The following is a 55,566-nucleotide window of genomic DNA, read 5'->3' as shown; positions in this document are numbered from 1 at the left end:
ATGACCCGGACCTTCCCGGTCTATCTCACCTACTTCACCTTCGCCCGTTCGATCGACGGGACGCTGCAGGCGTTCAACGACATCTACGAGCGTGACGCGCCGGTGCTCGCCAGCTTCAAGGCCGCGCGCCAGCTCAAGACCACCCAGCGTGCCAGCGACGAGGCGATCATCCAGCTGGATAACCCGCTGTAAAAGGCATGCCTGGCGAGCGGGAATGGGCCGCCGAGCGGCGCTGCATCCGTGAGCATGCTGGATCAATTCAGCATGGCACGGCCGCTGATGCGGCCCGCTATAAGCGTTAATGCCAGAACTGGTGCGGTGACACTGCGCGGGCGGAGCTTTTCCAGTTTTTGCTTCGCCATATGTGAAGCCTGCACGTCAGCGCTGCAGGGCGCAACTGCCCAGGGTGCGACCCCGGCCGATCAATCCGCGCTTCGAGCGGCGTATGAGATCAACGCCGCAGCGATGGGGCCGTCCCTTTGCTTGTCGGGCGCGCCGCCGGGCTCCTAAGGCTGAGACGCAAGGAGAGCTGCGATGACTGATCCGAACGACGCCGACCGTATCGATGCTGCTACCAGCCGTATCGTCGACCTCGAGGCTGAACTGGAAGCTTCCGGCACGACAACCCGCGAAGCTGAGGCGTTGGCCCGGGTTCGCGAGGTTCTTCATCAGTGGGTTGATACCGTATCGGCGGTGGTCGCCACACCTGGGGTCGGACGGGTCGTGCTGATTCATGAGAACGGAAGCGAATCGCGCATTGCCTCCCCCGAGCTGCCGTTCCTGCTGGCCGTCCCGGTGACGTTTGGCGCTTTCAGCCAACGGGACTAGCGGTGCCTTGCTCGCCTCGCTGGCACCGCAACAGCGCGCAATGTCTGCGCCGGATTTTGTGGTCCAGAAAGCGACGAGCGTCCCGTCAAACATGATCGATCGGTGTAAATGTTTTGGTGCTATCAATAGGGCGGCCATCGCCTGCGACGCGATAAGCGGCGTTGCGTATCCGGCCCATAGTTCCTAGAATGCCGCGGTGCAGCAATTACTATCATCAATGCGCTTTTTCGTTACGGCGATTGCATTCGCCCTTTGCGGGGCAGCCGCGCGCGCGACGTTCCAGTATGTTGAAACGCGCTGGCAGGTCGTGATTTTCGTGACAATGGCCGCGGTGATGGAGATCAGCGCCGATGATCGCGGTCGCCGTGCCAGCAAACTCCGGTTTGCCGTCAACGCAAGCAGCGCAGCGGCGGCGATCATTGCCGTCAAATGGTACATCGAGGGCGTATCACCGCTGGTTCTGACCTTGCTGCCGTGAACGGGCGCCCGCGTTGCCATTGCCGCGATACCGCTTCGGCAGCGACAATACCGGCTGCACCGAACGACACCTCTCATCGCGATCCGAGCCCCGGCAGGAATGAAACCAGGCGATCCAGGTTCATGTTCCCGTGCCCGTTTGCTGCCCCGGTGCAAATGTGAAGTGGGGCGGAATTACAGCGGTACTGACCCGTTTTTCCTCCTTAAGCGGTCTGGGCCGAATTTTCGTGGTTCTGGCCGCACGCGGCCGCTCGCTTCTGATGATACGCGATGCTTGATGGCAGAGTGCTTTGCGAAGCAAGATGCGAGGTGTGCCCACGTCGCCCAATGGAAAAGGTCGTTTGAAAGCCGCTGGCACGAGCCATTGCAGGGGTGGCCCGTATCTGCTTTGCCAATTGCGGTTTCTCGCAATGCGGCAAGGGCGCTATCATTTCTGGCGGTAAGCTTATTGCGGTAAAAATGAGATTTATGAACACCGGCATTCGAAGTTCCATGGTGCATCGCACCGCTGTCGCTGCACCGAGGCGGTTGCAACATCAGGTTTGCCGATGGGCCCTCGTCCTGCTGCCTCTTGCAGCAGGGGCGCTATCGAGCCCATCGGTTTTCGCGGCGCCGCCGAGCGAACCCTGGCCCGTCGCCTTGCGGGTCCAAATGGCGAAACTGACCACGGTTGGCTACAGACTGAATCTGGCCGCTGTGGATTTGTGCTCCAGCAAGGTCGCCGGTACCGGAATGAGCCTCGACTACATCGGCGCTTATTCCGAAAGTGACCGGCCGGCCGTCTCGCAGCTGCTGAGCATGAATGATAAGCCCCAGATCGCTGCCGTGGTCAAAGGTGGCCCTGCGGACCTTGCGGGTGTCCGCGTGGGTGACGAATTGCTGGCCGTCAATGGTGAAACAGCTGGCGCGATAATCGCCGCTTCACCTGACGCTGCGCTGATCGCCGATGAGATAGAACAGCGCTTGGCACAGCAGCCTGTAGCGAAGGTGATCCAGCTCGGATTGCGCCGTGACGGTAACGCCTTCGAGGTTCACATCCAGCCGCAACTGACTTGCGCAGCGCGCTTCGTGATCAAGACCGGTGAGGGGATCACCGCGTTTTCTGACGGCAGTAACGTCGCGATATCCAGCAAGCTGATCGCATTTGCCGTTAACGACGATGAACTGGCTTTGGTCGCCGGGCATGAATTGGGCCATGTCATCTACCACGACGGGACGGCGGGAAGTCTTGCGGAACGCAGGCGGATGGAGGATCGCGCGGATAGTGTGGGGCTGCGATTGGCCACGTGCGCGGGATTTGACCCCTCGACCGGATTGGAGTTCTGGCTTCGACGTGACGAGCAGGACATGCTCCGACTGTTTCGTGACCCATCGCATCGCTCCCGCAAGGCGCGCGTTCAGCTGATGCGTGATGAAATTCCGAACATTCAGTGCCCATATCGGCCTTGAGTGTAGCTCTCTTGCAGTAATCCCCTGTCCTCTCAGCCGCGCTTGCCGCACTGAGGCGCGAGATCGCAGGATCGGCCGCTCTGGCCGGCTCATTATCGATGGCCGGGCCTTCCGTTCGCGAAGAGCGGTTTGCGACCAGCACCCTTGGCCCAGCCGGATAGGAACGGCGCGCCATCGTGATCTCAGCAAACCAACGATTTCCTGGCCGGCATTCCGTTGCGTCGCCATGATGCGCTGAGCGCCACCGGCATGGAGCGGCGCCCGCATCACCCAGCCATTCTTGAAATGAATGTCGCTGGCCATCGCAAGCGATCCTTCTTGCCCGCAGCGACAATCCGCTTGATCCAGCGGCATTATGCCGCACCAGCGAAATGATCCAGTCTGCGTGTGAGGGCGGCACCGTGATGATACCAGGCGTGGCCACACCCAATGGCCATGCTGGCTGGCTGTTCCCGTTCGGCGGAGATGATACGCGTTAGCTCACCCAGTTAGGATACGGTCCAGTGCCAGCCGAAACTTCGCCATGTCCTCGGCCGAACCCACGGTGATCCGCGACATCCGCGGATAGGCGCTCCATGAGCGGCCGATCTGTACGCCCTGCGCCAGAAACGCCTCGCTCATCTGTTTGGGCGAACGGTCGTTCCATTCGAGAAGGAACATATTGGCGCGGCTGCCCGGCAGAACCTTCAGGCCCCGTTTCGCGACGTTCGCCAGCGTTTCCTCGCGCGCGGCCTCCATCTGGCTCCGCCGTGCGGCGATCTCGCCCGTCTGCGTCAGTGAGGCGGTCCCGCAGGCGACGGCCGTGATCGGCAGCATCATCGTCACCAGATCGCCGTCGTAGCGCATCATCCGCTTGTGCAGCGCAGGATCGGCCACCGTCAGGCCAAGGCGCATGCCCGCCATCCCGAACAGCTTGGAGAACGACCGCATCACGATCACGTCGCTGCGCGTCGCGGCAAGCGGCATCGCGCTGGGGGCGCCGGCGAAGTGGAGATAGGCTTCGTCCACCAGCACCACCGCGTCCTTGGGCTTGGCGGCGAGCAGCCACTCGATGTCGGCAAGCGGGGTCAGCGTGCCGGTGGGGTTGTTGGGCGTGCAGATATAGTAGAGCCCCGCGTTCGGATCGGCGGAGAGCATCGCGCGCACGTCATGACCGTTGGTCGGTGTGAGCGGGACTTTCGACACCTTGGCCCCCAGCCATTCGCCCACCTGCCAGATCGGCTCGAAGGTCGGGTCGGCGGTGACGATCCCGCGTGTAGGGGACGCAAACGTGACGGCGATGCGGGCGAGCGGATCGCTCGAGCCCGGCCAGGCGACGACGCGATCTGCAGGCACCCGTTCGACCATCGCGACGGTGTCGCGCAGCTTCTGGATCTCGCCGTCGGGTTCGTAGCGGTTGCCTTGCGTGACCGCCTTCATCGCGGCCTGCACCCCGGCGGGGAAGGGGCCGGTCCAGCACTCGTTGGCGCCGATCCGGACGGTCCCTGTCGCGGCCTTGGGCACTTGCGCGAAGGCAGGCCCAAAGCCTGGCATGACCTGCGCCGCCGCGACCCCGCCGCCGAGCAGCACGGCGATCCGTCCGAAGCTGCGCCGGTCGTAGCCGCGGGTGACGAGGTCGTGCTTCAGGTCGTCGTCAAGCGAAAGGGGAAGCGTGTCGGGCATGGGCGGCTCCAGCTGTGCAGTTGCAGCATGATGCCTCAGCAAGCGCGCAAGACAAGAGCGCCCACGCAAAAGGGCGGGAGTGCATCCAGTGCGCTCCCGCCCTTTCTGATTATCAACGCCGTGCGTGGATCAAACGTCGAGGTTGGCGACGTTGAGTGCGTTTTCCTGGATGAAGTCACGGCGCGGTTCGACGATATCGCCCATTAGGCGGGTGAAGATCTCGTCCGTCACGTCGGCGTCCTCGACCTTGACCTGCAGCAGCACGCGGTTTTCAGGGTCCAGCGTGGTTTCCCAGAGCTGGTCCGCGTTCATCTCGCCCAGACCCTTGTAGCGGGCGATCGACAGGCCCTTGCGACCGGCGGCAAGCACCAGCGCGAGGAGCTGGCTGGGACGGGTGATGACGTCCGCGCCCTGGGTCGGGCGGGCAGCGACGACGGGTTCGTCCTCGCCGTCTGCATCCACGGTCGCCTCGGGCTCTGCCTCGGCTGCGCTGGCGCGCACCAGGCGCGCGGTACCGGCGTAGACTTCGGCGTTCTCGGCGGCGAGGCGGGCGAGCTTGCGGGCCTCGGCGCTGGAGAGGAAGCTGCCTTCGATCTTGTGGTGATCGGTGACGCCGCGCCACAGGCGTTCGACCTCGACGGTGCCGTCTTCGGACAGGCGGGCCGACCAGCGGGCCTCGGTGTCGCCGCGATCGAGCCATGCCGCGGTGCGGGTGAGGGCGGCGCTGCGGGCCTCGATCGACAGGTCGGGCTCGAACACGCCGGCGAGGCCCAGTGCCTCGATGATGACGGGGTCGTAGCGGCGTGGCACGAAGGCCATCAGGTTGCGCATGCGGATCGCGTGCTCGACCAGCGCTTCGAGGTCAGGCCCGAGACGCGCGCCGCCCGAGGTTTCGAGCACGCGGCCGTTGAGGCCGGCCTCGACCAGATAGCGGTCGAGGTGGGCACCGTCCTTGAGGTAGACCTCCGAGCGACCCTTCGACACCTTGTAGAGCGGCGGCTGGGCGATGAAGAGGTGCCCGGCGCGGATGATGTCGGGCATCTGGCGGTGGAAGAACGTCAGCAGCAGGGTGCGGATGTGCGCACCGTCGACGTCTGCGTCGGTCATGATGACGATCTTGTGGTAGCGCAGCTTGTCGAGCGTGAAATCGTCGCGGATGCCGGTGCCCATCGCCTGGATCAGCGTGCCGACTTCCTTGGACGAGATGATGCGGTCGAACCGCGCACGCTCGACGTTGAGGATCTTGCCCTTGAGCGGCAGGATCGCCTGGGTCTTGCGGTCACGCCCCTGCTTGGCGGAGCCACCTGCCGAATCGCCCTCGACCAGGAACAGTTCGCACAGCGAGGGATCGCGCTCCTGGCAGTCGGCCAGCTTGCCGGGCAGGCTGGCGATGTCCATCGCGCCCTTGCGGCGGGTCAGTTCGCGGGCACGCTTGGCGGCTTCGCGGGCGGCGGCGGCGTCGATGATCTTCTGGACGATCGACTTGGCATGGGCGGGGTTCTCCTCCAGCCAGTCGTTCATGCGGTCCGCCATCAGGCTTTCCAGGGGCTGGCGCACTTCGGAGGAGACCAGCTTGTCCTTGGTCTGCGAGGAGAATTTAGGATCGGGCAGCTTGACCGAGACGATCGCGGTCAGACCCTCGCGCATGTCGTCGCCCGTCAGCGAGACCTTCTCCTTCTTGAGCAGGCCCGACTTCTCGGAATAGTTGTTGAGCGTGCGGGTCAGCGCTGCGCGGAAGGCGGCAAGGTGGGTGCCGCCGTCACGCTGCGGGATGTTGTTGGTGAAGCACAGGACGTTCTCGTAGTACGAATCGTTCCACTCCAGCGCGACGTCGATGCCGATGCCGTCGCGCTCGGACGAGATCGCGATCGGCTCGGCCAAGAGCGCGGTCTTGTTGCGGTCGAGATACTTCACGAAGGCCGCGATGCCGCCTTCGTAGAACAGATCGTGCTCCTTGACCTCTTCGTGGCGCTTGTCGCGCAGCTTGATGCGCACGCCTGAATTGAGGAACGCCAGTTCGCGGTAGCGGTGCTCCAGCTTGTCGAAGTCGAACTCGGTGACGTTCTTGAACGTGTCGGTCGAGGCGAGGAAGGTCACGCGCGTGCCCTTCTTGAAGCCGTTATCGTCCGGGTTCTGTTCGGCCTTGGGGGCGGGGCCCTTGACCACCAGCGGTGCCACGGCATCGCCGTGCGCGAACTTCATCCAGTGCTCCTGGCCCTCGCGCCAGATCGTCAGCTCCAGCCATTCCGACAGCGCGTTCACCACCGAAACGCCGACGCCGTGAAGGCCGCCCGAGACCTTGTAGGCATTGTCGTCCGAGGTGTTCTCGAACTTTCCGCCCGCGTGCAGCTGGGTCATGATGACCTCGGCAGCGGAAACCCCTTCCTCGGCGTGAATGCCGGTGGGAATGCCGCGGCCGTTATCCTCGACTGAAACCGAGCCGTCGGGATTGAGTTCGATCAGCACCAGGTCGCAGTGACCGGCGAGCGCCTCGTCGATGGCATTGTCCGAAACCTCGAACACCATGTGGTGCAGGCCCGAGCCGTCATCGGTATCGCCGATGTACATGCCGGGGCGCTTGCGGACCGCGTCGAGGCCCTTGAGGACCTTGATCGAATCGGCACCGTAGGAGTTCTGGTTCTTGTTTTCGGGATTGCTGGCCATGGCGAGCATATAGGGTCTGAGGGGGGTAAACCCAAGCGAAACCGGCTCTGAGGCCGGGGTTTTCCACAAGGGTGCGACAGTGGTTCGGCGAGGCTGCGGCGAAGCGATGCAGGCAGGCGGCGGGAACGACATGCGTGGGGGGTGACGCCCGTCTACCAGAATTAAATATCTGTAATTCTGATGTCTTCGCCAGTGCAATTGATTGTTACTTGTCTGCGGCTTCTAATGATTAACGTCGGAATAAATATATCTCCTTAGCTTCCTGCTCTGAACAGGGGGTTAGAGCGCATGATTACGGACGTTTCCCAGAGGGACCTTGTCTGGCCCAATTTTGCCAAGGCGGGATGTATTTTGCTGGTGGTGATGATGCATCTGGGTGAGCAGGTTGCGTTGATGCCATGGGCGAACAATGTGGAACTGGCGGCGGCTTGGCATGTCTTGAACGGTTTCATCCGGCCGGTGCGTATGCCCCTGTTCTTTCTTGTCTCCGGGATTCTCGCTTCTGAGTCGGTCATGCGGCCGCGCCTCGATACGCAGCGCAGCCGGTTGGTGAGGCCGCTCTACCTCTACTTCGCCTGGGGCGTGATTTACCAGGTCCTGGTGCCGATGGACCCGGCCGCGTCCTGGTTTGAATGGACGGCGGATAACCGCCTCCTGCCCGTGCTGCTTCTGACCCGCATGTCATGGTACCTGTTGGCGCTGGGCATGTATTACCTGCTGACCAGGATCACTTTGCCGCTGCCGGTCTGGGCGGCGCTGCTGCTCTGTGCAGTGCTGTCAGTGCTGGGGACTATGTTCGAAGGGCACCTGTCCGCACATCAGCCCAAGATGCTGCGCTGTGCGATTTTCTTTGTCGCTGGTGTGCGCATGAAGGACCAGGTCCTGGCGTTCGTCGAGCGCGCAACGGCTTCGCGCGTATTGGTACTGGGCGGGGCGTACCTTGTCGGGGCGGCCGTGGCTTTGAAGTCCGACACGTTTCTGCTGCCGGTGGATATTCTGGCGGTAGCGGCCGGTGCGATGCTTTGCATGCTCTTGGTGCGTCGGAGTTCGGCGCTGATCGCGCCTGCCTCCTGGCTCGCCAAGCGAACCCTGCCGATCTACCTCATGCACTTCCTGATGATGCCCGGGCTGGCCTTCCTCCTCGAGCGCTGCGCTACGCCTATCCTCACCAGTGTCTGGGCAGGAGCAGTCTATCCGCTCCTGGCTGTGCCGCTGATCGTGACAGCGTGCCTGGTGGCACATGGTGCGTTGTTGCGGACGGGAGCGGCGGACTGGCTGCTGGATCTGCCCGCATGGCGCTTGCCGGATACTGGCCGCAAGGCAATGCTTTCTTCGCGTGGCGGCGTGACCATGCCTGTGAAGATGGCAGCATGACGTTGGTACGAAAAAAGGCGGCCCTGGGGCCGCCCTTCTCATGGGTAATTCAGGGTAACGCCACCGGCGCCTGGAAAATCAGGCGAGGGTAAGCGCGAACGCCAGCGCGCTGGTGCCCAGCGCGGCAGCGAACCCGAACGTGCGGTGCACGAGGGTCATAATAAAGCTCCTGCAAACATTCTTATCGTTTCATCGCATATGCGGAGCGTTCCGGCGCTCCGCCTTGCGTGCGGCAGGAAGCGTTCCGGCGCCTCTTGCTGCGATGCGGCAAATAGCGATGCACAAATTTTGCGCAAATTCAAAAGGGGCAAGTTATGTTGCATGTCTTGCAACAGAGGCTCGATTCGGCGTGCATTGCGCTCAAGTCATCGCCGAAAATGACCGGTTTTCTCCTGTTGCTGTTATCGCTGTGTCGATCTGACTGACGTGGGCCTCCGGCAAGCCTTCAGCAGTCTTTAGTGGATTGCCTAAAAAATAGGCAATTATCGGTGCGACGCTAAATGCTGCAATGCGAACTCAAAATCGCGGAGCCTACGCAAAGAAATGGAAAACTGCCCTGACGGGTTGCCTGGCGCAGTAATGATGCGTCATCTGCCGCGTTTCGGGGGCTGGACAGCCAACCCGCGCGCGACTAGTGGCTCGCCATGAATATCCAGCCCACCGAATCCGTTCTGATCGTCGACTTCGGCAGCCAGGTGACGCAGCTGATTGCCCGGCGCGTGCGCGAGGCCGGCGTCTATTCCGAGATCGCCCCGTTCAACGCCGCTGAGGAGGCGTTCCGCCGCATGAACCCGGTGGGCGTAATCCTCTCCGGCTCGCCCGCCTCGGTGCTGGATGAGAACGGTCCTCGCATCCCCGACGTGATCCTCGAGAGCGGCCGCCCGATCCTGGGTATCTGCTACGGCCAGCAGTCGCTGATGCATCAGATGGGCGGTGAAGTGACCGGCGGCGATGGGGGCGAGTTCGGCCGCGCCTTCATCGAGATCGGCGATGAGTGCGCTCTGTTCAACGGCCTGTGGAAGGTCGGCGAGAAGCATCAGGTCTGGATGAGCCACGGCGACAAGGTGACCAGCCTCGCTCCCGGCTTCCGCCCGGTCGCATCGAGCGCAGGCGCGCCTTTCGCGGTGATCGCCAACGACGAGAAGCGCATCTACGCGATGCAGTTCCACCCCGAGGTCGTGCACACGCCCGACGGCGGCAAGCTGCTCAAGAACTTCGTGCGCCATGTCTGCGGTCTGACCGGTGACTGGACGATGGCCGAATTTCGCAAGACCAAGATCGAGGAAATCCGCGCGCAGGTGGGCGAGGGCCGGGTGATCTGCGGCCTTTCGGGCGGCGTCGATTCCGCCGTTGCGGCAGTGCTGATCCACGAGGCGATCGGCGACCAGCTCACGTGCGTGTTCGTCGATCACGGCCTGATGCGCATGGGCGAGGCGGACCAGGTCGTCAGCCTGTTCCGCGGCCACTACAACATCCCGCTGGTCCACGTCGATGCCTCGACGCTGTTCCTCAACGGACTTGAGGGCGTCACCGACCCCGAAGCCAAGCGCAAGTTCATCGGCAAGACCTTCATCGACGTGTTCGAGGACGAGGCCAAGAAGATCGGCGGCGCCGAGTTCCTGGCGCAGGGCACCTTGTATCCGGACGTGATCGAAAGCGTTTCGTTTACCGGCGGTCCTTCGGTGACGATCAAGAGCCACCATAACGTCGGCGGCCTGCCCGAGCGCATGAACATGAAGCTCGTCGAGCCGCTGCGCGAACTGTTCAAGGACGAAGTGCGCGAACTGGGCCGCGAACTGGGCCTGCCCGACGTCTTCGTCGGTCGTCACCCGTTCCCCGGCCCGGGTCTTGCCATCCGCATCCCCGGCGAAGTCAGCCGCGAGCGCTGCGACATCCTGCGCAAGGCGGACGCGGTCTACCTCGAGGAGATTCGCAACGCCGGTCTCTACGACGCGATCTGGCAGGCCTTTGCGGTGCTGCTGCCGGTCAAGACGGTGGGCGTGATGGGCGACGGTCGTACTTACGACAGCGTCTGCGGCCTGCGCGCGGTCACTTCGACCGACGGCATGACGGCGGATATCTACCCCTTCGACGCGGCCTTCCTCAGCCGCGTCGCGACCCGCATCATCAACGAGGTCAAGGGCATCAACCGCGTGGTCTACGATTACACCTCGAAGCCGCCCGGCACGATCGAGTGGGAATGATTTTTACCCCTCTGGCGGTATCCGATTGCACGCCATGTTGCGATCTAACCGTATGAGAAAAAACGATAAAAATATCATCATCTATCGTCGTCTATCGAGGGGCAATGCTCCGATTTGACGGTATAGCGGACGGTATGGGGGAACTTGTTCGGTTAGGGGTTTACCTATACCGTCAGGGCTAAGAGAGCTGCTGACGGTATAGTTTTTGACCATAAATATTTGAAATTACGAGATAAAATCGCTTCCAGCGACGCCTGTTTTGGCCTGACGGTATAATTGGCGCCTCTCTGCTGTTGTTTGGACAGAATTGGAGGCTCTCATGCTTACCAACACTTCTATTAAGGCACTGAAATAACAGAAAAAATTGTACAAGGTGAGCGATCGTGACGGTATGTAAGTCGTGGTCCAGCCGTCAGGGACCATCGTATTCCGCTGCGACTACCGGCTCAACGGACGGCGCGAGACGCTGACGCTCGGTCGATATGGTCCCGACGCCCTTTCGCTAGCCAGGGCTCGCGAGAAGCTAATCGACGCGAAGCGGGCCATTTCTGAGGGGCGGTCGCCTGCTCAAGAGAAGCAACAAGACAAGCGTCGACTGAAGGAGGCGAAGCGGTTCGGCGAGTTCGGCGAAAAGTGGTTCCAGGAATCGCGCATGGCGGACAGCACGCGGGCTATGCGGCGCTCCATCTACGAGCGCGACATTCTGCCGACATTCCGAAACAGGCTGCTGACGGAGATCACGCCGGACGATCTCCGTATGATGTGTGGGAAAAGTGAAGGATCGCGGCGCTCCAGCCACAGCCGTCAATGTGCGCGATATCGTGAAGCTGATCTTTGCATTCGCCATCCTGCATGGCGAGATGGTCGCCAACCCAGCGGATGAGGTTGGACCACGCGCCATAGGCGGCGCCCGGCGTCTGAAGCACCTCGCGAATGCCGGCGTCCTCGATATCCGCCACGTCCAGGTCGACTGTAGCGGCGTTGACGGGGCTGGCCGACGGTGGATCGAAGCTGTGAAGGAAGGTTCTCGTCATAGGGCCAGCGCCCGCTTGAGGTCGTCATGCTCGAAGGCGCTGGCCATGCGGTTTATCTCAGCCGGTCTCGCGCCGACCGCCTTTGCAGTTTCGCGCCAAGTTGAGGTCACGGTCGCCACGTCCTTGATGACCGTGCGAGCCTGCGCCAACGTGAGGGCGAAGAACTCCGAGGCCTCTTCCAGAAGGTCGAGCGAGCAGGTGCCCTCATCGAGATCGATGTTGGTCGTCAGCACTCGCGCTTTGATATCGGTCGGCACGGGATTGAGGTCATACGCTGGGGACAGTGACCATCCGGCCTTACCCAGCCAGAGGAAGCCGTGATTGCGCAGATGATCGTCGACATTTGAGATCAGCACATTGAAGACGACACGGCGATAAAGGGCGTGGGCATCGGTCTTCCCCTGCGCGCCATGCTCGGCCAGGGCGTCGACGATCTCCGGATAACTGCCGCGCTCGCCATCCTTGGCTCCCATCATCGCCATCGCCGACAGGAAGGGAATGCGGACCGCACCATCTCGATCGAAGCGCCGCGACAGCATGACCTTCTTGCCGGCGACATCGATCAGTTCGTGGAGCGGCGTGGCGATGCCGGCTTGGCCCGCCAGTCGTAGGGCGATCTCCTCCCATGTCTCCATGCTGTAGTCGTCGGTCTCTTTGGGAAACTTGGCGATGGAGAGATGACCGTGCTGGTCCACGACCGAGGCCTTGGGCCGCGCTCCGCCAAGTGACGAGCCGGGCGCGAAGATGAGCTGGAGGTCTTCGTCGGTTTCCTCATCGCGCAGAATGCGTTCGGTGATCTGAAGCAGTCGGCCGAGTTCGATCAGGGCGGGCACGCCGGCGCGGATCGGCGCTTGGAATTGTTCTTCGCCGACCCAACGGAAGCGAAGCGCGCCAAGTCGGGTCTCGTCGGCGACGCCGAGCAGATAATCGCTTTCGGCCAGACTGCGTACGGGGCGGCCATCGCGCTCGGCGCTGCGCCGCTCCGAGCGTTGCATGAGGCGGCGTCCCCAGGTGTCGGGCGCGGAATCGCCGATAGAGCCGAAGGTCGCCAGACCAGCGGGTGGCGCGAATGCCCCGCGCGTCAGGGCCAGAGCCGGCTCAAGCGAGAAGCGATCCGGGTCCTCAAGCCAGCCGCGATCATATTCGAACATGATGGTCTCGGCGCCACGGACGCGATTGCCCCGCGCCAACCCGATTGGGCGCGTGTGGCCATGAAGGTCGAGATGAACCTCGAAATCAGCCATCGCGCGACGCTCCGGTCGGCCGCTTCGGGTGGGCGTGCTTCGGCAAATCGGCGCTGGCCAATGCCTGGCCGACGCTGTCGTTGCCGATATCGGCGATCTGGCTCAATCCTTCCAGGAGACCGAGCGCCTGAAGGACGCCGGCATAGATACCGATGCTGACATTGGTATCGCCCGCCTCGATCTTTTGGAGCGTCGAACGCGACGTGAAGGCTCGCTCGGCCACAACTGCCATCGGCAGCCGACGACGGCGACGGGCATCATGGATGTCCGCGCCAAGCTTGCGCAGCGCGCGCCTCACCGCGGCTGGCGGATTATGGGGTGTCGGCATTTGCTACCTTCGCACTACAGACCGGAGAAATGTGTAGCACGAAGATTACAATTTTTCTATAGGGAACTGAGCCGATTGGTCCGTCGCCCGATTGGCAAAAAATGCCTATGACGGTATAGGCCAGAGAGGCGCGAATGCCGGCCAGAGTAACCTGGCGTAGAAACGGCGAATGACGCTGGGGACGAGCAGTTTGGACCCTGCAATTCCGTCGTCGGCGATAGATGGCGAAACCATTGAATTTGGCATATGGCCAAAAAGTCCAATGATTTCAAAAGCGCTGTTCTTTGTCGGTGTCGCTGACGGTATAGCTTTGGGTGAGAAATATTTTTTCCCTAAAAATCAATTGGTTAGAATTCTAGGAAATAATCGAGTGGGAGTAAGCGGCAAGCCCGGTCCGATGGGCTGGGGGTCGGCTTCCTGACCGGTCCTAGTGCGTGCAGACCTTGGGCCGGTTGGGGTCGACCTGCTTGAAGATGAGCAGCTTGCGTTCGAGCCAGGTCGCGGATTCCAGCGTCAGGCTGGCGGCCGTCGCCTGCTCGATCAACTGGCCGTCGTGAATATAGGTTACCCACTGGTCGGGATGACGGCGCAGGAATTCCTCGATCGAGAACAGCACGTTCATCCGGCCCTCGTTCGCCGTGCGGGTGAGCGAGGGGCTTGACGAGGCGACGACCTGCACCACGTCCCGCTGGTAGTCGAACAGATAGGGCGGGCGCGAGAACAGCAGGTGGTTGGTGGTGCCGCCTTCTGTGTGCAGGTTGCTGAACATGTTGATCGAACTTTCGGTCTTGAGCCCGAGGTAGGGTGACAGGCAACTGACGAAGTAGAGTACCGGGACGATCCAGTTCCATGCAGCATAAGGACTGCGACCGGCGGTTCCTCCGCGATAGGGCAGGTACAGCATCGCTGCGTAGATCATCGCGGTCATGGCCACGCCGCCGACCACTGCCCAGGTCAGGATGAAGATTGAGTGCAGCAGCATGAGCGCGGGGCGGCCCGGGTTCGCGAGCGCCAGCAGCAGCACGACCAGCGTGGCGATCGCCAGAAGCGCGGCTATCGGCGCCAGAATGCCGATGCGGCCGAACAGGCTGCGCAGCGGCTCCACGACATGACGGCAGGTGATCTCGTAGATCTTCGCGCTGGCCTCGCGCGGCATCGTCAGCATGTAGAGCGCGAAGACGAGGCTGGAGAAGTCCATGTACCAGCTGTAGGCCGAGATCGGAATGATATAGTGGAACACCAGAGCGCTGGTCAGGCCGATCGCGAACCACCGCTTCCAGAACAGCGCGACGATGGCGATACCCTCGATCACGAACGTCGACCAGATCGCAAGGTAACGGCCGACGAGGTTGTCCTCCAGCCCGAACGGCTCGGCCAGCGGCTTGTAGAGGCCGACCGCGCAACTGACGGTGGGATCGAGGAAGTCGGTATTTATCTTATGGAAGATCCCGTAGAAGTACATCGTCGCGAGGATCAGTCGCGCCGGGGTGCGCAGGGACTCGTAAAGGCGCTCGCGGGTCAGTTTCCCCTGCGCGGCCAGCACCGTACCGCTGAGCAGGATGCACAAGTCGAACATCGTGGTGATCGTCTTGTTGTTGGATGCGACGGGCAGACGCAGTGCGTAGAGCAGCACTGTGCAGGCGGCGAGGGCGACGAAGGCGTAAGTCTTGCGCGGGAACAGGATCGTCATCACGCTGGTGGCCACGACCGACCATGCCAGCAGCATGTAGAGCGCGCCTTCGCGCCCGGTCAGGCCCCAGGGATCGCCGACGATGCTGAACAGTGCCGCGACGCCCCAGCAAGGGGCTACGGCGGTCAGGCCGTCGAATGTGGGCATTGCTGCGCCCTGCGATAGGCTGCGCCACGCGATCGGGCGGAAAAGCGGAGTGCCTGGTGCCGACGACATAAGTTTCCCCTCGGTGTCGTTAGTGCCGGTCAGTCCCCGGCGGCAGGGGACTGTGCGATGCGCTTGCGCCCGCGCAGCCACAGGGTCGCCCTTCGCCCCGCCTTCAGCCAGGGATAGCTGAGCCGGGCAATGGCGGGGCGGGAAAAAAGCAGGGCGTTCATGCGGTTGAACAGGCTGGAGGGCGATGCCAGCAGCGCCAGCGCATGCACAGCGTCGGAGCCGTGATAAATCCGCTCGCGGTAGGAGAAGACCATGCCGTGGTCGAGGTCGAAGCCTTGCGCCGCGATCGCGGCCACGCGCGGGTCGTCGCTGCGCGCATCGACGAGTTCGACGGGGCCGACGCTGTCGCGCAGCCTGAGCATGCGCACGTAGTTCTGGCAGAAGATGCACTCGCCATCGTAGACGACCAGCGCCGGCGCCTCGCCGCTCACGGGACATCCTTGCCGAGTTTACCGGGAGGATCGCGGAAGGATTCCCTCTCGCAGTCGCCGTAGAAGGCGCAGCCGGATACCACCGGGATATTGTGCAAGGCATCGACTATGCCCACGAGGGTCAGGATGACGCTTGCGTAGACGGCCGCGCGCCTGAGAGGCGTCAGGGCCTGCGGGTGGGTGGGGTCCTGCACGGCCCGAATCCTCCACGGTGACGAGATCGATTTGATCTCGGTACATGAGGAGGTTTTCAGACTTGGCGGGGCAGGACAACCGTATCGGAGTGGCTAACCCGTTCGGATAGTCGCTGCGATGCAGCAAAAACGAAGAAAACGGTCGGGGAAATCCCCGACCGCCTTCTTCGTGCGACCGCTCAGGCTCAGTTGGCCGATGCGACCTTCTTGTAAGGGACGAAATCCTGCAGGCCGACGAAGCCATTCCACATGAAATTGGCATTGCGGTCATGCAGTTGCACGGTGTCGAGGCGGCACAGCTGCGAGGTGTACAGCCTGGTCACCATGACATCGTCATCGTCCAGCCGATCCACGTTGGTCGGCCGGTTGACATAAAGTGTACTGCCGACCCGGTAGACGATCGCGGTCTTGTCGATCACGGTCGTGTTCTGGGTCTGTGAATAGGGGATGCAACTCACCGGCTTGCCGGCTTCGCGCCCGTCCAGCATCTTGGCGAGCTGTTGCTCACCGGTCAGCTTGGTGCGGGCCTCGGCGGCAGGCATGGCGAGCAGCGAAGCGACAGCGAGTGTCGCGCAGATCGCAAGCGTCTTCATGGCCTTCTTCCTCAGTTAACGCACCCCGCGTTGATCTTGTGTGTAGCACGATTCGTCTGAACTTGGGCTGACTGTTTGCGCCCTTCGACAGGCTCAGGGTGAGCGGGAGTAATGTAATCCTCTCAAACCCGCTCAGGCTGAGCTTGTCGAAGCCCCGCCGACCATACTTCGGCTCAGGCGGTGCCGCCCACCGTCAGTCCCTCGATCAGCAGGGTGGGCTGTCCGACACCGGCGGGCACGCTCTGGCCGCCCTTGCCGCACACGCCGACGCCGCGGTCGAGTTCGAGGTCGTTGCCGATGCCCTTGACCTTGGTGAGCACCGAGGGGCCGTCGCCGATCAGCGTCGCGCCCTTGATCGGAGCGCCCAGCTTGCCGTTCTCGACCATGTAGGCCTCGGTGCAGGAGAACACGAACTTGCCCGAGACGATGTCGACCTGGCCGCCGCCGAAGTTCTTGGCGAAGATGCCCTTCTTCATGCCAGCGAGCAGTTCTTCCGGATTGTCGTTGCCGGCCTTCATGAAAGTGTTGGTCATGCGCACCTGCGGGGCATGGGCGTAGTTCTCGCGGCGGCCGTTACCGGTGGGTTCGACGCCCATCAGGCGGGCGTTGAGGCGGTCCTGCATGTAGCCCTTGAGGATGCCGTCCTCGATCAGCACGGTCTCGCGCGTGGGGGTGCCCTCGTCGTCGATGGTGAGCGAGCCGCGGCGGTTCGGAATCGAGCCGTCATCGACGATGGTGACGCCGGGCGCCGCCACCCGCTCGCCGATGCGGCCGGAGAAGGCCGAGGTGCCCTTACGGTTGAAGTCGCCTTCGAGCCCGTGACCGATCGCCTCGTGCAGGATCACGCCGGGCCAGCCGGGGCCGAGCAGCACGGGGAACTCACCGGCGGGGGCGTCGATGCTTTCGAGGTTCACCAGCGCGGTGGCGAGGGCGGTGTCGATGCCCTCATTCCAGTTCTCGGGCTTGAACAGGTCGTCGTAGAGGAAGCGGCCGCCCATGCCGAACGAGCCGGTTTCGCGCCGCCCGTTGCTTTCCGCCACGATCGAGACGTTGAGGCGCACCAGCGGGCGCACGTCGGTGGCGATGTAGCCGTCCGGGCGGACGATCTCGACCACCGACCATGAGCCCGACAGGCTGGCGCTGACTTGCGCCACGCGCGGGTCGCGGGCGCGGGCGGCGGCGTCGATCATCTCCAGCAGGCGTACCTTCTCGGCGAAGGGCACGAGGTCGAGCGGGGAGACGTCGGTGTAAAGCTTGGCGTTGGTGCGCTGCGGGGCGGCCGGGCGTATGCCGGTCGCGGGATCGAGCAGGCGCAGCGTTTCACCGGCGCGGCGGATGGCGGCGGCGGAAATCTCGTTGGCATGGGCGAAGCCGGTCATCTCGCCCGAGACGCCGCGCAGGCCGAAGCCCGCGTCGCGCGAATAGTCGGCGGTCTTGAGGCGGCCGTCATCGAATCCGAACGCCTCGCTGGCGACGAACTGCATGAACAGTTCGCCATCCTCGCAGGACTTGAGCGTCTCGGCGGCGAGCGCCTGTGCCTCTTCGGGCGAGAGCTGGGTGTAGAGCAGCGAGCGCGGGTCGGTCATGGTCATGCCGCCGATATAGGCAGCATTATCCCCGCGCGAAAGACAAGAACCGCGAAGGGATCAGGCGGCCTGCTGGTCTGCCCCGTTGTCGGCAACCCCGCCCTTGAGCACGAAGCGGCGGTCGCAGTAGCCGCATTCGACATAGCCCTTCTCGTCGATTTCGAGCCAGACGCGGGGATGGCCGAGCGCGGCTCCGCCGGGAATGTCGGTGGCCCCGTCGCAGGAGACGCGGTGGGAATCGGTGAATACGGTTTCGGGCGCGTTGGTCATGGTGTCGCCGGATTACCAAGGGTTTGCGGCGATTTCCAGATGGAATGCGCGTGGGATGGGAAGGAAGGCCCACCCCCGGCCCCTCCTGCAAGCGGGAGGGGCGAGGAAAAGCGCTGGGCTACCCCTCCCGCTTGCGGGAGGGGAGCGAGACTTGGACCGCAGGTCCTAGTCGCAGCGGGGTGGGCTCTGTCAGGCCGCGACGGCCAGCGAACCCGCTTCCTCGATCGCGGCAGCGACCGACTTCGCGCGGGTGTCGGCGTCGATGGCGATGCCTTCGGCCAGCACGAAAGTCGGCTCGGTCACGCCGATGAAGCCGAGCACCGCGCGCAGGTAGCTCTCTGCGTGCTCGAAGGCGGCGGCAGGCTGGCCCTCGCCGTAGTAGCCGCCGCGGGCGAGCGCGACGTAGACCTTCTTGTCGCCGGCGAGGCCCACGGGGCCTTCGGCGGTATAGCGGAAGGTCTTGCCGGCGATGGCGATGCGGTCGATCCAGGCCTTGAGCTGGCTGGGGATCGAGAAGTTGTAGAAGCCCGCGCCGATCACCACCACGTCGGCGTCGAGGAACTGCGCCAGTTCGGGCGTTCCCTCGGGGTTGCCGAGGACGTCGAGGGTCAGGTGCGCCAGCGGCTCGGCGGCGAGGTCGCGGTAGGTGACTTCGAGCGAGGGATCGGCCTTGGTCAGCGAGGATACGATGGCGGCGGAAATGGCGCGGCTGGCCGAATTGTCGCCGAGAATGCTGGAATCGAGGTGGAGAAGCTTCATGGGAGGGTGCCTCAGTCTGGAAATGTGACCAGGTCTAGCTATGTTGCTGGAATGATCGCGCCAAGAGCGCATATTTTCGGGACCTGGTACCATGAAGCTGACTACGTTCGACGAAGCTGACCGGCCTGCCGCCGCCCCGCAGGAAGCGATCGTCCACGACCCCAACGGCAAGGACTGCCGCCTCGTCGGCGACATTCTTGCACGGGTCGGGGACAAGTGGTCGATGCTGGTGGTGATGACGCTGCTCGAGGCGCCGCTGCACTTCAACGAGTTGAAGCGCGCGATCCGGGGCGTGTCGCAGCAGATGCTCTCGCGCAATCTGCGCGCGCTGGAGCGGGACGGACTGGTCGAGCGTACCGTCCATGTCGGTGTGCCGGTACGGGTGGAATATGCGCTGAGCGACCTTGGTCGGTCGCTCGCAGGCCCGGTGCAGGCGCTGGGCGCCTGGGCCGCCCGGGCACGTCCGGCGATCGAGGCGAGCCGCACCGCGTTCGACCGGGAGCACGATGCCCAATGAGGGTAAATCTTCAAGCCACCGGGATTTTCCGCTCCTCTACAAGCGCTTGACTGCTGTAACCGTTATGTCATCCTGCGATTGCTGCACCGCAAGGTAGCGGTGCCGGAAGGAGGTCTATGGCTGGTCGACCGGTTGGAGCTTCGTCGGATTTTCGTGGTCTTGTGGATTCTCAGGCTTCCGGGTATTTTCTCAGGCAGCTAGCGGGCTATGGCCTCACGACTGTCGAGATTCACTATTTCCTGCCCGACCATCCCCGCTTCCTGCAGCTTTTCGCTTTTCAGCAATACGACGTGGCACCGCGCTTTCCCGTGCTCAAGGGCTTCCTCGATTACTGGACGCGCGAGATTGAAGGTCCGCTTCATTCGGTGCGTATCGCCCACAATCACCTGATCGGGCCGCAGGAATGGCGTGCGGTGGACGGGATCATCTCGATCCACTGATAGACTGGCCACTGACGGGGTCTTGCTCCTGACATGCTGCGGGTGGATACCCGGCGCATTCGCAAGAGGAGACAGCCATGTCCAAGATCGCCGTCGTCGTCGGCAGCCTGCGCGCCGAATCGTTCAACCGCAAGCTGGCGGAGGCGCTGATCCGCCTGCCTGCCGCCGAGGGGCATGATTTCACCTTCGCCGACATCGGCGCGCTGCCGCTCTACGATCAGGACGACGACGATGACCAGGCCGAAAGCGTCAAGGCGCTGAAGGCGCTGGTTTCAGGTTCGGACGGCGTGATGTTCGTGACGCCGGAATACAACCGCTCGATGCCGGGCGTACTCAAGAACGCGATCGACAACGCCTCGCGGCCTTATGGGCAGAGCGCCTGGGCGGGCAAGCCTGCGGGTGTGATCGGCGTGTCGGTTGGCGCGATCGGGACCGCGCTGGCGCAGCAGCACTTGCGCAACGTGCTGGCCTATCTCGACATGCCGACGCTGGGCGCACCCGAGGCGTTCCTGCAGTGGAAGGAGGGCCTGCTGAACGAGGACGGCACCGTGGGCGCGCAGTCGGCGGACTTCCTTGGCGGCTGGATGACGGCTTTCCTGGACTACGTGGCCATTCACAGCGCCTGACAAGCGGACCCGGTCACAGGCAGCACTGTGGCCGGGCCCGCCGGGCGTCACGACGCGGGCGGCGTGGTAACGTCGATTTTGACGGTGCCGGTCGGTACGACCCGGAACAGTTCACCATCACCGTCGAGGATGTAGAGCGTGCCGTCCGCGTCGATGGCCATGCCTACCGGCCGGTCGATCGTGCCCGCGTCCGGCATGAAGTCCTCGCTGCGCAGTTCCAGTGCGGAGGCCTGCAGCGTGCCGGTGCCCGAAAGGCGGGCCAGCGGGATGGACCAGATCCGGCCGCCTTTGTCCGAAAAGACGTAGTGATTGGCGATGCCGGGGATCGACCCGGTATAGGCCACCCCGCCGACGATCCCGCGGCTCTGTCGCGGCTCCGTGCCGAGGGGGACGACCAGCGACGGGGTGACGAGCCCGGCCAGCCCGGCGCCTCCGGCCCGCTTCTCCTTCGTGCCTTCGAAATAGGGCCAGCCGAAATTCGGGGCGCCGAGGTCGGCCGTCAGGGAAAGTTCGTCGAAGTCGGTGCCGCCCCGGTCGGACACGATCATGCGGCCATCGGGCAGCGCCGCGACACCGGCAGGCGCGCGCAGGCCGCTGCCCGCCACCGTGCGGGTGTAGTAATCCATCGGGACCGATGCACCCGAATAAGGGTCGTAGCTCGAAGGGAAGGGAACGAAGCGCACCAGTTTGCCCAGCGGTGATGACGCATCCTGCGCGGAGGTGCCGTCCGGATCGCCGATCGCGACGTAAGCGTTGCCATCCGCGCCCTTGCCGATGGCGAGGTTGGCAGCCTGGCTGTCGGGAACGAGGTCTGCGAGAGAAAAATACGTGCAACTCAGGCAGGCGACCCAGGCGCGTCCGAACTGGGTTCCCAGGACGAAGATCGATTCGCGTGATCCCTCGGAACGGGCGCGGGCGATGCCCAGCAGAGAGACTGCCGAAATCGGCGACGTGATGTGGGGAAAGAAGGAATAATAGGTGGACTGCGCCCCGGTGCGACCGTCGATCCGCATGATCGCGTTGGCCCTGAGCGCCACCGCGACATTGCCGTCGACGCCGAGGCTGGCGATGCCGACCGGATCGGCGAGCCCGGTGGCGATCCGCTCGACACGAATGCCTTCCCGGTCGTTGGTGACGGTGATGGCGACGCCGAGCGTGCTGCTCGCCTTGCCGTCGCTGGCCTGCAGCGTGACGTGATAGACATTGTCGCCGTCGGCGTCGGCCGGCAGGTCGTAATTGGGCGCGGCGACGAAGCTGAGCGCCCCGCCCGATGCGATCGCGAAGGCCGCCGCGTCGGCCCCGCCGGAGATTGTGTAAGTGACCGCATCGCCCTGCGCATCGCTGGCGCTTGCCTGATAGGCGACGCCGGTCGTGTTTTCGGCGACAGTGCCTGTTGCAGCAGACGAGAAGGCGGGGGCGGTGTTGGCCGAACCCGTGCCGCCGCTACCGCCGCTGCCGCCACAAGCCGCGAGGGCGAGCGCCAGCATCGAAGTCGCGACGATCGTCATGCCGCGACGCGATGCGCCGCGGGTCATACCTGTTAACATTCTGTAATAGCCCCGTTTTTCGTAGTACCCGGTTAGAATATACTTTGGACAGGCAGGCAAGCACGGTCTGCTTGAGACAAATAAAGGACAAAAAAAGGCGCGCCGTTGTTCTGGCGCGCCTTTGGATGTCCGGGCCTGTCGCGGCCGGCGAGGTCAGCCGATGATGCCCACCGCCGTCCCGGCCCGCGTGAACATGCCGATGATCTGCTGGACCTGTTCGGCCGAATGCTCGGCGCAGAGCGAGCAGCGCAGCAGCGTCATGTTCGCAGGCGTCGCCGGCGGACGCGCGAGGTTCACGTAGAGGCCCTCGTGCAGCAGCGCTTCCCACATCATCGCGCCGCGCTCCAGATCGGGCATGATGACCGAGATGATCGCGCTCTGCGGTTCGGTGGTGCCGAGCTGGAAGCCCGCGTCGGTCAGGCCCTTGTGCAGCGTGCGCGAGCTGTCCCACAGGTGGGCGCGCTTGTCGGCGGCGGTCATCAGCTTGCGAATCGAGGTGGTCGCGGTGGCGACGACGCTCGGCGGCAGGCTGGCGGTGAACACGTAGGGGCGGCAGACCAGGCGCATGATCTCGAACTTGGGATGGTTCGAGACGCAGAAGCCGCCGACGGTGCCGACCGACTTGGAGAAGGTGCCGATCACGAAATCGACGTCATCGAGGCAGCCCTGCTCCTCGGCCACGCCGCGTCCGTTGGGGCCGATGAAGCCCATCGAGTGCGCCTCGTCGACCAGCACCATCGCGCCGTACTTCTTGGCGACCGCGATCATTGCCTTGAGCGGCGCGATGTCGCCCAGCATCGAGTAGACGCCCTCCAGGATCACCAGCTTGCCGGCGCCCTCGGGAATGCGCTTGAGGCGCTTTTCCATCGCCTCGATGTCGTTGTGCTTGAAGGGCACGACTTCGGCGTCGCCCATCTTGCAGCCGTCCCAGATCGAGGCGTGGCTGTCGATGTCGAGGACGATGTAATCGCCCTTGCCGGCGATGGTCGAGATGATCCCGAGGTTGGCCTGGTAGCCGGTCGAGAACACCATCGCGTGGTCCATGGCGTAGAAGTCGCAAAGCGCCTCTTCTACCGCCTTATGGCCTGCGTAGGTGCCGTTGAGTACCCGGCTGCCGGTTGTGCCGGAACCGAAGTTGTCGAGCGCCTGCTTGCCCGCCGCGATCACGTCGGGGTCGAAGGTCATGCCCATGTAGTTGTACGTGCCCAGCAGAATCGTCTCGCGCCCGTTGCACAGGGCGACGGTGGGGGAGATGACACGCTCCATGACCAGCCCGAACGGATCGGTCACGCCGGTGGCCAGAAGGTCGCTCCGCATCTTGATGAGCGGATCGAACTTGCTGAAAAGATCGGTGCTTTCAACGGTCTCGGTCATCGCGTTCAGCCCTTGAGCTTGACCACGGCATCGACGAGCTGGCCGTAGTTCTCGATCTCGGCCTGGGCATTCATCGAGATGATGATGTCGAACTCGTCCTCGATGGCGGCGACGAAGTCCATCACCGTCAGGCTGTCGAATTCCAGGTCGTCGGTGAAACGGGTGGCATCGGTCACTTCGACGCCCTTCTTGTTGAAGGGCTCGATCAGCGCGGCGATGCGGGCCGAAGTCTCTGCGCGGTCCATGGGTATCTAACTCCGAAAGCGTCGGGCGGCTCTCTGGCCGGGAATTGCGGCGCAAAAGCGGCGCGGGTGTAACATGTCAAGGGCGCGCTTACAGCAGCGCCCGTACCGCCTGCATGAACGGGCCGATCGAAACCGGCTTCGCCAGATAGCCTTCGGCGCCTGCCTCGCGGATGCGTTCCTCGTCGCCCTTGCCGGCGTAAGCGGTCACCGCGAGTACGGGAATCGTGCGCAGGACGGGGTCCTTCTTCGCCGCCTCGATCAGGTCCAGCCCTGAGACATTGGGCAGCTGGATGTCCATGATGACGAGATTCGGCACGAATTGCCGCGCCTTGTCGAGCGCGTCCAGGCCATCGGCACACGGCTCCACCGCGTAGCCCTGACTGCGAAGCACGTCGCAAAACAGCTTCCGGTTGAGATCGTTGTCCTCGACAACGAGGATTCGCTTTGCCATTCGACGCCCTGATGACCATCTGGGGTAATACACCCCGTCTATTCCGTCCGAGTGAGACTGACAATTCTTCGAGAGCCCTCATCCCCATCCGATCCGCAGGCGCTGGCCCTGAATGCCCTCGGCTGGGTGCTGAGCGATCAGGACCGTGCCGAGCGTTTCCTTTCGCTCACCGGCCTGACGCCGGAGGAACTGCGCGCCTCGCTGGGTGAGCCCTCCACCCTGGGTGCGGTAATGGATTTCCTCTGCGCGCACGAGCCGGACCTGCTGGGCGCGGCCGACGCGCTGGACGTTCAGCCCGAGATGCTGGTCGCCGCACAAAGGAAGCTGGGCGCATGACGAAACCGCTGCTCATCACCGACTGCGACGAAGTGCTGCTCCACATGATCAAGCACTTCCGCGACTGGCTGGCCGAGGAAGAAGGCGTCCATTTCGATATCGAGAACGGCGAGTTCTACAAGTCGATGCGCCGGATCGGCAGCGACACGCCGCTGGAACAGGCGGAGATGTGGACGCTGCTCAACGGCTTCTTCGATTCGCAGATGCACCGCCAGACGCCGATCGAAGGCGCCGTCGATGCGATCGCCGCGATCCGCGAGCACGCCGACGTGGTGGTCCTCACCAACCTCATGGATTTCCGCCGCGAGGCGCGCGAAGCGCAGCTGATCGAACACGGCATGCCGCTGCGCGTCTTCACCAACCAGGGACCGAAAGGCCCGGCGCTCCAGGCGATCCTCGACGAGTACCAGCCCAGCCGTGCGGTCTTCATCGACGACCTGTCGCAGCATCATGGCTCGGTCTTCGAGGTTTCCCCCCAAGTTCGCCGACTGCACTTGTGCGGTGAACCGAAGATCGCCCCCAACATCAAGTGCGCTCTCCAGCTCGGCCACGCCCACGCGCGGATCGATGACTGGAAGACCGCGCTCCCCTGGCTGCTGACCAATCTTACGGCCCCCAGCCTGACCCGCGAAGAAGAGGAATTCCATGAGCAAGATTGATGACCGTCTCGCCGAACTCGGCCTGACCCTGCCTGCGGCGGCGGCCCCGGTTGCCGCGTACGTTGCCGTGGTCGAGGCGGGTGGCCTGGCCCACGTTTCCGGCCAGTTGCCTTTCGTCGATGGCAAGCTCGTCACCGGCCGTCTGGGCGAGGATGTCTCCATCGAGGCGGGCACCGAAGCAGCACAGGCCTGCGGCGTGATGATCCTGGCGCAGCTCAAGGCGGCGCTCGGCTCGCTCGACCGGGTGGAGCGGATCGTCAAGCTGGGCGGTTTCGTCAATTCCACCGGCGATTTCACCGACCAGCCCAAGGTCATCAACGGCGCCTCCGAGCTGATGGTCGCGGTGTTCGGCGATGCCGGCAAGCATGCGCGCAGCGCGGTCGGCGTGCCGGTGCTGCCGCTGGGCGCCGCCGTCGAAGTGGACGCCATCGTTGCCGTTCGCCCTGCTTGATCGCTGGCGTGCGCCTGCACCCGATCCGCGCAAGGTCGCGTGGATCGGGGCGCAGGACTATGCCCATCGGGGGCTACACGGCAGCGGCGTGCCGGAAAACTCGCGCGCGGCCTTTGCCAGGGCCATCGCGGCGGGCAACGGCATCGAACTGGACGTGCAGCGTTCCGGCGATGGGCAACCGGTCATCTTCCATGACGATACGCTCGACCGCTTGACCAGCGAGAGCGGCCCCACCGAGCGCCGCAGCGCGGCGCAGCTCGGCACCATAACTTTGTCGGGCACGGCAGAGACCATCCCGACGCTGCGGCAGGTTCTGGCGCAAGTCGGCGGCAAGGTCCCGGTACTCATCGAGATCAAGTCCGACCGCAAGGTCCGCATCGCCGCGCTGTGCCTGGCGGTGCGCCGGGTGCTGGAGGGTTATACCGGCAACCACGCGGTCATGAGCTTCGACCCGCGCGTTTCGCGCTGGTACTGGCGCCATTCGCCGCACACCGTGCGCGGCCTCATCGTTTCCGAGGGCGAGGACCGGGCGCTGCCCGGCAAGATCCGCCGCCGCCTGTCGCTGTGGCATGCCCGGCCCGATTTCCTCGCCTACGACGTGCGCGATCTGCCGAGCCGCTTCGCTGCCGCGCAGCGCGGCCGGGGCCTCCCCGTCGCGACCTGGACGGTGCGCGAGCCCGAGCACGACGAGCGCGCCGCCGCTTACGCCGATGCGGCCATTTTCGAGATTCGCGAAGGGGACGCGTGAGCGAGGGCGCCTTCACCGCCCGCCTGCTCGGCGCCGTGGGCGATCTGCCCGCCGATCAGTGGGATGCGCTGACCGATGGGGCGAATCCCTTCGTCGCTCACGCCTTCCTCACTGCGATGGAGGAATCGGGCAGCGTCGGCGGCCGCAGCGGCTGGACGCCATTACCGCTGGTGATCGACGGTCCTGACGGCAGCCTTGCCGCCGCGCTTCCGGCATACCTGAAGGAGCACTCGCAGGGCGAGTACGTCTTCGACCATGCCTGGGCCGATGCCTGGCACCGGGCGGGCGGATCGTACTATCCCAAGCTGCAGATTGCGGTGCCTTTCACCCCGGCCACCGGCCCGCGCCTGCTAACACCGCATCCCGAACTCATGCTGCCGCTACTGCGCGCGGCGGAGACGCTGTGCCGTGACAATGGCCTCTCCTCCGCCCACGCGACCTTCATCGAACCGGCGCAGGTCCCCGTGTTCCAGAACGCCGGATGGCTGCTGCGCGAGGACATTCAGTTTCATTGGGAGAATCGCGGCTACGCGACTTTCGACGATTTCCTTGGGCAACTGTCGTCGCGCAAGCGCAAGGATCTGCGCAAGGAGCGGGAGAAAGCGCAGGAGGGCGTCGAGATTCGCGCTCTGTCAGGCGATGAGATCACCGAGGCGCATTGGGAAGCCTTCTGGGATTTCTACCAGGACACAGGCGCGCGCAAATGGGGACGCCCCTATCTCACGCGCGAGGCGTTCAGCCTGCTGGGCGAGACGATGGCCGATCGCATCCTGATGGTGCTGGCCTTCATCGACGGGCACCCGGTGGCGGGCGCGCTGAACTTCATTGGCGAGGAGGCGCTGTACGGACGCTACTGGGGCGCCGTCGTCGACAAGCCGTTCCTGCACTTCGAACTGTGCTACTATCAGGCGATCGATGCCGCGATCCGGCTGGGCCTCGGCCGTGTCGAGGCGGGCGCGCAGGGCGGGCACAAGCTGGCGCGAGGATACGAGCCGGTGCGCACGATCTCGGCGCACTACATCGTCCATGATGGCCTGCGGGCCGCGATTGCCGACTATCTCGAGCAGGAGCGGGCAGGGATCGCCACCGACCAGCTCCGGCTAGGCGGGCATTCGCCCTTCCGCAAGGCCTAGCTCAGGCAGCCTTGCGGACCGTCGCGCCCAGCCACTGGCGCGCGCGGCGCTGGGCTTCCGCGATTTCACGGGCCGTCATGTCGTCGGCGACTTCAGCGCGGCAGACGGTGGCTTCCTCGTGCCCGCCCACGGCGGCGAGGTTGAACCACTTGTGCGCTTCGATGAGGTCGCAGGGGGCGCCGTGGCTGCCGGTCGAGAATGCGACACCGAGATCGAAATAAGCCGAAGCATCTCCCTGCGCGGCGGCGGACAGCGCCTCGGCGATGAGCATGTCGCCTGCGAAGTCGTTCGCGGCGGCCGGCGTGGCGAGATCCTGGTTAATCCAGACAGTTTCCATCGTAATCCCCGTGCCTTCAAAAAGGGTTGTGACCGCGTGGACCTCAATCGTTTGCAAATGGCCCCTGCGTTCGATTTGGCCAATCTGTCCGACGGCGATCAAGAAATGGTTAACGGCGACTGCGAGCAGGTCCCGCCTGCGGATTAACTCTGTGTCACCCGGAGACGGCGTTAAGAATTTTGTGGATCGCCACGGATATACGCTTGTGCGGTCAAGAGTGCGGAATTATAGGCCGCCTCAACTGCGGATCGTTGTACGGTTACCGGAAAAAATTCGGGGCTGCAGGGCGTTGGCGATCTGTGGAAGCACTGCGGAGTTTCTCTGGATGGCAACGGCCCTAGCTGACGAAATTGATGTACTCGCCAAGGCAAAGCGTGCAATTGGCGGCGCCTACATTTCCGAACCTGACGAAGAATACATGAATGAGGCACAGCAGGATTATTTCCGGCGGCTGCTTCTGGCATGGAAAAAGTCGATCCTCGATGCGGCAGCGGGCACGCTGCAGCAGTTGCAGGACGGCCCGATTCGCGAACCCGACCTCAACGACCGCGCCTCGAGCGAGACCGACTGGGGTATCGAACTGCGCACCCGCGACCGCCAGCGCAAGCTGATCGCCAAGATCGATTCGGCCATGCGCCGTATCGAGGAAGGCGAATACGGCTACTGCGAGGTCACCGGCGAGCCGATCGGCCTCGGTCGTCTCGAAGCGCGTCCGATCGCGACCATGACGGTCGAGGCGCAGGAAGCGCACGAGCGCCGCGAAAAAGTCTCGCGCGACGACTGATTGGATCGCGGCACCGGCCCGGTGCTGCAATTCCGACAAACAAGGTCAAGACCCGGCTCCGACTCTGTCCGGAGCCGGGACATTAAGCCTTTGTTTGCCAATGGCGGCTAGGAATACGGGCCAAAGCACGGTAGTTTGCCGCGCATTGGCGGCACGATCGTGACGTGCATTTTGAAACGCCCCGGACGAAGATCGCATGAACCAAGGTGAAAATCGGCAGATTGCGCGCGACAGCCTGTTCCTCATGGCTGACCTTCGCGTGGACGGTCTCGACGGCGATTTCCGGATCAAGGTGCGCAACCTCTCGGCCGGCGGCATGATGGGCGAAGGCAACGTGCGCGTCGTGCGCGGTACCGTCGTCTCGGTCAACATCCGCAATATCGGCTGGGTCGAAGGCTCGGTCGCCTGGGTGCAGGAAAGCCGCTTCGGCGTCGCTTTCCGCGAGGACATCGATCCGCGCCTCGCCCGCGCGCAGGCCGGCCAGGCCGGGCGGGTCGAGCATATGACCCCCGATTACTTGCGCAACTACCAGGCCCCGACGACCGACGCGACGCTCCTGCGCAAGATCTGAGAGGGAAAGCGGAAAAATCCCGCGCGCCGGTTGCGAGGCGCGGGAAATCGGCTACTCCCTGTTCCATGCTGTCCAAGCGCCAAGCCTCGCGGGTGCTGGCCGTTGCGGCCGCCTTCACGCTCGCCTCCTGCAGCGGCTACGATAACTCGGCGCTGGGCGTCGCCGTGGTCGGCCAGCCCGGCGATCCCTTCTCCGAAAGTTCCGATCTCTCGGCCGGAGCCGTACTGGTCCGCGCCTCGACGGTGGAGGGGCTGGTCGCCTTCGACGATGCGGGGCGGGTGATCCCGGCGCTCGCGGATCGCTGGATCGTCACCGACGACGGACAGAGCTACATCTTCCGCCTGCGCGACGGTAACTGGGTCACCGGCGAGCCGATCACTGCCGATTCGGCGCGCCGGGCGATCAATGCCGCGCTCAAGGCGCTCGATGACGGGCCTTTGGCGCATGATCTGTCAGGCATAGACGAAGTGCGCGCGATGACCGGGCGCGTGATCGAGATCCGCCTCGCGCGGCCGACGCCCTATCTGCTCCAGCTGCTGGCGCAGCCGGAACTGGGCCTCTACCGCAAGGGCCGGGGCACCGGCCCGATGAGCGTGACGCGCGCGGGCAGCATGGCGACGCTCAGCGCGATCGATCCGGCGAAGCTGGGCATGCCGCCGATCGACAAGTGGGCGGAGCGCACGCGGCAGATCCACTTGCGCGCGCTGCCGGGCGCGCAGGCGGTGGCGGCTTTCAACGACGGCAGCGTCGATCTCGTGCTCGGCGGACGCATCCAGGATTTCCTGCAGACCCGCTCGGTCGGCATCCTGCGCGGGACGATCCAGCTCGATCCGGTGGTCGGCCTGTTCGGGCTGCAGGTGATGAACGACAAGGGCTTCCTGTCCGAGCCCGCCAACCGCGAGGCGCTGGCCATGGCGGTCGACCGGGAGGGACTGATCTCGCCCTTCGGCGTCGGCGGCTGGGCCGCGACCACGCGCATCGTCACGCCCAGCCTCGACGGCGATCTCGGCACCATCGGCGAACGCTGGGGCGAGCAGACCCTCGAACAGCGCCGCGCTGTCGCCGCTGCGCGCGTGAGGGCGTGGCAACCGCCGACGGAACAGCATTCCGCATCGGTGGCCGCATCGGTGCCCGCATCGGGAACGCCTCGCCTCCGCCTGAGCCTCTGGCTGCCCGAAGGCGTGGGCGCCACCGCGCTGTTCAATCGGCTCGCAGGGGATTTCGCGGCGATCGGGGTCGGGCTGGACCGGGCGAAAGACGTGGACAGGGCCGACCTCGCGCTGATCGACGACGTCGCCCGTTATCCGCGCGCGGCGTGGTATCTCAATCGCCTGTCCTGTCATGCGCGCCGCGGGCTCTGCTCGCAGGAGGCCGATGCGCGGGTGGCCGAGGCCGGGGCGGCTTCCACCCCCGCAGAGCGCGCCGCGCTGCTGACCGAGGCCGAGGCCGAACTGACCGGCGCCAACGTCTTCATTCCCTTCGGCACGCCGATCCGCTGGTCGCTGGTTCGCGGAAGTGTGGACGGGTTCTCGGCGAACCCCTGGGGCTGGCATCCCTTGATGCCGCTGGCCTGGCTTCCCAAATAGAAGTCTGCGGCACCCGAGGCCGCTGTTCGACAAGAGGCGGGTAGACACGTGGTTACGCAATCGGCACGGCGCATGGACTTCGAGGTTCCGCTCGGCAACGATCCCGTTTCGATCCGCCGCCGGGTAGAGGCGCTGGAACGCGTGCTGGAGCGTGCCTTCGTCGTACCGGGCATCCGCCGGGAGGTCGGCCTTGACGCCGTGATCGGACTGGTGCCGGTCGCAGGTGACCTGATCGCGGCCGCCATGGGTCTCTACATCGTGTGGGAGGCGCGTAATCTCGGCATGTCGAAATGGCAGCTGGCGCGCATGACCGCCAATGTCGGGTTCGATACGCTGGTCGGTGCGATCCCCGTGGCGGGCGACCTGTTCGACTTCCTGTTCCGCTCGAACAGCCGCAACCTCAAGATCATCCGCAAGCATCTCGACAAGCATCATCCGCATACCCGGGTTATCGACGCCTGACCTCTTCGCGGCTATGAGCGGGGCATGAAAACCGCCTGCCTCGCCATGGCCGTGCTTGCACTGGCCGCCTGCTCGAAGTCCGACACCGCGCCCGGTCCGGGCGGCGTGACGATGGGCGAGGCCCGCGCGCTCGACGAGGCGGCAGCGATGCTGGATGAGCGGCGGCCGCCTGCGGAGGCCGTCGCCCCTGCCGAGGCGCAGGCTAGCGAGGCTGCGCAGTAATCAATCGAAGCTGACTTTGCCGCGCCCGGCCTTGACCGAGCCGCGCAGCTTCTTGCCTTTCAGGCGCTGCTCCTTGCCGACGCGGTTGAGACGGCTCTTGGCGCGTTTTTCGGGCAGCTTGTGTGCTTCGGTGAGCATTTCGGCCAACCGCTCGCGCGCGTCGGCGCGGTTGGCTTCCTGCGTGCGGAAGCGGCGCGCGGTGAAGACCAGTTCGCCGCGCGCGGTCATGCGGCTGCCGGCCAGTTCCTTCAGCCGCGCGAAGACCGGCGGGATCAATCGCAGCGCATAGACGTCGAGGCGCAGTTGCACCGCCGTCGCCACTTTGTTGACGTTCTGGCCGCCCGGACCGGCGGAGGCGATGAAGCTCTCGCTCGCCAGCGCCTGCGCGCGGCCTATCGTGGCCTCAAGATCGCTCATTCATCGGGAGATTCGGGCACGGGTTGGGACGGGGCTTCGGACGCGATGTCCGCAAAGCCGAAAGCGGCGAAGTCGGCGGGCAGGGGGGCTACGGCGACGATCGGCGCCTTCTCTCCGCCGCGCGGCACCGTCAGGCCCGCCGCGTGGAGCATGGTGCGCGGGGCGCCGCTCTTGGTCCCGTAGACCGGATCGCCCAGCAGCGGGAAGCCGAGGCCCGAGGCGGCATGGACGCGGATCTGGTGCGTGCGGCCGGTTTCCGGGCGGAATTCGACGAGGGTGAGGCCGTTCCTTGCGTCCAGCTTGCGCCAGTGGGTGACGGCGGGCTTGCCCTTGCGCGCGGGGATCATGCGCCAGCCATCCTTCGCGGTGCTGACCTTGGAAAGGTTCAGCGCGATCGTGCCCTCGTCTTCGGCGACTTCGCCCGCGACGATGCCGAGGTAGCGCTTTTCGACTGTGCGCTCCTCGAAAGCGGCGGAGAAACGCTTGAGCGCCTTGGGGTTGCGCGCCAGCAGCAGGCAGCCCGAGGTGGCCTGGTCGAGGCGGTGGACCGGCGCGGGTTCGCGGTGAAAGCCGAGCTTGAGTTCGTCGAGCCGGTCTTCCAGGCACTGGCCGCCCGCGCGGGGACGGTCGAGCGGAAGGCCCGCAGGCTTGTCGATGACGAGCGCTTCGCCGTCTTCGAAGAGGATTTCGAGTTGCATCATCGTTTCTTTCGTCTTGAGCGGTACTTGCCCACCCCGTCCGGCTAGGTCCCTTCGGACCAAGCCTCCCGACCCTCCCGCAAGCGAGAGGGTGATATTCTCGTCTCCCCTCCCGCTTGCGGGAGGGGTTGGGGGTGGGCCTTACCTCAACCCACCGCTTCGGCAATCCGCCTGCAGGCCTCTATCAGCTTCGCCTCGTCCGCCGCGAAGCTGATGCGGAAGCCGCCCTTGCCGCCGAAGGCCGAGGCCGGCACGATCGCAACGCCGTGGTCCAGCAGGTGCAGCGCCAGCTTGGCGTCGTCACCGAAGCGCTCCATCAACGGCGCGGCATCGACCATGCAGTAGAAGGCGCCGTCGGGCACCGGCGTCGACAGGCCGGGGATCGCGTTGATCGCCGAGACCACCAGATCGCGTCGGGCGCGGAAGCGTTCGCACCACTGGCCGAGGAAATCCTGCGGCCCCTCGAACGCGGCGACGGCGGCGGCCTGGCTGATCGAGCAGGGATTGCCCGAGGAGTGCGACTGCAGTCGCTCCATCGCCTTGATCAGCCACTCCGGCCCGGCGGCGACGCCGATGCGGAAACCCGTCATCGCGTGGCTCTTGGAAACGCCCGAGACGGTCAGGATGCGGTCGGCAAGGTCCGGGCACAGGTTCGCCAGCGTGGCATGCGGGCCGCCTGTATAGTTGATCGGCGCGTAGATATCGTCCGACAGGACCAGCACGCGCGGATGATGGCGCAGCACTTCGCCGATGCCGAGCAGCGTTTCCGCAGGCAGGCAGGCGCCGGTTGGGTTGCCGGGGCTGTTGAGGAGCACCCACAAGGTATTCGGCCCGATCTGCGCTTCGAGGTCTGCGGGCGTGAAGCGGAAGTTGTCCTTGGCGTGGGTGTGCAGCGGCACCACCTTGCCGCCCGCGAAGCGCACGATTTCCGGGTAGCTGACCCACCATGGAGCAGGGACGATCACCTCGTCACCCTCACTGATGGTTGCAAGCATGGCGTGGAAGATCGCCTGCTTGCCGCCCGCGCTGACGGTCACCTGCGACACGGGAACCTCGATCCCGAGGTCGCGCGCGAAGTGCAGCGCGGCGGCCTGCTTGAGCCGCGAGGTGCCGCCGACCGGCGTGTATTTCGTCTGGCCGCCGTCGAGCGCGGCCTTGGCGGCCTCCAGCACATGCGGCGGAGTGGCGAAGTCGGGCTCACCCACGGAAAGCGATATGATGTCGCGCCCCGCTTCGCGAAGCTGGGTGGCGCGGTCGGTCATCGCCGTGGTCTGCGACGGGGCGATGCGGGAAAGGGCGGTGGACAGGTGCATTGTGGGGCGTCTCTTAGAACAGGAGCCGAGGATCGCAAAGCATCGTCCGGCGGGGGCTTCGACAAGCTCAGCCTGAGCGGAATTTAAAGACCTGCTCTCAAAACCGCTCAGGCTGAGCTTGTCGAAGCCCCATCAGGCCGAACATCTACCATTTACAGCAGCCGAGCCGGGATCAGCCCGCGCAGGGCATTGCCGATGAAGAACCCACCCGCCAGATCGTCCAGCGTCAGCTGCGCTTCCACCGCGCGGCCCGAATCCAGCAGCGAACGGCGCAGCACGCCCGGCAGCAGGCCCAGCGCCGCGGGCGGGGTCAGCAGCATGCCGCCGCTCTCGACGAACAGGTTGGTGAAGCAGCCCTCGGTGACGAGGCCGTCGTCGCGCAGCAGGATCGCCTCGTCCGCGCCGTTCGCGCGCGCCACTTCGAGGCCCTTGTCGTAGAAGCCGCGATCGGTGGTCTTGTGGGCGAGCCGCCAGTCGCCGCTGTCGACCGGCAGGCGCAGTGCCGCGACGGTGGCGGGCTCCGTCAGAGGAGCGGGCAACTCGGACAGTTCGAGCGAGAATGCCCCGGTCCGGCCGACCACAAGGCGCAGCTTCGATGCGGCTTCCGCCTCGAAACACAGCGCCTGGATGGCGTTGCGCACCGCATGCCGGTCGAAGCCGAAGCCCAGCGTCGCGGCGCTCGCAGCTATGCGTTCAAGGTGCGGCTCAAGCAGCGCGATGCCGTCTTCGGGCGTGAAGCGCATCGTCTCGATCAGATCGAAGCTGGCAGGCGACACCACTTCTCCGGCAACCTGCACTTGCGACTCTCGCACGAAACCCCCTTTGACCAGACATTCCCGCCATTCGGGAAGCGCTTGCGAATCCGCGACCACGGCGGACCCGACCCCTAGGACAGCGCGACCGTCACGGTCGAGACGCAGAGTGCGGATTGCCACATTGAAAGCCGCATCGCCAGAGGGTTCGAGATAACCGATAGAACCGCAGTAAAGCCCGCGCGGTGTCCGCTCGGCTTCGGCGATCAGTTCCATGGCGCGGATCTTGGGCGCTCCGGTGATCGAGCCGCAGGGGAACAGGGCACGCAAAAGGTCGAGTCCGCCGCGCCCCTCGGGAAGCGTGGCGCGCACTGTTGAGACCATCTGGTGGACGGTGGGGTAGCTCTCGATCGCGAAAGGGTTTTCCACCCGGACGCTGCCCGGCTCGGCCACGCGCGACAGGTCGTTGCGCATGAGGTCGAGGATCATCAGGTTCTCGGCGCGGTCCTTGGCGCTGGCGGCAAGATCGGCGGCCAGCGCGGCATCGCCGGCGGCATCGCGGCCGCGCGGGCGGGTGCCTTTCATCGGGCGCACTTCCGCCTCGCGGCCCGAAAGGCTGAAGAACAGCTCCGGCGAGAAGCTGAGGTGCCAGCGCGCGCCGTCGTGGATGACCGCGCCGTAACCGGCCGCCGCGCGCGGGCGCAGCGCGGCGTAGAGCGCCAGCGGGTCGCCGCTCCACGGGCCTGCAAGCGGCAGCGTGAGGTTCGCCTGGTAGATGTCGCCCGCTTGAATCGCGCCGTGGATAGCGGCGAAGGCCCGTTCGTAGCCGCCGAGATCGACTTGCGGCTCCAGCGGCCCGATGGCGGGGCGCTCCGGCCCGGCACCGGCGACCAGCCAGAGCGGGACCTGGGCGGGAGAAAGCGTCTCGTACCCCTCGAAGGCGCCGAACCACAGCAGCGGGGCACCGGTTTCCCGCAAGCGCCCGGCGAGGCGCGGTTCCAGCGCCAGTCCGGCCTCGTAGGTCATGTAGCCCGCCAAATGCAGGCCCTGCCGCGAGAGGGCCTGCAGACGCTCCAGCGCGGGCAGCACTTCGTCACCGCGCATCGCCACTACGGTTTCGCGGGCGCCGCGGTAGAGCCGGGCATCGGCGGCGCCTTCGCTGCGGGCGTCATCGAGGAGGACGAAAGGGTCGGTCATGGGATCGGGCGGGCCTTTAGCGGGAGTTTGCCGCTGTGCACACCCCGCTGCGACTAACTACGCCTGCGGCTTCGTAAGTCTCGCTCCCCTCCCGCAAGCGGGAGGGGTTGGGGGTGGGCCCTTCCGCAGCACCGATTGCCACGCTACACCCATGGTGCGACAGGGCTTGGAGACGACGGGATGAACGAGATTTTCCTCGGACTAGGCGGCGATGGAGAGCGGCAGGTGCTGCGCCTTGGCCGCGCCAACCGCCATGGCCTGATCGCGGGCGCGACCGGCACCGGCAAGACGGTGACCCTGCAGACCATTGCCGAGCAATTCTCCGCTGCCGGGGTGCCGGTGTTCATGGCCGACGTGAAGGGCGACCTCTCGGGCGTGTGCATGGCCGGGAGCCCGCAGTTCAAGAACGCCGCCATCCTGGAATCGCGGGCGAAGGAGATCGGCATCGCCGACTATGCCTACGCCGACAACCCCGCGGTCTTCTGGGATATCTACGGCGAGCAGGGCCATCCGGTGCGCACTACGATCTCCGAGATGGGACCGCTGCTGCTGTCCCGGCTGATGGACCTCAACGAGACGCAGGAGGGCGTGCTCAACATCGTCTTTCGCTATGCCGACGAACAGGGCCTGCTGCTGCTGGACCTCGAAGACCTGCAGGCGATGCTGACGTATGTGGGGCAGAACGCCGCCGATCTGGGCGTCAAGTACGGCAACGTGTCCAAGGCGAGCGTCGGCACCATCCAGCGCCAGCTCCTCGCGCTCGACAGCCAGGGGGCGGCGCAGTTCTTCGGTGAGCCCGCGCTGGAGATCGCCGATTTCATCAAGTGCGACGATCAGGGGCGCGGCTACATCAACGTCCTTGCCGCCGACAAGCTGATGCGCAGCCCGAAGCTCTACGCCACGTTCCTGCTCTGGCTGCTGTCCGAACTGTTTGAGGTGCTGCCCGAAGTCGGCGATCCGGAAAAGCCCAAGCTGGTGTTCTTCTTCGACGAGGCGCACCTGCTGTTCGACGATGCGCCCAAGGCGCTGCAGGACAAGGTCGAGCAGGTCGTTCGCCTCGTCCGTTCCAAGGGCGTGGGCGTCTACTTCGTGACGCAGAACCCGATCGACATTCCCGAGGAGATCGCCGGGCAGCTCGGCAACCGCGTCCAGCATGCGCTGCGCGCCTTCACCCCGCGTGACAAGCGCGCGATCAAGGCGGCCGCCGATACCTTCCGCATCAACCCGCAGCTCGACGTCGAGGCGGCGATCACCGAGTTGAAGGTGGGCGAGGCGCTGGTCTCCACGCTGGGCGACGACGGCGCGCCTTCGGTGGTACAGCGCACGCTGGTGGCGCCGCCGCGCTCGAGGCTGGGGCCGATCACCGACAAGGAGCGTGCGATCGTCCAGTCGATCAGCCCCTTCGAGGGCAAATACGACACCCGCGTCGACCGCGAGAGCGCGGAGGAAGTGCTCGCCGCCAAGGCCGCCGACGCCGCCGCCACTGCGCAGGAGGTGGAGGAGAAAGGCCGCGACGAGGTCGCCAAGCAGGAGCGCAGGAGCCCCGGCCTGTGGGACGGCATCGGCGGCAAGGTCGCCAAGGCCGCCGCCGGGGCTGCGGCCGCCAGCGCCGGGTCGATCCTCGCGCAGACGATGCAGGGCAAGAAGAGCCGCGCCAGCCCCAAGGCCTCGGCCGCCAGCGCCGCCGCCGGGACGGTGGGTGATGCGCTGGGCAAGGCGATCGGCTTCCCCGGACTTGGCAGGTTCGCGCGCAATCTCATCGGCGGATTGATGCGATAGTGCGAAGGCTCGTCGTCCCGGACTTGATCCGGGACAGGTGGCGATCCTTGGGCAGAAGCGCGTTGCACGCGCTGGCCGGCGGCCGGGTCACGGCCAGCGGTCCCGGATCAAGTCCGGGACGACGTATCGTGATGCTGCTTGCCCTTCTGTTCGGCAGCATGACCGTAGCCGCACAGGCGCAATCGGTCCCGCTCGGGCGGCTCGACGACACCGCCAAACCTGCGGCCTACCGGCTGGACCTCACCATCGATCCGTCTCGCCCGCGCTTTTCCGGGCATGTCGAGATCGACGTCATGCTCGCCGCGCCCGCCTCTTCCATCGTGCTGCACGGGCGCGGGCTCGACGTGTCGCGCGTCATTGCGCGGGCAGAGGGCCGGTCGATTGCCGGGCGCTGGCAGCAGATCGACCCCATCGGCGTCGCGCGAATCGCATTCCCGGAAGACCTGCCCGCCGGGCCGGTCACGCTGGCCTTCGATTACGGCGCCCCCTTTGCCGACGGACCGGCCGGACTTTTCCGCGAGCAGGTCGAAGGCGCATGGCATGTCTGGTCCCATTTCGAGGCGATCGATGCCCGCGCCGCGTTCCCCGGCTTCGACCAGCCCGGCTTCAAGACGCCCTTCACCCTCACCCTGCGCACGCCCAAGGGCCTGACCGCGATCGGCAATGCGCCCGAAGCCGGGCCGCCGGTCATCGAGAACGGGCTGGAGGTGCACCGCTTCGCGCCCACCGCACCGCTGCCGACATACCTCGCCGCGATGATGGTCGGCCCTTTCGCTTCGCTGGCGGGGGAGGCGAAGTCTTTGCCCCTGCGCATCGTCTCGACCCGCCAGAACGCCGACAGGCTGGCTTTCGCGCTTGACGGTACGCGCCGCATCACCGGGCTGCTGGAGGATTATTTTGGCACGCCCTTTCCCTTCCCCAAGCTGGACCAGATCACCACGCCGGTCCTGCCCGGCGCCATGGAGAACGCGGGCGCGGCGCTCTATCGCGACGACCTGCTGGTGGTGGATGCCGGGGCGCCGGTCACCCGCCAGCGCGCCTTCGGCACGATCGTGGCGCACGAACTCGGCCATCAGTGGTTCGGCGATCTCGTCACTCCGGCATGGTGGGACGACTTGTGGCTGAACGAGAGCTTCGCCAACTGGATCGGCTACCGCATCGGTGACGCCTGGCGCCCGGACCTCGGCATCGCCCGAGATGCGCTGGGCACCGGATTCGAGGCGATGGAAACCGACGCACTCCTCGTCGGTCGGCCGGTGCACCAGTCCATCGACGACAGCCGCCGGATCGAAACCGCCTTCGATGCGATCACGTACGGCAAGGGCGGCCACGTCGTTGGCATGGTCGCGGCATGGCTGGGCGACGAGCGGTTCCGCGAGGGTGTGCGCCGGTATATCGCCGCGCATGCGGGGGGCACCGCCACCAGCGAGGACTTCTTCGCCGCGCTCGCCGAAGTCGCGGGCAATCCCAAGCTGGTGCCGGCGATGCGCAGCTTCGTCGAGCAGCAGGGCGTGCCGCTCCTTGCCATGCGGCGCGACGGGGACCGGGTCATGGTCACGCAGTTGCGCTACACCACGGCGGGCGTCGCGCCGCCCGAAACGCGCTGGACGATCCCGCTGTGCCTGCGACGCCGGGATGGCAAAGGGGGAGAAGCGCGCCGCTGCTTCATCATGGACCAGCACACGCAGAGCTTCATGCTGCCCGGAGAGGGGCCGGTGTTCCCCAACGCGGGCGGCACCGGCTACTACCGCTTCGAGCTGACCGCCGGCCACTGGCAGGAACTGATCGCCGGGGCCGACCGCCTGCCGGGCGGCGAGGCACTGGCGCTGGTCGATTCGCTCTGGGCTTCGATCCGCGCGGGGCGCGGCACCATCGGCGAGATGGCGCGGCTGGAGCGCAGGCTCATCCGGCACCCCGATCCTCATGCCGCCGACGCCGCCGACAAGGCGCTGGCGAAGCTGGTGCGCGAGAACATCGTCGGCGCACCGGGACGGCGGGGGTTCCGGCTCCTGCGCGAGAAGCTCTACGGGCCGCTTCTGAAGGAGTATGGCTTCGACCCGCGCGCCGGCGTTTATGCGCATGAGGGAGCAGCACGCGCGCAGCGGCGGGTGCAGGTGGTCAATGCGCTCGTCGGCACCAGCGCCGGGCGGCAGCTGCGAAAGCAGCTGGGCGCGGCTGCTGTGGCTTACCTGGCGGGTGATGGGGCTGCGCTTGACCCCGCGTGGTTCGACCATGCGTTCGATCTGTACCTTTACGACCGCGATGGAGCGGCGGTGCGCACGCTGGTGGACAAGGCGCTGGCTTCGGAGGACCCGGTATTTCGCCCGGCAGCGCTTGGCGCGGCGGCGCGCACGGGCTTTCCGGCGATGGCGGCGTGGCTGCTTTCGCTCGACGATCCGCGCCTGCGCGAGAGCGAGCGGCGCGATCTGCTCGACGGTATCATGGCGCGCAGTGCCAGCCGCGAATATGGCTACGCCTGGGCGCTGTCCCACGTCGGGGCCTTGCTCGGCGGGGCGGACGGGCAGGCGGTTTCGACGCGCCTGCCGCAGATGCTCGGACGGTTCTGCTCGGTGGCCTGGGCGGACCGGATCGCGCGGGATTTCAAGGCGGCGTTCGCGGCGACGCCGGGGGCGCTCGAACTGGACCGCGCGGTCGAGCGGGTGCGCAACTGCGGGCTGCTCGACGACATGATGGGGGCCCAGATCGACGCGGAATTCGCGACGTTGCGGTAAGGTTCCTGCCCGAGCCGGGGAGGCACTCAGCTCAGCGGCAGCTCCAGTCTCACCGTCAGTCCTTCGACCTCGCCGGTGGGCGAAAGCCGGTTTGCCAGCACCAGAGCGCCGCCGTGCTGGTCGGCGATGGCCCGCGCCAGAGCCAGACCGAGGCCCGCCCCGCCGGTCGCCTTGTTGCGCGAAGGGTCGCCCCGCACGAAAGGATTGGTCATCGCCTCGATCTCGTCGTCGGGGATGCCGGGGCCGTCGTCCTCGATGCGGATCACCGCATGGTCTCCGTCCTTCTCCAGCCCCACCCTGGCACCGCCGCCGTAGCGCAGCGCGTTGTCGATGAGATTGCGCAAGGCGCGCCGCAGCCAGGTCGAGCGCAGTTCGAGGACGGTGCGCTGGGTGTCGCCGAGATCGACCGGCTCACCCATGTCCTCGTATTCCTCGACGACCGAGGCCACGAGCGCGGAAAGTTCGGTACGCTCGCGCGGGTCGCTTGGGCGGCCGACGCGGGCGAGCGAGAGGATGTCGTCGAGGGTGCGCACGATGTCCTCGATCGTCGCGGCCATGCGGCCGCGCTCGGTATCGTCCTCGACCGATTCGATGCGGACGCGCAGGGCCGCGAGCGGGGTCTTGAGGTCGTGGCCGATGGCGCCCAGCATCACGTCCTTCTCATCCAGCATGGCGACGATGCGCGCTTCCATCGCGTTGTGCGCGACGATCAGGCGCTGCATGTCGTCCGGCCCGCTGGGATCGAGCTGGCCGGCCGAGCCGGGGCTGACGGCGAATTGCTCGACCCGGCGGGTGAGCGCGGCCAGCGGCCTGGTGATACGCCGCAGGATGAGCGCGACGGCGCCGACGAGCACGAGGTAGATGATCACGGTCTGCACGATCAGCGGGCGGATCATGACGTTGAAGGCGCGCGGGCTGCGCACGCGGGCGACCATCCAGCTGGTCTTGCCTGGCTGCTTGACGCCGACCACCAGCAAGTGATCGTCCATCATCTCGCTGACTTCCGGCCCTTCGAGCCGACCATGCGCGGCGCGTTTGTAGGTATGAGTGCGGGCGAACGCATCCCGGCCGACGGTGCGGTGGACGACCACGATCTGCGAAGCGGGAAAGTCCTGTTCGGCCAGCGTGTGCTGCAGCCGCTCTTCCATGTCGGCGTCACGCTTTTCGCCGGTGCGCAGCGGGGAGCCCTCGCTGAGTTCCAGCGGGAAGCCGCGCAGGGGCGGCCCACCGAAAGGCGCGCGATCCCGGTCCCGATCGTTGCCGCGCAGCATCCGTCCAAGGGCACCGCGTCCGCGCGTCTCGGCAATGAGCTTGAAGGCGACGGCATTGCTCATGCCGGCCTCGTAGCCCTCGCGCTGGGCGCGGTAGACGAGCAGGGCGCCGATGCCCTGCACCAGCAGCAGCGCCGCCGCCACCGCGAGCAGCATCTGGCCCATCAGGCTGCGGGGCCTGATCACGGAAGGGATCGCAAGGCGCATCAGTCCTCTATCGGTACGCGGCGCACGTCCGCCGCCAGCATGTAGCCGCCGCCCCAGACCGTCTGGATAAGCTGGGCGTTGCGGCTGTCCTGCTCGATCTTGCGGCGCAGGCGGCTGACCTGGTTGTCCACCGCGCGGTCGAACAGGTGCGCCTCGCGGCCCTGCACCATGTCGAGCAGGCGGTCGCGGTTGAGCACTTGCCGGGGGTGTTCGAGGAAGGCCATCAGCAGCCGGTATTCCACCGAGGAAATGGCGACGACCGCGCCTTCGGCATCGATCAGGCGGCGCTTGAGCGGATCGAGCCGCCAGCCCTCGAACTCGAAGGCCTCGTTCTCGACCGGCGCGGGCGCGGCGCGGTTGGCGCGGCGCAGGACGCTGCGCACGCGGGCGACCAGTTCGCGCGGCTCGAAGGGCTTCACGACGTAGTCGTCGGCGCCGATCTCCAGCCCGACGATGCGGTCGGTCGCCTCGCCGCGCGCGGTGAGGAAGATCACCGGCACGTCCTGCGCCTCGACCAGATGGCGGCAGAGCGACAGGCCGTCCTCGCCGGGCATCATGATGTCCAGCAGGACGAGGTCGAATTTGGCGTCCCGCAGGCGCGAGCGGGCCTCGGCCGCGCTCGACGCCTGGACGACGGCGAACCCCTGCCGCGACAGGTAGTCGCCCAGGGGTTCGCGAAGGGAAGCCTCGTCGTCGACGAGCAGCAGCTTGGCCGGAGAAGGAGCAGGCGCGGTATCGTTCATCTCTAAATCCATGGCGTTACCGCGCCTTCCTGTCAGTTCGCAGCCTTCTTGTCAGCCTTCTTGGTCTCCCAGCGGGCCTTGCGCTCGTCCATGTGCGCCTTGCGGGCGGCTGCGCGCTCTTCCTTGGTCACCTTGCCGTCGTGGTTGGTGTCCTGCGCATCGAAGCGCTTGAGGGCAGCGGCAATGAATTCGGCCTGGGTGACGGCGCCGTCGTTGTTGGCGTCGGCCTGCTTCTCCATCATCTTGCCGCCGCGCGGACCGCCGAAGCGACCGGGGCCGCCGCGGCCCATCTTGCCGCCGTGCATACCCCCGTGCATTCCGGCGCGCATGCCGTCATGCTCGCCGCCGGGAGGGGGCGGGGGAGGAGCGCCGTCTTCACCGGCGGGAGGCGGGGGCGGGGGGCCGTCCATGCCGTCAGGACCGGGGCCGCCGGGGCCACGCCCTTCGGGACCGCGATCGGCCATGAACTCAGCCTTGGAGATCGAGCCGTCGCCGTTGGTATCGAGCTTCGCGAACATTTTCTCGCGCATCTGCTGGTGCATCAGTTCGCGGTCGGCCTTGTCGAGCTTGCCGTCCTTGTTGACGTCGAGCTTCGCGAAGAGTTCGGTCGCTCGGGTCTGGGCCTCGGCGCGGGTGATCACGCCGTCGCCGTCGGCGTCCATCCTGGGACGCTCCATGCGGGGCTTTTGCGCGGCAGGGGCGTTGTTTGCCGGGGCCTGGGCGCAGGCCACGCCGCCGATCGTCAGTGCAGCAGCCGAAAGGCCGAGCAGCAGGGTCTTCATCGAGGTCATGTGTCTTGTCCCGTAACAATTGGATGAGAGCCACAGGACAGCAAGGGAAGGGAGGGGGAAGAACTGTCCTGCGACTCTCTATGATCCTGTCTAAACGCCGGTTGTCGCGCAGTTGTGCCGGGACATGCGTTTATTGTCGTCAATTGTCACAAGTAGAGCGGGGCGTTCATCTGCAAGCTATCCCTCCCCGCGCTTGTCTTGGAGGAGGATTTAGCGCGGGCGGCCCTGTGTGCCCATTCCCGCCGTCACGAACAGCGCGCTCACGGGTTGCGAGACGTCGGCGGTGTGCCACACGCCCGCCGGGTTCACGATGTACTGCCCCGCCTGCAAGGTCTCGGAATGGAGGCGGCCATCGGGATATTCCTGGATCAGCGTCATTTCGCCGGAGAGGCACACGACCAATTCGTCGCCCTCCGGGTGCATTTCCCACGAATCCCAGCTGGTCGAGAAATCGTACATGCTGACGAGGCGGCCCTCCTTCCCATCGGCTGCGGTGCGCTCCCCATAGGCTGCGTACCAGTCCATCCCGGTGAAGGCAGGCTGGTCCGCGACCTTCGCACCAAGGCCGAGGTGGACCGGATAAGTGCGAAGGTCGCGCGCCGTCATCTCAGAGCGGCTCGCACTGGGCACGCAGCCAGTCCAGAGCGGCCGCCGAATCCGGGCCCTCAAGCTGCGGCGCCACGATCTCCAGCACCCGCGCGTGATAGTCGTTCCACCACGCGATTTCGGCTGGAGATAGCAGCGATGTGTCCACCAGGCGCCGCTCAATCGGCACGTGGGTGAGCGTCTCGAAGCCGTAGTATTCGCCGTCCGAGCCCGCGATCTCGCGCTTTTCGACGAGGATCAGGTTTTCGATGCGGATGCCGTATTCGCCGGTCTTATAGTAGCCCGGCTCGTTCGAGAGGAACATGCCCGGCAGCAGCGGCTGGTCGGTGCCCGCCTGCCCGCCCGAGGACTTGGCGATGCGCTGCGGCCCTTCGTGGACGGCAAGGAAGCTGCCGACGCCGTGGCCGGTGCCGTGGGCATAGTCGAGCCCCACCTGCCACAGCGCATGGCGCGCCAGCACGTCGAGCTGGCTGCCCGCCGTGCCCTTGGGGAAGACCGCAAGGGCCAGCGCGATGTGGCCCTTGAGCACGCGGGTGAAGCGGTCCTTCACTTCGGCGAAGGGCGCATCAGGCCCGACCCAGACGGTGCGGGTGATGTCGGTGGTACCGTCGAGGTACTGCCCACCCGAATCGACGAGGTAGACCGAGTTGGGCTCCAGCGTGAGGCTGGTCTCTTCCGACACGCGGTAGTGCGGGCTCGCTCCGTTAGGACCGGCGCCGGAGATCGTGTCGAACGACAGGTCGCGCAGGCTGGGATCGACGGCGCGCAAGTCCTGCAGTTTCGCGGCGGCTGACAGTTCGGTGACCTCGCCCTTGGGCGCCTCGACCGCGAGCCAGTGCAGGAAGCGCGTCACGGCGGCGGCGTCGCGACCTTGCGCGGCGCGGTGGCCGGCCTGCTCGACAGGGTTCTTGACGGCCTTGGGCAGCACTGTGGGATCGCGTTCCTCCACCAGCGTGGCACCGGCGGCGCGAAGTTCCTCGAAGATGGCGCTGACGGCGCGCTCGGGGTCGACGGCGACGCGCTTGCCCGCCAGTTCGCGCAGGCCCTGGGTGAAGGCGGCGCGCTCGCGCACATTCACCGCGTTGCCGAGGTGGCGGCGGACTTCGTCGGTCACCTTTTCCCCGGCGATGAACAGGTCGGCGGTGCCGTCCTGCCGCGCGATGACGTAGGACAGCGCGACGGGGGTGCGGTCCACGTCAGCGCCGCGGATGTTGAGCAGCCAGGCGATCGAATCGAGTGCGGTGATCACCGTCGCGTCGAGGTTCTTGGCGGCGAGCCATTCGGAAATGGCGGCGCGCTTGGCCTCGCTCGCCTCGCCGGTGAACGTGTCCGGGTGGACCACGGCGGGAGCGGCCGAAGGGGCGGGCTGGTCTTGCCACACGGCATCGATCGGGTTGCCCTCGACCGCGATCAGCGCGCCGCCCTTGGCCGCGAGCGTGGCTTCCACCGCCTGCGCCCACTTCGAGCCGTGAAGCCATGCGTCGTAGCCGATCCGCGCGCCCTTGGGCGCATGCTCGGCGAGCCATGCCGGAACGCTGGTCGCAGGCACGCTTTCGTAGGCATAGAGCCTGCCATCGACCTGATCGCGCACCTGCAGGGTATAGCGTCCGTCCACGAACATGGCAGCGGCAGGCGAGCGGCCTGCGTTGGTCAGCACAACGGCGGTTCCGGCCGAGCCGCCGAAGCCGGTCAGCCATTCCAGCCGCTGGGCATAGGCGCCGACGTACTCGCTCATGTGCTCGTCGGAGATAGGGATCACGAAGCCATCGAGGCCGCGCGCCTTCAGTTCCTTGCGGAGCGCATCGAGGCGGGCTTCGTGGGTATTCATCAGCATGTCATGGGTTCCGGCTTGCGGGGGGTATTGAGCAATCATAGATGGTGCGCATGGCAGATTCCACCCCGACCCTCATCGGTCCCCCGCAGGCGGCGAAGAAGCCGCATTCCTTCACCCATCACGGCGTCACCGTCAGCGACGACTACGCCTGGCTGCGCGATCCCGGCTATCCCGAGGTGAAGGACAAGGAGGTCCTCGACCATCTCGAGGCGGAGAACCGCTGGTTCGAATCGAAGATGGACCAGCACAAGGGCCGCATCGACGCGCTGTTCAAGGAAATGCGCGGCCGCATCAAGGAAGCCGATTCGTCGGTCCCGCAGAAGGATGGCGACTGGCTCTACTGGATCGAGTTCGAGGAAGGCGCCGAATACAAGAAGTGGTGGCGCAAACCCGTCGCGGGCGGCGAGCCCGAACTGATGCTCGACGAAGTGGCGCTCGCCGAGGGCAAGGACTACTTCCGCCTCGGCGCGATCTCGACGACGACGGACGGGCGCTTGCTCGCTTACGCGTATGACGACAGCGGGTCGGAGCGCTTCACCGCGCGGATCAAGGATCTGACCACCGGCGAACTGCTGCCGGACGAGATCCCCGGCACGCTGTCCTCGCTGGTCTGGGTGGCGAAGGACAAGGGCCTCGTCTACTCGCTGGCGAACGAGCAATGGCGTACCGACAATGCCCGCCTGCACTGGCTGGGCCAGCCGGTGGAAGACGACGTCGAACTTTACCACGAGGACGACGAAGGTTTCCGCGTCGGCTCCTCGCTCTCCTCGAACGAGAAGTGGCTGCTGATCGGCACCAGCGACCATGAGACCAGCGAATGCCGCATGGTCCTCGCCGACGATCCGCTCGGCGAGCAGATTCTCGTGAAGGCCCGCGTCAAGGGCGTGGAATACGATGTCGATGAGCGCGGCGACGTGCTCTACATCCACACCAACGACACCCACGAGAACTTCCGCCTCGCCACCGCGCCGCTGGCGAACCCCGGCGAGTGGACGACGCTGATCGAGGGCACGGACGAGTTTTACCTGACGGGCTTCGATCTGTTCCGCGATTTCTACGTGATCGAGGGGCGCCGCGCTGGTCTCGACCAGATCGAGCTGCGCTACTACGACGATCCGGCGCGGATCGAGCCGATCGCCTTCCCCGAGGCGAGCTACTCGGCGGGGCTGTCCAACAACCCCGAATGGCACATGGAGACGCTGCGGCTGACGTACGAGTCGATGGTCGCGCCGTCTTCGGTGATGGATTACGACGTCGCGGCGCGCACGCTCGAGACGCTCAAGGTCCAGGAAATTCCCTCGGGCTACGACGCTTCGCTCTATGCCACCGAGCGGCTGGAGATACCTGCGCGCGACGGCACCGCGATCCCCGTTTCCATCGTCTATCGCAAGGACCGGACGGGAGCCGGGCCGCTGCACCTCTATGGCTACGGCGCTTACGGAATCGCCATCGATCCGGGCTTCTCGATCTCGCGCCTCAGCCTGGTCGATCGCGGGTTCGCCTATGCCATCGCGCATATCCGCGGCGGTGACGACCTCGGCCGCGCGTGGTACAAGGCGGGCAAGCTGGAGCGGCGCGAGAATACCTTCAACGACTTCGTCGATGTCGCCAAGGGCCTGATCCAGCGCGGCTTCACCGAAGCGGGCCGGATCAGCATCTCCGGCGGCTCGGCGGGCGGTGAACTGATGGGCGCGGTCATCAACTCCGACCCCGAGCTGTTCGGCGCGGTGGTGGCGCACGTGCCCTTCGTGGATGTGCTGAGCACCATGCTCGACGACACCCTGCCGCTGACGCCGGGCGAGTGGCCCGAATGGGGCAACCCGATCGAGGACAAGGCCGCCTTCGATCTGATCCTGAGCTACAGCCCCTACGATCAGGTCAAGCCGCAGGCCTATCCGCCGCTGATGGTGACTGCGGGCCTCAACGACCCGCGCGTAACCTACTGGGAGCCCGCGAAGTGGGTCGCGAAGCTGCGCGAGGTGAAGACCGACGGCAACGAACTGATCCTCAAGACCAACATGGGCGCGGGCCACGGCGGCAAGTCGGGCCGCTTCGAGAGCCTGAAGGAAACGGCGGAGGAGTTCGCCTTCATCCTGTGGCAGCTGGGCGTCTGACCCTTCGACAAGCTCAGGGTGAGCGGGGCTGGCGCAAACCTCCCATTCCCGCTCAGGCTGAGCTTGTCGAAGCCCCCACGCCGATCTAGCGAGTTCATCCGTTATGACCTTCACGCTCACCTTCACCGCGTTGCCCGAGCACATCGATGTGATGGGCCACGTCAACAATGCGGTGTGGGTGCAGTGGATGGAGGCGATGGCGGGCGCGCACTGGGCCGCCGTCGCCCCGCCTGAGCATCAGGAGAAGTACGCTTGGCTCGTCACCCGTCACGAGATCGATTACCGCGGCAACATCCGCGAAGGCGAGAGCGTGACCGGCGAGACCTTCATTCCCGAAGGACCGAGCGGCGCGCGGTTCGACCGGCGGGTGGATTTCCGTAACGCGGCGGGCAAGGTGATCGTCTCGGCCCGCACGACATGGGCGATGATCGACATCGCCTCAGGCCGGCTGATGCGTGTGCCACCGGAAGTGGCGGCGCCTTTCGTGGGCTGACCACCTTTCGTCACCCGCGAGCGTAGCGAAGCAATCCAGGGCGGCTTGATACTGCTCTGGATTGCTTCGCTGCGCTTGCAATGACGACACCTAGCTACCGCCGGTCCCTCGGCCGCTGCGTGATGATGTGCTCCCGCGCGGCACGCACGTCGCCGCCTTCGTACTGCACGGTCAGGCGTTCCTTGTCGCTCTTGCGGTACATCTGTTCGGCGCGATCGATGTCGCCGAGCGCCACGTCCAGCCCCTTGAGCGCCTTGCGCGCCAGCACCACCGCCGATTCCATCACCTCGCGCGCCATCGAGGCGATCGGCGCGTCCTTCAGCCGCACCAGCGCGCGGCGGTCGAACACGCGGGCGTGGACTTGCGCATTGGGGAAAGCCTGGTGGACGGCCTGCAGGAACGGCTCGGTCAACTGGTCGCCGTCGATGCAGAAGACGATCAGTTCGGCCTCCGCCGCGCCCGCCTGCCGCAGCATGTCGATGCGGGTGCCGTCACCGAACCAGACTTGCGCGCCGAAGTCCCGGGCGATGTCGATCATCTCGATGTCGGTGTCGATCATCGTCACCGGAATGTCGGCGGCGATCAGCATCTGCGCCACCGTCTGCCCGAAGCGGCCATAGCCCACGACGATCGCGTTGGCGCCGTCCTCGTGCGGGCCCTCGCGGACTTCCTTCTTGCCCTCGGGTCGTTCGCGGATGCCGCGCGTCGCCATCATCAGGAACGGCGTGGTGACCATCGAGAGAGTGACGATGGCGCTGAACAGACTGGTCGCCTGCGCATCCACCAGCATCGCATTGCTGGCCTGCGCAAACAGGACGAAGGCGAATTCACCCCCCTGACTGAGCAGCAGGCCGAGCGCGAGGGCGCTGCGCCACTCCATCCGGAAGGCGAGGCCGAGCAGGAAGATGATGCCGCCCTTCACCGCGATCAGCGCGAGCGCCATCGCCATGACGAACAAGGGGCGTTCGGCGATGGCCGAGAGGTCCAGCATCATGCCCACCGACATGAAGAACAGCCCCAGCAGGATCGCGCGGAACGGTTCGACGTCGGCCTCAAGTTCGTGGCGATAGGGCGAATCCGCCAGCATGACGCCTGCGATGAAGGCGCCAAGCGCGGTCGAAAGGCCGAGCGCCTGCATCAAGGCGCCCGAGGCCATGACCGTGAACAGCGCGGCGAAGACGAACATTTCGCGCTCGCCGAGGTTGCCGATCAGGCCGAACAGCGGCCGGATGACGAAGCGCCCCGCGAGGATCAGGCCGACGATGGCGGCGACCGTCTCCAGCCCCAGCACCCATCCCGGCGGGCCGGAAGGCAGCGCCGGATTGCGGTTCATTGCCGCGATGATGGTGATCAGCGGGATGATCGACAGGTCCTGGAACAACAGGATCGCGAAGGATCGCTCGCCGAACGGCGTGTGCAGGCGCCCGGCGCTCTGCAGCATCGGCAGCACCTGCGCGGTGGACGACAGCCCCAGCGGCAGACCCAGCGCCAGCGAGGCCTGCAGGCTGAAGCCGGTGAAGAAATAGATAACGGCCGAAACCGCCAGCCCGCACAGCACCACCTGCAGCAAGCCGAGCCCGAAAATCTCGTGCCGCATCTTCCACAGGCGCGCTGGCGCGAGTTCGAGCCCGACGATGAACAGCAGCAGGGTGATGCCCAGTTCGGCGATGCCCATCTTGCTTTCGGGATCGCCGACGAGGTTCAGGACATAGGGACCCAGCACCGCGCCGGTGGTCAGGAACCCCAGCGTGGCGCCGATCCCCAGCCGCCGGAACAGCAGCACGAAGCCGAGCGCGGTTCCCAGCAGGAAAAATCCGTCGCGCAGCAGGAATGCCTGGGCATGTTGTTCCATGAAATCCTTCAGCGGTTCTTGGGTGGACGGACCTAGTTAGATAAGTAGTGCGCTGAGGCCAAGCTGCACTTCGGTTTGGGGTGCATGAATGCTGGAAAAGATAATGTTTCTTATGGTTTGATCTTGCCATGGGCGTCGCCATGGCCGATCCAGCTCTCAGGGAACCTGCAACCGGGGGTGTAGATGAAATTCGGGCGATTGCCGCTGTTTGCTCTCATGTGTCTGGCGATTTCCGGGTGCGGCGGATCGGACGGTTCATCGTCTACGCCATCGGCTACGCCAACGTCAGTCCCCACGTCCAGCCCAAGCCCGACACCGACGCCACCTGCAAGCGGTGAACCGACATTGCTGTCGCTGACGGCATCGACACAGTTGACTGGCTACGAGGGTGACAACGGCTATGCGCGCAACGGCAGCGGGCTGGTCACGGCGGTCAACAGCACGGTGTTCGGCCCGGGCACGCCGATCACCTATGACGCGCAACGAGGCAGCTTCACTTACAGCGCTTCCGGCTTCCTCTATTATGGCATGCCGAGCATCGGAAGCGGCACGCTCTCGCTGGCCAGCGGGCAGTCGGACGCGACTTATGCGGTCTATACCGGGGCTAGCAACGGCGTGAGCTTCAATGTGCGGCAGTTGCGAATGGGCACGAGCAATCCCGGCTTGCCCTTGCAGTTCTCGTCGATCGCGCTGGGGCAGACGAGCTACACGAACACCGCGACTGGCGAGACACTGCACGGCGTCGTGCCATTCGCATTCGGTATTCCGTTCGATGCTTACCGGACCACCGTGACTGGCGCTGCGGTCTACGAAGGGCTGGTAATCGGCAATGCCCGGGGCGTGGGAAGTTCCAATGTCTATGCAATAACGGGTACGATACACCTTTCGATCGACTATCAGACGACCGCCTTTACCTGCTATCTTGACCTTTCAGGTACGAACGATCGAACCGGGGAGAAAGTCACCTTTTCGCGCATGACGATCACGCCTTTTCCGCCGCGCGGGGTGCTCGACACGCTGGGCGGCGATGCCGGAAGAAACAGTCGGTTTCAGGCCAACTTCGCCGGTGCCACGGCGCAGGAAGTGATGGGAGCATTCGAGAACGAGGTCAGCGATCCGGTTGCGCCGCAGACCTCGATACGGATCAGTACGGCTTTCGCCGCCCGCAAGTAGCGACCGTCACCGGGTCAGTATCCCCTGGCACACGTAGCGGATGACCAGGCCGTCCTCGTTGTCCCAGCGCACCCGCTGCGTCGCGCCCGGCGTCGCCGAGCCGCCAAGCGGCGCGCCGCCCGGATTGAGCACCTGCCATTGCTCCACCCGCGTGGTTCCTGCGGTGCAGTTCACGCTGCGCAGCATGAACTGCATGGTGCCGCGCGGCATCTGGCCTTGCGCCTTGGTCAGTACATCCAGTTCGCGGAAGGTGCGGCCGAGACCGCCCGCCCTCATACTCGCCGTGTCGATGCGGACGCTGCGGCCCACGGCGGTCTCGACCTCCTGCTTGAACACGCGCACCCAGTTGCCCGAGGTCGCGGTGAGCGTGGATGTCGCCGCGACGGAAACCACGGGGGCACCGGCCAGCACCAGCGCGACGATGAGCCTCAAAGCGGGCTCCCGTTCTCGTCACGGTAGATGTCGCGGCGGCCGACGTGGTTGGCGGGGCCGACGTAGCCGTCCTGCTCCATGCGCTCGACCCATTTGGCGGCGGTGTTGTAGCCCACGCCCATCTGGCGCTGCAGCCACGATACCGAGACCTTCTGGTTCTCGAACACCAACTGGCAAACCTGCCGGTACTTGCGCTCGTCGGGCTGGTCCGAGGCCGTCGCGTCGAGGTCGTCGAAGCCGAAGCTGCCTTCCTCGGGCTCGTTGGTGACGGCGTCCACGTAGTCCGGCTTGCCCTGCGAGCGCCAGTACGTGGCGACGTGCTCGACTTCTTCGTCCGAGACGAAGGGCCCATGGACGCGCTTGATGGGGTCGGAGCTGGGCTTGTAGAGCATGTCGCCCTTGCCCAGCAGCTGCTCCGCGCCCTGTTCGCCAAGGATCGTGCGGCTGTCGATGCGGCTGGTGACGGCGAAGGACACGCGGGTCGGCAGGTTGGCCTTGATGACGCCGGTGATGACGTCGACCGACGGACGCTGCGTCGCCATGATGAGGTGGATGCCCGCCGCGCGGCTCTTCTGGGAGAGACGCTGGATGAGAACTTCGATTTCCTTGCCGACGGTGACCATGAGGTCGGCGAGTTCGTCGACGATCAGGACGATCTGCGGCAGCGCCTCATAGTCGAGCTGGCGGTCCTCGTAGAGTTCCTCGCCCGTTTCGGGATCGAAGCCGATCTGGATGCGGCGGCCCAGCGGCTTGCCCTTGGCGGCGGCGGTGCGGACCTTCTCGTTGAAGCTGGCGAGGTTGCGGACCGAAATCTCGCTCATCTGGCGATAGCGGCGCTCCATTTCCTCGACCGCCCACTTGAGCGCGCGGATCGCCTTGGGCGGTTCGGTGACCACGGGCGAGAGCAGGTGCGGGATGTCGTCGTAGCTCTTGAGTTCGAGAACCTTGGGATCGACGAGGATCAGGCGACACTGCGCAGGCGTCAGGCGGTACAGCAGCGACAGCAGGATGGCGTTGAGACCGACCGACTTGCCCGAACCCGTCGTACCCGCGACGAGCAGGTGCGGCATCGTCGCCAGATCGGCGACGACCGGCTCGCCGGCGATGTCCTTGCCCAGGATGATCGGCAGCATGCCCTTGTGATGGGCGAAGGCTTCGGAGGCGACCATCTCCTTGAAGGAGACCATCTGGCGGTTGGCGTTGGGCAGCTCGATGCCCATGACCGTGCGGCCGGGGATCGAGGACACGCGGGCCGAGATCGCCGACATATTGCGCGCGATGTCGTCCGCCAGACCGATGACGCGGCTGGCCTTGATACCGGGCGCCGGTTCCAGTTCGTACATGGTGACGACCGGGCCGGTGCGCACGGCGGTGATCTCGCCCTTGACGTTGAAGTCGTCGAGCACCGTTTCCAGTAGGCGGGCGTTGCGTTCTAGGCTGAGCTTGTCGATCTTGGGCTGCGAGTTCGGTGCCGGGTCGGCCAGGAGGTCGAGGCTAGGCAACTCGTATTTGTCGAACATGTCCTTCTGGCGGCTGTCCGAACCGAACTGCGCGGGGATCGGCGCGGCCTTGGGGGCGCTGATTTCGGGTGCCTTGCGGGCAGGCGCAGAGGCAGCAGCAGGCATCTCGGCGGCGCGCAGCGGGGCTTCGGCCTTCTCCGGCTTGTCCGCACGCTCGGCCTTGGGCTCCCGTTCCTTGCCGGGCTTGAACGGCAGGTCTTCGGCGGACGGGAGGCTGATCGGGAGGCGGCCGATGCGGCCTGGTAAGGTCAGCAGGCGCGCCCAGTCGAAGGCGAAGACGCGGCCCGCCAGCACGAGGCCGAGGCCGAGGCAGATCACGGCCAGAGCGAACTTGATCCCGCCATGCGCCGCCTCGGGCGCAAGGCCCGCCAGCGCGGTGATCGCCTTGGCGCCCAGCAGCCCGGAAATGCCGCCCATCGAGGCGGGTAGGGTACCGCCCGGCTTGGTGAACCATAGCGAGAGAACCGTGGCGATCAGCAGCATCGACAGCGCCAGCACCCCGACCGGCACCCACCAGCGCTGGTCGGTATGCTCGACCTCGCCGTCGTCCTCCTCTACCAGCAACCACAGCTTGCGGCCGAAGACGTAGAGCAGAGGCACGAACAGCGCGGAAACCGGACCGAACAGGAACAGCGCGCGCTCGGCCGTCCAGGCGCCGGTCACGCCCATCCAGTTCTGCACGTCGCCGCCCGCGGCGGTGGAGGTGGAGGGGTCGGTCTGGTGGTAGCTCACCAGCGCGAGGGCGAGGAACACCATGCCCGCAAAGAGCACCAGCGCGCCGGACAGCTCTCCGGCACGGCGCAGCGAGCGCTTGAGTACGGCGCGCCAGTCCGGCTTGGCGATACGCCGACCGGGCGCGATGGGGCGGGTGGCCATTAAAATTTCCCTCGGGGTTTCCGGGGGCGATTATGCGTTCGCGGGGGACTCCGCGTCAAGAATAGACCGGGAACAGGGCTGTGGAGGCCGGTGAGCCGCATCGTCGTCCAGGACTTGACCCGGGACCGGTGGCTGTCTTCAGGTGTGAGCCATCAGCCGGGCACGCCGACGTGAGGTGGGCGGTTCATGGCCAGCGGTCCCGGATCAAGTCCGGGACGACGGGATCAACCGCCCCTCACTTCAATTCACCGGCTCACGCGCCTCGAACGCCACGCCCGGCAGGTCGGGCGACAGGCGCCAGTCCGCCAGCATGTCGCGCCAGGCGTCCCAGCCGGGCAGGTAGCCCTTGAACAGCGCCCACTTCAGTTCCTTGTCGCCTTCGTTGTTGAAGTAGCTGGGCGTGCAGCCCTGCTGGAACTCGGACATGTCGACCTCGTTGGCGCGGCAGTGCGCCACGTAGCCGGCGACGCCCTCGGCGGTGGCGCAGAACTTGTCGGCACCGCGCCGCACGGTCTCACCGATCATGAAGGCCAGGTGTTCGGCCTGCCGCCCGAACTGCTCGGTGGTGCTGGAGTTTGTCGCACCCTGGATGTAGCCCATGTAGAACATTCCGGGGAACTTGTCGGTGGTGACGCCGTGGAGGGTGGCGGGGCCGTTCTCCCAGTGGTCGTAGATCGACAACCCGTTCTCGCCCTTGACGGTGGCGATGCCCCAGCGGCGTTTCAGGTCCGACGTCACCTCGAAGCCGGAGGCGAAGATCATCAGGTCGACTTCGTACTCCACGCCGTCGGCGACAAAGCCCTTTTCGGTCATGCGCTCCACGCCCTGCGTGGCGGAAACGTCGATCAGCTTGACGTTGGGCTGGTTGAAGGTGGGGTAGTAGTCGTTGTTCGACAGCGGCCGCTTGCACATGAACCGGAACCACGGCTTGAGGCTTTCGGCGGTTTCCTTGTCCTCGACGATCGCATCGACGCGGCGGCGCAGGCGTTCCATGACCTGATAGTCCACCACGTCGCGCCGCGCCATGATCTCGCCGATATCGAGTTGCGGGAAGCCGTCCGCTTCCAGTTCGAGGTTCAGGTTGCGGCTGATCTCGGTCCAGATGTCGCAGATCTGGTCGGGCTCGCCGGGCAGGAAGAAAGCTTGCGCGCCCCGATGGAAGTTCGCCATGCGCTCCTGCTGCCAGCCGGGCTGGAGCGAGGCTGCCCAGTCGGGATCGGTCGGCGGATTGGGCCGCTCGTCGATGTTCGACGGCGTACGCTGCAGGACGTAGA

Annotated in this window: 55 protein-coding genes and 1 pseudogene (2 of these 56 cut by a window edge); 26 read left to right on the top strand and 30 right to left on the bottom strand. The window is 65.6% G+C overall.

From position 1 onward, the window contains the following. The 4 genes from BES08_RS11675 to BES08_RS11660 form a co-directional block, all read left to right on the top strand. Window positions 1-192, top strand: the final stretch of a protein-coding gene (locus BES08_RS11675) for a L,D-transpeptidase family protein (RefSeq protein ID WP_036526845.1). Its footprint begins 1,260 nt before the window's first position; 192 of the gene's 1,452 nt are visible here — the last part of the coding sequence; its start codon lies off the left edge, out of view; the stop codon is at window positions 190-192. A gap of 342 nt (window positions 193-534) precedes the next feature. Continuing rightward, the gene (locus tag BES08_RS11670) at window positions 535-828 is read left to right on the top strand and encodes an MCP four helix bundle domain-containing protein (RefSeq protein WP_069708373.1); all 294 of its coding nucleotides are present in this window, start codon (window positions 535-537) and stop codon (window positions 826-828) included. A 217-nt stretch (window positions 829-1,045) separates the two neighbouring features. Further along, complete coding sequence (locus BES08_RS11665; RefSeq protein ID WP_008827633.1) at window positions 1,046-1,306, top strand: hypothetical protein; 261 nt, start codon at window positions 1,046-1,048, stop codon at window positions 1,304-1,306. Between the two features lie 650 nt (window positions 1,307-1,956). Then, window positions 1,957-2,754 (top strand): M48 family metalloprotease, encoded by a 798-nt coding sequence (locus tag BES08_RS11660; RefSeq protein ID WP_197524360.1) that lies wholly within the window; start codon window positions 1,957-1,959, stop codon window positions 2,752-2,754. A 480-nt stretch (window positions 2,755-3,234) separates the two neighbouring features. Here BES08_RS11660 and BES08_RS11655 read toward each other — a convergent pair whose 3' ends face one another. Further along, entirely contained in the window at window positions 3,235-4,416 is a 1,182-nt protein-coding gene (locus BES08_RS11655) for a pyridoxal phosphate-dependent aminotransferase (RefSeq protein WP_069708371.1), read from the bottom strand. Between the two features lie 129 nt (window positions 4,417-4,545). Beyond that, entirely contained in the window at window positions 4,546-7,080 is a 2,535-nt protein-coding gene (gene gyrB, locus BES08_RS11650; protein WP_008827630.1) for a DNA topoisomerase (ATP-hydrolyzing) subunit B, read from the bottom strand. Window positions 7,081-7,368: 288 nt separating this feature from the next. Between gyrB and BES08_RS11645 the strand changes: the two genes are divergently transcribed. The 3 genes and pseudogenes from BES08_RS11645 to BES08_RS34860 form a co-directional block, all read left to right on the top strand. Then, window positions 7,369-8,454 (top strand): acyltransferase family protein, encoded by a 1,086-nt coding sequence (locus tag BES08_RS11645; protein ID WP_069708370.1) that lies wholly within the window; start codon window positions 7,369-7,371, stop codon window positions 8,452-8,454. Between the two features lie 644 nt (window positions 8,455-9,098). Continuing rightward, entirely contained in the window at window positions 9,099-10,658 is a 1,560-nt protein-coding gene (guaA, locus tag BES08_RS11640; protein WP_036526850.1) for a glutamine-hydrolyzing GMP synthase, read from the top strand. A gap of 400 nt (window positions 10,659-11,058) precedes the next feature. Then, window positions 11,059-11,355 (top strand): annotated as a pseudogene (locus tag BES08_RS34860) (Arm DNA-binding domain-containing protein); the annotation flags it as partial. 40 nt (window positions 11,356-11,395) lie between these two features. On the opposite strand, the gene BES08_RS34855 reads toward BES08_RS34860, so the two are convergent. Genes BES08_RS34855 through BES08_RS11625 form a run of 3 tightly spaced genes read right to left on the bottom strand, consistent with a single transcriptional unit; the run spans window position 11,396 to window position 13,264 of the window. Further along, window positions 11,396-11,692: a hypothetical protein gene (locus BES08_RS34855; RefSeq protein WP_008827757.1), complete on the bottom strand. Its 297-nt coding sequence runs from the start codon at window positions 11,690-11,692 to the stop codon at window positions 11,396-11,398. After that, window positions 11,689-12,936 carry a type II toxin-antitoxin system HipA family toxin gene (locus BES08_RS11630; RefSeq protein ID WP_069708369.1) on the bottom strand — a complete coding sequence of 416 codons (1,248 nt, stop codon included), beginning with the start codon at window positions 12,934-12,936 and terminating at the stop codon, window positions 11,689-11,691. Before BES08_RS11630 ends, BES08_RS34855 begins: the two co-directional genes overlap by 4 nt. After that, a complete protein-coding gene (locus BES08_RS11625) occupies window positions 12,929-13,264 on the bottom strand; it encodes a helix-turn-helix domain-containing protein (protein ID WP_036526853.1) in 336 nt (111 codons plus the stop codon). Before BES08_RS11625 ends, BES08_RS11630 begins: the two co-directional genes overlap by 8 nt. Before the next feature lie 169 nt (window positions 13,265-13,433). On the opposite strand from BES08_RS11625, the gene BES08_RS32840 reads away from it, so the two are divergent. Next, entirely contained in the window at window positions 13,434-13,685 is a 252-nt protein-coding gene (locus BES08_RS32840) for a hypothetical protein (protein ID WP_155986299.1), read from the top strand. A 6-nt stretch (window positions 13,686-13,691) separates the two neighbouring features. Here the strand turns inward: BES08_RS32840 and BES08_RS11620 are convergent, their stop codons facing one another. The 7 genes from BES08_RS11620 to BES08_RS11590 all read right to left on the bottom strand — a co-directional run bounded on the left by BES08_RS11620 (window position 13,692) and on the right by BES08_RS11590 (window position 19,003). Beyond that, complete coding sequence (locus BES08_RS11620) at window positions 13,692-15,101, bottom strand: thiol-disulfide oxidoreductase (protein ID WP_231957983.1); 1,410 nt, start codon at window positions 15,099-15,101, stop codon at window positions 13,692-13,694. Between the two features lie 98 nt (window positions 15,102-15,199). Further along, the gene (locus BES08_RS11615; protein WP_069708367.1) at window positions 15,200-15,601 is read right to left on the bottom strand and encodes a thiol-disulfide oxidoreductase DCC family protein; all 402 of its coding nucleotides are present in this window, start codon (window positions 15,599-15,601) and stop codon (window positions 15,200-15,202) included. Continuing rightward, window positions 15,598-15,795, bottom strand: coding sequence for a hypothetical protein (locus BES08_RS11610; protein ID WP_069708366.1), 198 nt, complete (start codon window positions 15,793-15,795; stop codon window positions 15,598-15,600). Before BES08_RS11610 ends, BES08_RS11615 begins: the two co-directional genes overlap by 4 nt. Window positions 15,796-15,980: 185 nt before the next feature. Further along, window positions 15,981-16,388, bottom strand: a complete 408-nt coding sequence (locus BES08_RS11605) for a hypothetical protein (protein ID WP_008827763.1) — start codon at window positions 16,386-16,388, stop codon at window positions 15,981-15,983. A gap of 173 nt (window positions 16,389-16,561) precedes the next feature. Further along, complete coding sequence (tldD, locus tag BES08_RS11600; protein WP_008827764.1) at window positions 16,562-17,980, bottom strand: metalloprotease TldD; 1,419 nt, start codon at window positions 17,978-17,980, stop codon at window positions 16,562-16,564. A gap of 54 nt (window positions 17,981-18,034) precedes the next feature. Then, window positions 18,035-18,244 carry a zinc-finger domain-containing protein gene (locus BES08_RS11595; protein WP_008827765.1) on the bottom strand — a complete coding sequence of 70 codons (210 nt, stop codon included), beginning with the start codon at window positions 18,242-18,244 and terminating at the stop codon, window positions 18,035-18,037. Between the two features lie 189 nt (window positions 18,245-18,433). Beyond that, window positions 18,434-19,003: an FMN-dependent NADH-azoreductase gene (locus BES08_RS11590; RefSeq protein ID WP_036526860.1), complete on the bottom strand. Its 570-nt coding sequence runs from the start codon at window positions 19,001-19,003 to the stop codon at window positions 18,434-18,436. Window positions 19,004-19,094: 91 nt separating this feature from the next. On the opposite strand from BES08_RS11590, the gene BES08_RS11585 reads away from it, so the two are divergent. From BES08_RS11585 to BES08_RS11575, 3 genes are all read left to right on the top strand, one after another. Then, complete coding sequence (locus BES08_RS11585) at window positions 19,095-19,520, top strand: winged helix-turn-helix transcriptional regulator (RefSeq protein ID WP_008827767.1); 426 nt, start codon at window positions 19,095-19,097, stop codon at window positions 19,518-19,520. Window positions 19,521-19,681: 161 nt separating this feature from the next. Next, window positions 19,682-19,960, top strand: a complete 279-nt coding sequence (locus BES08_RS11580; RefSeq protein ID WP_069708365.1) for an usg protein — start codon at window positions 19,682-19,684, stop codon at window positions 19,958-19,960. A gap of 77 nt (window positions 19,961-20,037) precedes the next feature. Beyond that, entirely contained in the window at window positions 20,038-20,586 is a 549-nt protein-coding gene (locus BES08_RS11575; protein WP_069708364.1) for an NADPH-dependent FMN reductase, read from the top strand. A 47-nt stretch (window positions 20,587-20,633) separates the two neighbouring features. On the opposite strand, the gene BES08_RS11570 is transcribed toward BES08_RS11575, so the two are convergent. The 4 genes from BES08_RS11570 to BES08_RS11555 all read right to left on the bottom strand — a co-directional run bounded on the left by BES08_RS11570 (window position 20,634) and on the right by BES08_RS11555 (window position 24,203). Further along, a complete protein-coding gene (locus tag BES08_RS11570) occupies window positions 20,634-22,121 on the bottom strand; it encodes a PQQ-dependent sugar dehydrogenase (RefSeq protein WP_069708363.1) in 1,488 nt (495 codons plus the stop codon). A 165-nt stretch (window positions 22,122-22,286) separates the two neighbouring features. Then, entirely contained in the window at window positions 22,287-23,507 is a 1,221-nt protein-coding gene (gene spt / locus BES08_RS11565; RefSeq protein ID WP_069708362.1) for a serine palmitoyltransferase, read from the bottom strand. Between the two features lie 5 nt (window positions 23,508-23,512). Then, on the bottom strand, window positions 23,513-23,752 hold the full coding sequence (locus BES08_RS11560) for an acyl carrier protein (protein WP_008827771.1): 240 nt from the start codon (window positions 23,750-23,752) through the stop codon (window positions 23,513-23,515). An 88-nt stretch (window positions 23,753-23,840) separates the two neighbouring features. Continuing rightward, on the bottom strand, window positions 23,841-24,203 hold the full coding sequence (locus tag BES08_RS11555; protein ID WP_008827772.1) for a response regulator: 363 nt from the start codon (window positions 24,201-24,203) through the stop codon (window positions 23,841-23,843). Between the two features lie 51 nt (window positions 24,204-24,254). Between BES08_RS11555 and BES08_RS11550 the strand changes: the two genes are divergently transcribed. From BES08_RS11550 to BES08_RS11530, 5 genes are read left to right on the top strand one after another with little or no spacing between them, the layout of a single operon-like run. Beyond that, complete coding sequence (locus BES08_RS11550) at window positions 24,255-24,539, top strand: DUF3572 domain-containing protein (RefSeq protein ID WP_231957982.1); 285 nt, start codon at window positions 24,255-24,257, stop codon at window positions 24,537-24,539. Next, a complete protein-coding gene (locus BES08_RS11545) occupies window positions 24,536-25,198 on the top strand; it encodes an HAD family hydrolase (protein ID WP_036526866.1) in 663 nt (220 codons plus the stop codon). The genes BES08_RS11550 and BES08_RS11545 overlap by 4 nt, the downstream gene beginning before the upstream one ends. Then, window positions 25,185-25,649 carry a RidA family protein gene (locus tag BES08_RS11540; RefSeq protein ID WP_008827775.1) on the top strand — a complete coding sequence of 155 codons (465 nt, stop codon included), beginning with the start codon at window positions 25,185-25,187 and terminating at the stop codon, window positions 25,647-25,649. Before BES08_RS11545 ends, BES08_RS11540 begins: the two co-directional genes overlap by 14 nt. Then, window positions 25,630-26,397, top strand: coding sequence for a glycerophosphodiester phosphodiesterase family protein (locus tag BES08_RS11535; protein WP_036526867.1), 768 nt, complete (start codon window positions 25,630-25,632; stop codon window positions 26,395-26,397). The genes BES08_RS11540 and BES08_RS11535 overlap by 20 nt, the downstream gene beginning before the upstream one ends. Then, entirely contained in the window at window positions 26,394-27,530 is a 1,137-nt protein-coding gene (locus BES08_RS11530) for a GNAT family N-acetyltransferase (protein ID WP_069708361.1), read from the top strand. Before BES08_RS11535 ends, BES08_RS11530 begins: the two co-directional genes overlap by 4 nt. Before the next feature lies 1 nt (window position 27,531). Here the strand turns inward: BES08_RS11530 and BES08_RS11525 are convergent, their stop codons facing one another. Then, window positions 27,532-27,867 (bottom strand): SEL1-like repeat protein, encoded by a 336-nt coding sequence (locus BES08_RS11525; protein WP_036526870.1) that lies wholly within the window; start codon window positions 27,865-27,867, stop codon window positions 27,532-27,534. Between the two features lie 325 nt (window positions 27,868-28,192). Here BES08_RS11525 and dksA point away from each other — a divergent pair, with 325 nt between their 5' ends. The 5 genes from dksA to BES08_RS11500 all read left to right on the top strand — a co-directional run bounded on the left by dksA (window position 28,193) and on the right by BES08_RS11500 (window position 31,492). Beyond that, window positions 28,193-28,651, top strand: coding sequence for an RNA polymerase-binding protein DksA (dksA, locus tag BES08_RS11520; protein WP_036526871.1), 459 nt, complete (start codon window positions 28,193-28,195; stop codon window positions 28,649-28,651). A 196-nt stretch (window positions 28,652-28,847) separates the two neighbouring features. Next, complete coding sequence (locus tag BES08_RS11515; protein ID WP_069708360.1) at window positions 28,848-29,222, top strand: PilZ domain-containing protein; 375 nt, start codon at window positions 28,848-28,850, stop codon at window positions 29,220-29,222. Window positions 29,223-29,287: 65 nt separating this feature from the next. Beyond that, the gene (locus BES08_RS11510; protein WP_069708359.1) at window positions 29,288-30,808 is read left to right on the top strand and encodes an ABC transporter substrate-binding protein; all 1,521 of its coding nucleotides are present in this window, start codon (window positions 29,288-29,290) and stop codon (window positions 30,806-30,808) included. A 72-nt stretch (window positions 30,809-30,880) separates the two neighbouring features. Then, window positions 30,881-31,270, top strand: coding sequence for a DUF4112 domain-containing protein (locus BES08_RS11505; protein WP_008827782.1), 390 nt, complete (start codon window positions 30,881-30,883; stop codon window positions 31,268-31,270). 24 nt (window positions 31,271-31,294) lie between these two features. Beyond that, window positions 31,295-31,492 (top strand): hypothetical protein, encoded by a 198-nt coding sequence (locus BES08_RS11500; RefSeq protein WP_008827783.1) that lies wholly within the window; start codon window positions 31,295-31,297, stop codon window positions 31,490-31,492. On the opposite strand, the gene arfB is transcribed toward BES08_RS11500, so the two are convergent. From arfB to pabB, 4 genes are all read right to left on the bottom strand, one after another. Next, window positions 31,493-31,909: an alternative ribosome rescue aminoacyl-tRNA hydrolase ArfB gene (gene arfB / locus BES08_RS11495; protein WP_008827784.1), complete on the bottom strand. Its 417-nt coding sequence runs from the start codon at window positions 31,907-31,909 to the stop codon at window positions 31,493-31,495. Continuing rightward, on the bottom strand, window positions 31,906-32,607 hold the full coding sequence (locus BES08_RS11490; protein WP_197524461.1) for an RluA family pseudouridine synthase: 702 nt from the start codon (window positions 32,605-32,607) through the stop codon (window positions 31,906-31,908). Before BES08_RS11490 ends, arfB begins: the two co-directional genes overlap by 4 nt. Before the next feature lie 146 nt (window positions 32,608-32,753). Then, complete coding sequence (locus BES08_RS11485) at window positions 32,754-33,920, bottom strand: pyridoxal phosphate-dependent aminotransferase (protein WP_036526879.1); 1,167 nt, start codon at window positions 33,918-33,920, stop codon at window positions 32,754-32,756. Between the two features lie 152 nt (window positions 33,921-34,072). Beyond that, complete coding sequence (gene pabB, locus BES08_RS11480) at window positions 34,073-35,869, bottom strand: aminodeoxychorismate synthase component I (RefSeq protein ID WP_069708357.1); 1,797 nt, start codon at window positions 35,867-35,869, stop codon at window positions 34,073-34,075. Between the two features lie 180 nt (window positions 35,870-36,049). On the opposite strand from pabB, the gene BES08_RS11475 reads away from it, so the two are divergent. Further along, window positions 36,050-37,648, top strand: coding sequence for a helicase HerA-like domain-containing protein (locus BES08_RS11475; protein ID WP_069708356.1), 1,599 nt, complete (start codon window positions 36,050-36,052; stop codon window positions 37,646-37,648). A gap of 131 nt (window positions 37,649-37,779) precedes the next feature. Then, a complete protein-coding gene (locus BES08_RS11470) occupies window positions 37,780-40,380 on the top strand; it encodes a M1 family metallopeptidase (RefSeq protein WP_069708355.1) in 2,601 nt (866 codons plus the stop codon). 26 nt (window positions 40,381-40,406) lie between these two features. Here BES08_RS11470 and BES08_RS11465 read toward each other — a convergent pair whose 3' ends face one another. From BES08_RS11465 to BES08_RS11445, 5 genes are all read right to left on the bottom strand, one after another. Then, window positions 40,407-41,858, bottom strand: coding sequence for a sensor histidine kinase (locus tag BES08_RS11465; RefSeq protein ID WP_069708354.1), 1,452 nt, complete (start codon window positions 41,856-41,858; stop codon window positions 40,407-40,409). Beyond that, window positions 41,858-42,601 (bottom strand): response regulator, encoded by a 744-nt coding sequence (locus BES08_RS11460; RefSeq protein WP_069708353.1) that lies wholly within the window; start codon window positions 42,599-42,601, stop codon window positions 41,858-41,860. Before BES08_RS11460 ends, BES08_RS11465 begins: the two co-directional genes overlap by 1 nt. Before the next feature lie 32 nt (window positions 42,602-42,633). Beyond that, complete coding sequence (locus BES08_RS11455) at window positions 42,634-43,392, bottom strand: EF-hand domain-containing protein (RefSeq protein WP_069708352.1); 759 nt, start codon at window positions 43,390-43,392, stop codon at window positions 42,634-42,636. A gap of 210 nt (window positions 43,393-43,602) precedes the next feature. After that, a complete protein-coding gene (locus BES08_RS11450) occupies window positions 43,603-43,998 on the bottom strand; it encodes a cupin domain-containing protein (RefSeq protein WP_069708351.1) in 396 nt (131 codons plus the stop codon). Window position 43,999: 1 nt separating this feature from the next. Further along, on the bottom strand, window positions 44,000-45,832 hold the full coding sequence (locus tag BES08_RS11445) for an aminopeptidase P family protein (protein WP_069708350.1): 1,833 nt from the start codon (window positions 45,830-45,832) through the stop codon (window positions 44,000-44,002). Window positions 45,833-45,882: 50 nt separating this feature from the next. On the opposite strand from BES08_RS11445, the gene BES08_RS11440 reads away from it, so the two are divergent. Next, window positions 45,883-47,946 carry a S9 family peptidase gene (locus BES08_RS11440; protein ID WP_420873437.1) on the top strand — a complete coding sequence of 688 codons (2,064 nt, stop codon included), beginning with the start codon at window positions 45,883-45,885 and terminating at the stop codon, window positions 47,944-47,946. Between the two features lie 103 nt (window positions 47,947-48,049). After that, on the top strand, window positions 48,050-48,439 hold the full coding sequence (locus tag BES08_RS11435) for an acyl-CoA thioesterase (protein ID WP_069708348.1): 390 nt from the start codon (window positions 48,050-48,052) through the stop codon (window positions 48,437-48,439). Between the two features lie 94 nt (window positions 48,440-48,533). On the opposite strand, the gene BES08_RS11430 is transcribed toward BES08_RS11435, so the two are convergent. After that, window positions 48,534-50,291: a cation:proton antiporter domain-containing protein gene (locus BES08_RS11430; RefSeq protein ID WP_069708347.1), complete on the bottom strand. Its 1,758-nt coding sequence runs from the start codon at window positions 50,289-50,291 to the stop codon at window positions 48,534-48,536. A gap of 372 nt (window positions 50,292-50,663) precedes the next feature. Between BES08_RS11430 and BES08_RS11425 the strand changes: the two genes are divergently transcribed. Beyond that, a complete protein-coding gene (locus BES08_RS11425; protein WP_069708346.1) occupies window positions 50,664-51,464 on the top strand; it encodes a hypothetical protein in 801 nt (266 codons plus the stop codon). Between the two features lie 6 nt (window positions 51,465-51,470). Here BES08_RS11425 and BES08_RS11420 read toward each other — a convergent pair whose 3' ends face one another. From BES08_RS11420 to BES08_RS11410, 3 genes are all read right to left on the bottom strand, one after another. Beyond that, window positions 51,471-51,896, bottom strand: coding sequence for a hypothetical protein (locus BES08_RS11420; protein ID WP_069708345.1), 426 nt, complete (start codon window positions 51,894-51,896; stop codon window positions 51,471-51,473). Beyond that, window positions 51,893-54,292, bottom strand: coding sequence for a DNA translocase FtsK (locus BES08_RS11415; protein ID WP_069708344.1), 2,400 nt, complete (start codon window positions 54,290-54,292; stop codon window positions 51,893-51,895). The genes BES08_RS11420 and BES08_RS11415 overlap by 4 nt, the downstream gene beginning before the upstream one ends. A gap of 240 nt (window positions 54,293-54,532) precedes the next feature. Beyond that, window positions 54,533-55,566, bottom strand: partial view of a flavin-containing monooxygenase gene (locus BES08_RS11410; protein WP_069708343.1) — the 3' portion only. The gene runs 811 nt beyond the window's last position; the window shows 1,034 of its 1,845 coding nt (coding positions 812-1,845); the start codon falls outside the window, past its right edge — the gene reads right to left on this strand; it ends in the stop codon at window positions 54,533-54,535.

The organism is Novosphingobium resinovorum, from assembly GCF_001742225.1.
Taxonomy (GTDB): domain Bacteria; phylum Pseudomonadota; class Alphaproteobacteria; order Sphingomonadales; family Sphingomonadaceae; genus Novosphingobium; species Novosphingobium resinovorum_A.
The sequence above is the reverse complement of the archived record's forward strand: the minus strand, read 5'-3'. Positions and strand labels throughout refer to the sequence as shown.

What these genes read in the sequence shown, in the direction of transcription:
- BES08_RS11470 (WP_069708355.1), top strand. Translation starts at nt 37,780, where the DNA reads ATGCTGCTTGCCCTTCTGTTCGGCAGCATGACCGTAGCCGCACAGGCG.
- BES08_RS11460 (WP_069708353.1), bottom strand. Translation starts at nt 42,601, where the DNA reads ATGAACGATACCGCGCCTGCTCCTTCTCCGGCCAAGCTGCTGCTCGTC.
- BES08_RS11455 (WP_069708352.1), bottom strand. Translation starts at nt 43,392, where the DNA reads ATGACCTCGATGAAGACCCTGCTGCTCGGCCTTTCGGCTGCTGCACTG.
- BES08_RS11645 (WP_069708370.1), top strand. Translation starts at nt 7,369, where the DNA reads ATGATTACGGACGTTTCCCAGAGGGACCTTGTCTGGCCCAATTTTGCC.
- gyrB (WP_008827630.1), bottom strand. Translation starts at nt 7,080, where the DNA reads ATGGCCAGCAATCCCGAAAACAAGAACCAGAACTCCTACGGTGCCGAT.
- BES08_RS11570 (WP_069708363.1), bottom strand. Translation starts at nt 22,121, where the DNA reads ATGACCCGCGGCGCATCGCGTCGCGGCATGACGATCGTCGCGACTTCG.
- BES08_RS11510 (WP_069708359.1), top strand. Translation starts at nt 29,288, where the DNA reads ATGCTGTCCAAGCGCCAAGCCTCGCGGGTGCTGGCCGTTGCGGCCGCC.
- BES08_RS11415 (WP_069708344.1), bottom strand. Translation starts at nt 54,292, where the DNA reads ATGGCCACCCGCCCCATCGCGCCCGGTCGGCGTATCGCCAAGCCGGAC.
- BES08_RS11625 (WP_036526853.1), bottom strand. Translation starts at nt 13,264, where the DNA reads ATGCCGACACCCCATAATCCGCCAGCCGCGGTGAGGCGCGCGCTGCGC.
- BES08_RS34855 (WP_008827757.1), bottom strand. Translation starts at nt 11,692, where the DNA reads ATGACGAGAACCTTCCTTCACAGCTTCGATCCACCGTCGGCCAGCCCC.
- BES08_RS11670 (WP_069708373.1), top strand. Translation starts at nt 535, where the DNA reads ATGACTGATCCGAACGACGCCGACCGTATCGATGCTGCTACCAGCCGT.
- BES08_RS11595 (WP_008827765.1), bottom strand. Translation starts at nt 18,244, where the DNA reads ATGACCAACGCGCCCGAAACCGTATTCACCGATTCCCACCGCGTCTCC.
- BES08_RS11575 (WP_069708364.1), top strand. Translation starts at nt 20,038, where the DNA reads ATGTCCAAGATCGCCGTCGTCGTCGGCAGCCTGCGCGCCGAATCGTTC.
- BES08_RS32840 (WP_155986299.1), top strand. Translation starts at nt 13,434, where the DNA reads ATGACGCTGGGGACGAGCAGTTTGGACCCTGCAATTCCGTCGTCGGCG.
- BES08_RS11445 (WP_069708350.1), bottom strand. Translation starts at nt 45,832, where the DNA reads ATGCTGATGAATACCCACGAAGCCCGCCTCGATGCGCTCCGCAAGGAA.
- spt (WP_069708362.1), bottom strand. Translation starts at nt 23,507, where the DNA reads ATGACCGAGACCGTTGAAAGCACCGATCTTTTCAGCAAGTTCGATCCG.
- arfB (WP_008827784.1), bottom strand. Translation starts at nt 31,909, where the DNA reads ATGAGCGATCTTGAGGCCACGATAGGCCGCGCGCAGGCGCTGGCGAGC.
- BES08_RS11505 (WP_008827782.1), top strand. Translation starts at nt 30,881, where the DNA reads ATGGACTTCGAGGTTCCGCTCGGCAACGATCCCGTTTCGATCCGCCGC.
- BES08_RS11540 (WP_008827775.1), top strand. Translation starts at nt 25,185, where the DNA reads ATGAGCAAGATTGATGACCGTCTCGCCGAACTCGGCCTGACCCTGCCT.
- BES08_RS11435 (WP_069708348.1), top strand. Translation starts at nt 48,050, where the DNA reads ATGACCTTCACGCTCACCTTCACCGCGTTGCCCGAGCACATCGATGTG.
- dksA (WP_036526871.1), top strand. Translation starts at nt 28,193, where the DNA reads ATGGCAACGGCCCTAGCTGACGAAATTGATGTACTCGCCAAGGCAAAG.
- BES08_RS11515 (WP_069708360.1), top strand. Translation starts at nt 28,848, where the DNA reads ATGAACCAAGGTGAAAATCGGCAGATTGCGCGCGACAGCCTGTTCCTC.
- BES08_RS11430 (WP_069708347.1), bottom strand. Translation starts at nt 50,291, where the DNA reads ATGGAACAACATGCCCAGGCATTCCTGCTGCGCGACGGATTTTTCCTG.
- BES08_RS11665 (WP_008827633.1), top strand. Translation starts at nt 1,046, where the DNA reads ATGCGCTTTTTCGTTACGGCGATTGCATTCGCCCTTTGCGGGGCAGCC.
- tldD (WP_008827764.1), bottom strand. Translation starts at nt 17,980, where the DNA reads ATGACCATGACCGACCCGCGCTCGCTGCTCTACACCCAGCTCTCGCCC.
- BES08_RS11555 (WP_008827772.1), bottom strand. Translation starts at nt 24,203, where the DNA reads ATGGCAAAGCGAATCCTCGTTGTCGAGGACAACGATCTCAACCGGAAG.
- BES08_RS11475 (WP_069708356.1), top strand. Translation starts at nt 36,050, where the DNA reads ATGAACGAGATTTTCCTCGGACTAGGCGGCGATGGAGAGCGGCAGGTG.
- BES08_RS11450 (WP_069708351.1), bottom strand. Translation starts at nt 43,998, where the DNA reads ATGACGGCGCGCGACCTTCGCACTTATCCGGTCCACCTCGGCCTTGGT.
- pabB (WP_069708357.1), bottom strand. Translation starts at nt 35,869, where the DNA reads ATGACCGACCCTTTCGTCCTCCTCGATGACGCCCGCAGCGAAGGCGCC.
- BES08_RS11525 (WP_036526870.1), bottom strand. Translation starts at nt 27,867, where the DNA reads ATGGAAACTGTCTGGATTAACCAGGATCTCGCCACGCCGGCCGCCGCG.
- BES08_RS11500 (WP_008827783.1), top strand. Translation starts at nt 31,295, where the DNA reads ATGAAAACCGCCTGCCTCGCCATGGCCGTGCTTGCACTGGCCGCCTGC.
- BES08_RS11440 (WP_420873437.1), top strand. Translation starts at nt 45,883, where the DNA reads ATGGCAGATTCCACCCCGACCCTCATCGGTCCCCCGCAGGCGGCGAAG.
- BES08_RS11465 (WP_069708354.1), bottom strand. Translation starts at nt 41,858, where the DNA reads ATGCGCCTTGCGATCCCTTCCGTGATCAGGCCCCGCAGCCTGATGGGC.
- BES08_RS11560 (WP_008827771.1), bottom strand. Translation starts at nt 23,752, where the DNA reads ATGGACCGCGCAGAGACTTCGGCCCGCATCGCCGCGCTGATCGAGCCC.
- BES08_RS11590 (WP_036526860.1), bottom strand. Translation starts at nt 19,003, where the DNA reads ATGAAGCTTCTCCACCTCGATTCCAGCATTCTCGGCGACAATTCGGCC.
- BES08_RS11485 (WP_036526879.1), bottom strand. Translation starts at nt 33,920, where the DNA reads ATGCACCTGTCCACCGCCCTTTCCCGCATCGCCCCGTCGCAGACCACG.
- guaA (WP_036526850.1), top strand. Translation starts at nt 9,099, where the DNA reads ATGAATATCCAGCCCACCGAATCCGTTCTGATCGTCGACTTCGGCAGC.
- BES08_RS11660 (WP_197524360.1), top strand. Translation starts at nt 1,957, where the DNA reads ATGGCGAAACTGACCACGGTTGGCTACAGACTGAATCTGGCCGCTGTG.
- BES08_RS11585 (WP_008827767.1), top strand. Translation starts at nt 19,095, where the DNA reads ATGAAGCTGACTACGTTCGACGAAGCTGACCGGCCTGCCGCCGCCCCG.
- BES08_RS11605 (WP_008827763.1), bottom strand. Translation starts at nt 16,388, where the DNA reads ATGAAGACGCTTGCGATCTGCGCGACACTCGCTGTCGCTTCGCTGCTC.
- BES08_RS11490 (WP_197524461.1), bottom strand. Translation starts at nt 32,607, where the DNA reads ATGCAACTCGAAATCCTCTTCGAAGACGGCGAAGCGCTCGTCATCGAC.
- BES08_RS11655 (WP_069708371.1), bottom strand. Translation starts at nt 4,416, where the DNA reads ATGCCCGACACGCTTCCCCTTTCGCTTGACGACGACCTGAAGCACGAC.
- BES08_RS11630 (WP_069708369.1), bottom strand. Translation starts at nt 12,936, where the DNA reads ATGGCTGATTTCGAGGTTCATCTCGACCTTCATGGCCACACGCGCCCA.
- BES08_RS11545 (WP_036526866.1), top strand. Translation starts at nt 24,536, where the DNA reads ATGACGAAACCGCTGCTCATCACCGACTGCGACGAAGTGCTGCTCCAC.
- BES08_RS11620 (WP_231957983.1), bottom strand. Translation starts at nt 15,101, where the DNA reads ATGCCCACATTCGACGGCCTGACCGCCGTAGCCCCTTGCTGGGGCGTC.